Annotated in this window: 37 protein-coding genes and 1 pseudogene (1 of these 38 running past the window's edge); 15 read left to right on the forward strand and 23 right to left on the reverse strand. The window is 46.2% G+C overall.

Features of this window, described 5'->3' with window-relative positions; genetic code table 11:
* The 3 genes and pseudogenes from NDI33_RS05745 to NDI33_RS05755 all read left to right on the forward strand — a co-directional run.
* A pseudogene (locus tag NDI33_RS05745) lies at positions 1-106 on the forward strand (IS1 family transposase); the annotation flags it as partial.
* Between the two features lie 60 nt (positions 107-166).
* Positions 167-1,966 (forward strand): EAL domain-containing protein, encoded by a 1,800-nt coding sequence (locus NDI33_RS05750; RefSeq protein WP_190677636.1) that lies wholly within the window; start codon positions 167-169, stop codon positions 1,964-1,966.
* Between the two features lie 99 nt (positions 1,967-2,065).
* A complete protein-coding gene (locus NDI33_RS05755) occupies positions 2,066-2,740 on the forward strand; it encodes a hypothetical protein (protein ID WP_242033234.1) in 675 nt (224 codons plus the stop codon).
* Here the strand turns inward: NDI33_RS05755 and NDI33_RS05760 are convergent.
* Both NDI33_RS05760 and NDI33_RS05765 read right to left on the reverse strand, forming a co-directional pair.
* Complete coding sequence (locus NDI33_RS05760) at positions 2,688-3,842, reverse strand: extracellular solute-binding protein (RefSeq protein WP_190527836.1); 1,155 nt, start codon at positions 3,840-3,842, stop codon at positions 2,688-2,690. The genes NDI33_RS05755 and NDI33_RS05760 overlap by 53 nt on opposite strands.
* Before the next feature lie 49 nt (positions 3,843-3,891).
* The gene (locus tag NDI33_RS05765) at positions 3,892-4,527 is read right to left on the reverse strand and encodes a phycobiliprotein lyase (protein WP_190677638.1); all 636 of its coding nucleotides are present in this window, start codon (positions 4,525-4,527) and stop codon (positions 3,892-3,894) included.
* 490 nt (positions 4,528-5,017) lie between these two features.
* On the opposite strand from NDI33_RS05765, the gene NDI33_RS05770 reads away from it, so the two are divergent.
* Positions 5,018-5,395 carry a hypothetical protein gene (locus NDI33_RS05770; RefSeq protein ID WP_190412895.1) on the forward strand — a complete coding sequence of 126 codons (378 nt, stop codon included), beginning with the start codon at positions 5,018-5,020 and terminating at the stop codon, positions 5,393-5,395.
* Between the two features lie 92 nt (positions 5,396-5,487).
* Here the strand turns inward: NDI33_RS05770 and cobT are convergent, their stop codons facing one another.
* The 4 genes from cobT to NDI33_RS05790 all read right to left on the reverse strand — a co-directional run bounded on the left by cobT (position 5,488) and on the right by NDI33_RS05790 (position 8,858).
* Positions 5,488-6,603 (reverse strand): nicotinate mononucleotide-dependent phosphoribosyltransferase CobT, encoded by a 1,116-nt coding sequence (gene cobT, locus NDI33_RS05775; RefSeq protein ID WP_190677640.1) that lies wholly within the window; start codon positions 6,601-6,603, stop codon positions 5,488-5,490.
* 91 nt (positions 6,604-6,694) lie between these two features.
* The gene (locus tag NDI33_RS05780; protein ID WP_190412786.1) at positions 6,695-7,450 is read right to left on the reverse strand and encodes a DUF2232 domain-containing protein; all 756 of its coding nucleotides are present in this window, start codon (positions 7,448-7,450) and stop codon (positions 6,695-6,697) included.
* Positions 7,451-7,564: 114 nt separating this feature from the next.
* Positions 7,565-8,092 carry a universal stress protein gene (locus tag NDI33_RS05785; protein ID WP_190412785.1) on the reverse strand — a complete coding sequence of 176 codons (528 nt, stop codon included), beginning with the start codon at positions 8,090-8,092 and terminating at the stop codon, positions 7,565-7,567.
* 58 nt (positions 8,093-8,150) lie between these two features.
* Positions 8,151-8,858: a Crp/Fnr family transcriptional regulator gene (locus tag NDI33_RS05790; protein WP_190412784.1), complete on the reverse strand. Its 708-nt coding sequence runs from the start codon at positions 8,856-8,858 to the stop codon at positions 8,151-8,153.
* Between the two features lie 530 nt (positions 8,859-9,388).
* Here NDI33_RS05790 and NDI33_RS05795 point away from each other — a divergent pair.
* The 4 genes from NDI33_RS05795 to pgsA all read left to right on the forward strand — a co-directional run bounded on the left by NDI33_RS05795 (position 9,389) and on the right by pgsA (position 16,760).
* A complete protein-coding gene (locus NDI33_RS05795; RefSeq protein ID WP_190677642.1) occupies positions 9,389-13,018 on the forward strand; it encodes a hypothetical protein in 3,630 nt (1,209 codons plus the stop codon).
* Positions 13,019-13,092: 74 nt separating this feature from the next.
* Positions 13,093-15,009: a hypothetical protein gene (locus NDI33_RS05800; protein WP_190677644.1), complete on the forward strand. Its 1,917-nt coding sequence runs from the start codon at positions 13,093-13,095 to the stop codon at positions 15,007-15,009.
* 467 nt (positions 15,010-15,476) lie between these two features.
* The gene (locus NDI33_RS05805) at positions 15,477-16,118 is read left to right on the forward strand and encodes a sugar transferase (RefSeq protein ID WP_347275936.1); all 642 of its coding nucleotides are present in this window, start codon (positions 15,477-15,479) and stop codon (positions 16,116-16,118) included.
* A 111-nt stretch (positions 16,119-16,229) separates the two neighbouring features.
* A complete protein-coding gene (pgsA, locus tag NDI33_RS05810) occupies positions 16,230-16,760 on the forward strand; it encodes a CDP-diacylglycerol--glycerol-3-phosphate 3-phosphatidyltransferase (RefSeq protein ID WP_190677877.1) in 531 nt (176 codons plus the stop codon).
* 84 nt (positions 16,761-16,844) lie between these two features.
* On the opposite strand, the gene NDI33_RS05815 is transcribed toward pgsA, so the two are convergent.
* The 4 genes from NDI33_RS05815 to surE form a co-directional block, all read right to left on the reverse strand.
* Positions 16,845-17,780 (reverse strand): NAD-dependent epimerase/dehydratase family protein, encoded by a 936-nt coding sequence (locus tag NDI33_RS05815; protein WP_190677646.1) that lies wholly within the window; start codon positions 17,778-17,780, stop codon positions 16,845-16,847.
* A gap of 11 nt (positions 17,781-17,791) precedes the next feature.
* On the reverse strand, positions 17,792-18,049 hold the full coding sequence (locus NDI33_RS05820; RefSeq protein ID WP_190412779.1) for a hypothetical protein: 258 nt from the start codon (positions 18,047-18,049) through the stop codon (positions 17,792-17,794).
* Positions 18,046-18,234, reverse strand: a complete 189-nt coding sequence (locus tag NDI33_RS05825; RefSeq protein WP_242030430.1) for a hypothetical protein — start codon at positions 18,232-18,234, stop codon at positions 18,046-18,048. The genes NDI33_RS05820 and NDI33_RS05825 overlap by 4 nt, the downstream gene beginning before the upstream one ends.
* A 97-nt stretch (positions 18,235-18,331) precedes the next feature.
* Positions 18,332-19,009 carry a 5'/3'-nucleotidase SurE gene (gene surE, locus NDI33_RS05830; protein WP_190412778.1) on the reverse strand — a complete coding sequence of 226 codons (678 nt, stop codon included), beginning with the start codon at positions 19,007-19,009 and terminating at the stop codon, positions 18,332-18,334.
* A 78-nt stretch (positions 19,010-19,087) separates the two neighbouring features.
* Here surE and NDI33_RS05835 point away from each other — a divergent pair, with 78 nt between their 5' ends.
* Complete coding sequence (locus tag NDI33_RS05835) at positions 19,088-21,241, forward strand: HEAT repeat domain-containing protein (protein ID WP_190527848.1); 2,154 nt, start codon at positions 19,088-19,090, stop codon at positions 21,239-21,241.
* Between the two features lie 37 nt (positions 21,242-21,278).
* Here the strand turns inward: NDI33_RS05835 and NDI33_RS05840 are convergent, their stop codons facing one another.
* On the reverse strand, positions 21,279-21,683 hold the full coding sequence (locus tag NDI33_RS05840) for an NIL domain-containing protein (RefSeq protein WP_190412776.1): 405 nt from the start codon (positions 21,681-21,683) through the stop codon (positions 21,279-21,281).
* Between the two features lie 72 nt (positions 21,684-21,755).
* Here NDI33_RS05840 and NDI33_RS05845 point away from each other — a divergent pair, with 72 nt between their 5' ends.
* Positions 21,756-22,361: a thioredoxin family protein gene (locus tag NDI33_RS05845; protein WP_190439919.1), complete on the forward strand. Its 606-nt coding sequence runs from the start codon at positions 21,756-21,758 to the stop codon at positions 22,359-22,361.
* A 176-nt stretch (positions 22,362-22,537) separates the two neighbouring features.
* Here NDI33_RS05845 and NDI33_RS05850 read toward each other — a convergent pair whose 3' ends face one another.
* Both NDI33_RS05850 and NDI33_RS05855 read right to left on the reverse strand, forming a co-directional pair.
* Positions 22,538-23,416 carry a hypothetical protein gene (locus NDI33_RS05850; protein WP_190677648.1) on the reverse strand — a complete coding sequence of 293 codons (879 nt, stop codon included), beginning with the start codon at positions 23,414-23,416 and terminating at the stop codon, positions 22,538-22,540.
* 144 nt (positions 23,417-23,560) lie between these two features.
* Positions 23,561-24,442, reverse strand: a complete 882-nt coding sequence (locus NDI33_RS05855) for an aspartoacylase (RefSeq protein ID WP_190677651.1) — start codon at positions 24,440-24,442, stop codon at positions 23,561-23,563.
* A gap of 227 nt (positions 24,443-24,669) precedes the next feature.
* On the opposite strand from NDI33_RS05855, the gene NDI33_RS05860 reads away from it, so the two are divergent.
* On the forward strand, positions 24,670-25,578 hold the full coding sequence (locus tag NDI33_RS05860) for a LysR substrate-binding domain-containing protein (protein WP_190677653.1): 909 nt from the start codon (positions 24,670-24,672) through the stop codon (positions 25,576-25,578).
* Between the two features lie 135 nt (positions 25,579-25,713).
* Here the strand turns inward: NDI33_RS05860 and NDI33_RS05865 are convergent, their stop codons facing one another.
* The 5 genes from NDI33_RS05865 to topA form a co-directional block, all read right to left on the reverse strand.
* A complete protein-coding gene (locus NDI33_RS05865; protein WP_190412772.1) occupies positions 25,714-27,369 on the reverse strand; it encodes a PfaD family polyunsaturated fatty acid/polyketide biosynthesis protein in 1,656 nt (551 codons plus the stop codon).
* Between the two features lie 185 nt (positions 27,370-27,554).
* The gene (locus NDI33_RS05870; RefSeq protein WP_190677655.1) at positions 27,555-34,487 is read right to left on the reverse strand and encodes a PfaB family protein; all 6,933 of its coding nucleotides are present in this window, start codon (positions 34,485-34,487) and stop codon (positions 27,555-27,557) included.
* A 113-nt stretch (positions 34,488-34,600) separates the two neighbouring features.
* Positions 34,601-37,012: an SDR family NAD(P)-dependent oxidoreductase gene (locus NDI33_RS05875; protein ID WP_190677658.1), complete on the reverse strand. Its 2,412-nt coding sequence runs from the start codon at positions 37,010-37,012 to the stop codon at positions 34,601-34,603.
* A gap of 107 nt (positions 37,013-37,119) precedes the next feature.
* On the reverse strand, positions 37,120-41,355 hold the full coding sequence (locus tag NDI33_RS05880; RefSeq protein ID WP_190677659.1) for a type I polyketide synthase: 4,236 nt from the start codon (positions 41,353-41,355) through the stop codon (positions 37,120-37,122).
* Positions 41,356-42,373: 1,018 nt separating this feature from the next.
* Positions 42,374-44,584: a type I DNA topoisomerase gene (gene topA, locus NDI33_RS05885; RefSeq protein WP_190677662.1), complete on the reverse strand. Its 2,211-nt coding sequence runs from the start codon at positions 44,582-44,584 to the stop codon at positions 42,374-42,376.
* A gap of 96 nt (positions 44,585-44,680) precedes the next feature.
* On the opposite strand from topA, the gene NDI33_RS05890 reads away from it, so the two are divergent.
* Complete coding sequence (locus tag NDI33_RS05890) at positions 44,681-45,721, forward strand: S-layer homology domain-containing protein (RefSeq protein WP_190677664.1); 1,041 nt, start codon at positions 44,681-44,683, stop codon at positions 45,719-45,721.
* A 58-nt stretch (positions 45,722-45,779) separates the two neighbouring features.
* On the opposite strand, the gene NDI33_RS05895 is transcribed toward NDI33_RS05890, so the two are convergent.
* Complete coding sequence (locus NDI33_RS05895; RefSeq protein ID WP_190677666.1) at positions 45,780-46,229, reverse strand: hypothetical protein; 450 nt, start codon at positions 46,227-46,229, stop codon at positions 45,780-45,782.
* A gap of 172 nt (positions 46,230-46,401) precedes the next feature.
* A complete protein-coding gene (locus NDI33_RS05900; protein WP_190439772.1) occupies positions 46,402-47,475 on the reverse strand; it encodes a peptidoglycan-binding protein in 1,074 nt (357 codons plus the stop codon).
* Positions 47,476-48,042: 567 nt separating this feature from the next.
* On the opposite strand from NDI33_RS05900, the gene NDI33_RS05905 reads away from it, so the two are divergent.
* The 3 genes from NDI33_RS05905 to NDI33_RS05915 all read left to right on the forward strand — a co-directional run bounded on the left by NDI33_RS05905 (position 48,043) and on the right by NDI33_RS05915 (position 54,603).
* Positions 48,043-49,674 (forward strand): hypothetical protein, encoded by a 1,632-nt coding sequence (locus NDI33_RS05905; protein ID WP_190677668.1) that lies wholly within the window; start codon positions 48,043-48,045, stop codon positions 49,672-49,674.
* 89 nt (positions 49,675-49,763) lie between these two features.
* The gene (gene bchH, locus NDI33_RS05910; RefSeq protein ID WP_190677670.1) at positions 49,764-53,618 is read left to right on the forward strand and encodes a magnesium chelatase subunit H; all 3,855 of its coding nucleotides are present in this window, start codon (positions 49,764-49,766) and stop codon (positions 53,616-53,618) included.
* A gap of 112 nt (positions 53,619-53,730) precedes the next feature.
* Positions 53,731-54,603, forward strand: a complete 873-nt coding sequence (locus tag NDI33_RS05915) for a short-chain dehydrogenase (protein ID WP_190439769.1) — start codon at positions 53,731-53,733, stop codon at positions 54,601-54,603.
* Between the two features lie 161 nt (positions 54,604-54,764).
* Here the strand turns inward: NDI33_RS05915 and NDI33_RS05920 are convergent, their stop codons facing one another.
* The 3 genes from NDI33_RS05920 to NDI33_RS05930 form a co-directional block, all read right to left on the reverse strand.
* A complete protein-coding gene (locus NDI33_RS05920; RefSeq protein WP_190677672.1) occupies positions 54,765-55,709 on the reverse strand; it encodes a phosphodiester glycosidase family protein in 945 nt (314 codons plus the stop codon).
* Positions 55,710-55,903: 194 nt separating this feature from the next.
* A complete protein-coding gene (locus tag NDI33_RS05925; protein WP_190439763.1) occupies positions 55,904-56,518 on the reverse strand; it encodes a gamma-glutamylcyclotransferase in 615 nt (204 codons plus the stop codon).
* Between the two features lie 344 nt (positions 56,519-56,862).
* On the reverse strand, positions 56,863-57,671 hold the final stretch of the coding sequence (locus tag NDI33_RS05930; protein WP_190677674.1) for a D-Ala-D-Ala carboxypeptidase family metallohydrolase. It continues 853 nt past the right edge of the window; the window shows 809 of its 1,662 coding nt (coding positions 854-1,662); its start codon lies beyond the right edge, outside the window; its stop codon occupies positions 56,863-56,865.

Here is a 57,671-nt window from a genome sequence, read left to right on the forward strand (position 1 = left end):
GTCTCGGTTGGTGCGAAAAACCTTGTCTTTCTCCAAATCGTTGGAGAATCACATTGGGGCAATCTGGTACTTTATCCACTACTACAACGCATCATTACGTGTTTAGCACTACCATAAAAAGTTTGATTTTGTAAGAAAAACCATAAATTAAAGGAAATTTAGAGAAATGGCAAAAATTCTAGTTATTGAAGATGAAGAAGCAATCCGCGAAAACATATTAGAACTATTGGAGGCAGAAGAGTTCGAGGCGACAGGTGCAGAAAATGGTCTTGCTGGCGTACAGATAGCAAGAACGATTCGCCCAGATTTAATTATTTGCGATGTCATGATGCCCGATTTAGATGGTTTTGGTGTTTTGATGGCGCTGCGTCAAGATCCTGTCACCGCAACAATTCCCTTCATTTTTCTGACTGCCAAAGCTGAAAAAGCCGATTTGCGTCAAGCGATGGAATTAGGGGCAGACGACTATTTAACCAAGCCTTGTACGCCTGAGGAAATACTCAAAGCGATCGCTGCCCGACTCGAAAGACAAAGAGCCATTACTCAACCCTATACCTTAGCGCTCAGGCAAGCAGCAGAAAGACTCAATCACTTAGTTCATTACGATAGCGTGACAAACCTTCCCAATCGCTTGCTATTGCGAGAGCGGTTTAATCAAGTTATCAGTAAGCGGCAAGATGAACACAAAAGCGATTCCAAAACCCAGGAGAACGAATCGCCTCTTGCCTCTGCCCAGCAGCCACTTAACGTTCAACCTGTCCCGCTGCTGTTTCTAGGATTAGATCGGTTTCAACGGATTAGTGACACCTTGGGAAATCAACGGAGTGACCGATTAATTAAACTAATTGTCGAACGAATCACCACCTGTCTCAGCCGACAGGACACGATTGCGCGATTGAATGTAGATCAATTTGCAATTATTCTGGCAACCTTAAGTCAAAGACAAACGGTTGCCAGTGTCGCCCAAGCGATTTTGTCATCGCTGAATGAACCCTTCTCCTTGGAAGACGGTCAAATCTTCCTCACTGCCAGCATTGGCATTACCTTTTATCCCAACGACGGGCAAGATTTAGATACCCTGATGAAGATGACAGCAGCGGCGATGTCCTACACCCAAAAGCTGGGAGGAAATCACTATCAGTTTTATGCGACGGACATCAAGGCTGATTATGGCGAAGCGCTGGTGCTAGAAGCGAGTCTGCGCCGTGCCTTAGAACAAAGTGAATTTCAAGTGTACTATCAGCCCCAAGTAAATCTCCAAACCGGAGAAATTAGCGGTGCAGAAGCCTTAGTGCGTTGGCAGCACCCGACGCGGGGGCTGGTTTCACCGGCTGAATTTATTCCTATGGCAGAAGAAACGGGTTTAATTGTCCCGCTTGGCGAGTGGGTATTGCAAACTGCCAGTGCCCAAACGCAAAAATGGCGAGACGCTGGATTTATATCGTTCCGCGTGTCAGTGAACTTGTCGGGGCGTCAATTTAGCCAAGCTGATTTAAGCCAGCGAATTGTCCGAGTATTGGAAACTACAGGTTTGAACCCAGATGCTTTGGAATTAGAGCTGACTGAAAGTATCCTCGTGCAAAATGCTTCGATGGCGATCGCTACTTTAAATGAACTGAAACAGTTGGGGATTCACATCGCAATTGATGATTTCGGTACTGGCTATGCTTCCTTAAGCTATCTCAAACAATTTCCCTTTGACACTTTGAAAATTGACCGATGCTTTGTTCAGGATGTTACTAGCGATACCCAAAACCGAGCGATTATGACCGCCGTGATTCAACTCGCTCACAATCTGAATTTGAAAGTTACGGCTGAGGGGGTAGAAACTCGCGCTGAACTGGCTTTCTTAAGCCAGCAGCATTGCGATGCCATGCAAGGCTATCTATTTAGCCGTCCCGTACCCGCAGCAGAATTTGAAACCTTGTTAAGTGCCGGTAAACGGTTGCCGATGCAAGTTGTATGAATTAATCTACGTTTATTTACAAACCGTTCGCTGAATCAATCGCTGGAACCATTAGCAATTCTTACCAGACAATAACTGCATGAATTAGCGCGAGTAAACATGGAACCTCTACAGGAACCAACCAAATCTGGAGCGAAACTTAAACAATTTAGGCAGGCGTACACGGCAGATGACAATGCTGCGAGAAGTCAGATCCATCAAACAGGGAAAAAGATTGCTTCTTCCTTGCTGTTATCAGCTTTAGCAATTCTTACTTCGTGTGTTTTCCCTTTGTTAACGCAGGCACAAACACCACCCACACGGCTGCCTTCTCCCGAACCTTTAGACTTAAAACTACTCGATCCAGAGTCTCGCCCACCGAGAAGTCAAGTCATTAGAGCCGATAGTATGTCCCAAGCTAAACCAACGGTTCCCAGCCTTTGGTGGGCGGAGGAACAGTTTGGTGGCAAATTACTAGAGAACTGGCTAGCGTACCCGGATCGCCAGCGGGTGGATTTGGTTGTAAACCGACAACTCTGGAGCCTTCTGAACTATATAGGACGCTATAGCTTTGTCAACAGCTTTGGGACGGTTGCCAGAGATTATGGCTATAACACCAGGGTGTTTATTGCCAATCAACCACAAGAACCGCTAGCAACCTACACTTGTAATTTCAGTACCAATCCAGTCGTCTGCGATCTGGATATTGTCTCCTCTGGTCAAAATAGTCTGCGAGTTCGTTCTAAACCGTTGGGCGGATTTCCTGCCACAGGGAACGATACGCAAGCGCCGTAGACTGGGGAAGCGGAAACAGAAATTCACTCTTGTCCAGTATCTGAGTATCTGGCAGCAAGATCGAGTTCGTTTTTAAAAATTCAGGTAACTCTGCTGGGTTCATGCCAGCAACAATTGGTGAGGCGGCGCGGCTGAACAGAGAAATTTCCGTAGCAGGTTTGGATTCCCAACAAAAATTAATCCAATCTTGCAACAGAGGATTCGCCGCAGCACCAGCAGGTTGCACCCATAAGTCTGACCACAAGGCGGTTCCAGACACAGGAACCACCGCAGCAATGTTGCGATCGCGCTTCATCACCGACAATACATCTGTTGACCAACCCACCGCCAGCCAGGTGTCTCCTAGCAATAACGGTTGCAGATAGGTATCGGAACTGTAAAATTTCACCTGCTGGTGCAACTTTTGCAGGGTATTTTTCAACTCAGGAATTCTGTCTATCCGTTCCGTGTTGTAAGAATGACCCAACCGTTTTAAGGTTAGACCAATCACTTCTCGCGGTTGATCTAAAAGTGAAATGCGATCGCGCAGTTCTTCTCGCCACAAATCTTGCCAATCCGTCGGTGTCCATCCCAAAGATTTGAATTTGTCGCGGCGATAGATAATTACTGTGCTTCCCCAGCGATAGGGCGCACCCCAAATTTTTCCAGCGGGGTCAGATTGACCTTGACTATTGCGTTTCACAAGTTCTTGCCATCGGATTGGCAATTGATTCCACCCTCCCGCCTGTGTAAGTTCGAGGGGTTGAATGAGTTTCTGCTCAATTGCCTGTGCTAACCAGAAATCTCCCAAAGTCACTAGATCGGCAATGACGGGTTTTTTCGGGGTAATCAGCGGTAAGTTCCGACCCCAGCCCTGGTTCGCTTTACCGGGATTCTGCCAAGTTTCTAGACTCGCAAATAAATCTTTTAACTGTGTAGCTGGCGTAAAATCTAGAGTTGCCGATTGCTTGAGGCTCTGGCGAAATTTAGTTAACAGCTGAGCGGGAATGGAATTTTTCAGAAGTCTAACTCTTAGTGTGGGGTTTTGGGAATTTCCACACCCTGCAAGCATCTGACTCAAGGTCAGCGTTCCAGCACCCAGCAGAAAAGACCGTCTCTTCATAGTTGTAGCAACTAGCAATCCTTCTGATTAGCAATTCGCTATTCGCTGTTTATAGCGCTTGTCGGCGCTCGACGCCAAAGCCGACCAAATCGATTACCGTTGGTTGTTCTCCGGGTTCGGGTCGTTGGTAAGTAATAATCGTTCTGAGCCGCGTATCCGGCGCTACAATCCGCATTTGATCGACCGCAACAGAACGTCGATAATAGGTGATCATTTCCAGCGTTTGGCGAGTGGGCTGATAGGTAAACCGCCCCGCGATCGCTCCCGCTTCTGAGTATCCCTCATCCCGCAGATAAAAACCTTTAATCGCTTCCCCATCTACAACTTCCGCCACGACGGGTGGAGCGGGGATTTCGGCGGGCGATTCCCCAGGCACCACGTAGGCATCCGGCACAAATAAAGCCTTCAAACTCATGGATACTCGTTCGCCCGTTTCCGAGACGGTATCAAAGGCGATCGCAAACCCAGGACAGGCATTTTCTTCTTCGGTTGCTTGGGCAAGATTTACCTTTATGCCATTTGACGAAGAAAAGGACAAAATTTGCTGCTTTTGTTCCCATGTCAGGGCTTTTACCGAATATTCCGTATGAGAGCGTTCAATCTGACCGCTAAGGACAGAATGATACATTCTTTCTGTTGTCCATACCCCCGTGCAAGCGGTAAAAAACTCTCTGATGCTGAGCATTTTTTCCAAAAAAGCAATATTTAACGCAAGTAAAAGGTGATTAGCTTGCTTGATTAACTTAACATACGTCCGTGTTCTTCGGTGCTGATAAAGGTTCTAGCCGTTGCTACAGTTTTTTGCACTGCGATCGCCGTTGCCATCTTCTTTATCTATTCGATAAGTATATTGGATAAGTATATTTTCTGTTCCCCCTTTTGATAGAGGAACTTCTTAGGGCTGAAAATCAAAATAAACGGAATATAGGGCTAGAATCGCGAAAATTTCCAATAAATCTTCAGAATTGAGAATTTAATATTTCTACATCATAAATCCTGCTATAAAAACCGCTTTTCATGTTTATTCAGCCTTGACCTAAAAAGGCTCAATCGATCCCAACTCCAGCTTCATAAATTCATCTTGCTCAATAGTTAAATAATTTGTAAGTAAAACAGTTTTTTAACTATTTTTTTATAACATGAAAGAAATCAAGTTAACGCCTAGTGGGAATTGCATGGATTCACTTCAAAAGCAAGTCATCACTTTAAATCATAAAGTTGATGTCCTTTACGAAATGATTGACCAGTTGAGCGAAAAAGTCTCTGAAGCTTTGTCTAAAAGCAAAGCAGCGGCTATCCAAGGAGGTACACCCGCACCTTTAGGAGTCAGTAATAGCCGCTATGCCTATAAAAGCTACAGCAATCAGTCTCCAGTAATGGAGCACAAAGATGTCTTAGTTGATACAAACTCTGTAGATAGTAACTCTCATAGCAGCGAGAAAGATTTGTCACCGACCATTCAAATCCAACGGCTAACGGCACAGCTCACCGCTGCCTATAATCGCATTGCTGCTTTAGAAGAACAGTTACTCTCTCAGAGAATTCACTCTTAAACAATCGGCAGGCGGGATACAGGTAGAAGGCTTGCAGATAGAGAAGAAAGAATAAAGACTGGCTTTATGCTTCACACTTCATATTTCAGACTTCAACAACGCTCGATTAACATTTCAATGGCTTGGAGTAATTGCTCCTGGTGCCAACCCTGAGTTAAATGAGCCGCGATCGCACATCCGCCCGCACCCATGCCTTCTTTAACGTATCCCTGCTCATAAGCCCGCAGTTGAGGATAACGAGAGGGCGCAAAACTTAGCCCAGTCCCCAATAGGGGGACTGGGCTAATTGTTTCTGCTAAGCCGACCGTATCGCCAGTCGGATCTTCTGCCACCCAGCGAGTCGTTCCCACCACAACTTGTTCGGGTTCCCAAGATAGGGAATATTGACGCCCAAGCGCTTGCATCAAGGCATAGACAGCCAGCATTTGCGTTCCACCAGCCAGCATGACACCGCAAGTGCGACTCGCAGCGATCGCCATCCCCGCAACCGCAATTTGCATCGGATCGCCAATTGCCGCAACCAGATGTAAAGGGTCTTGTGTCAGATGAATGCTACCCTTATGTCCCTGAGCCTCTCTGCTCCTAAAGGCTTTCAGCCCAGCTTCCACCACCGCCCACTTTTGCGCGTGATTGCAGCTAGGATGGCTGCTGTTGACCTTACCGGCAGCGGGGACACCCAAGCCCGTTAAAATTGCCAAAGCCGTTGTCGTTCCCCCTACCACGCACTCTCCCAGAATTAAATATCCATCCGGGATACTTGCCGCTAGTTTTTGCCCCCAAATTAGTCCTTGTTCCCACAGATGTTTCACTGTCGCGAGAGGCAAAGCATTTCCGCCGCTGAGACACTGGGCAGGGGCACCTTCCAAATCAATGACTGGAACAGTTGGCGGCTGGGGCAATCCAGCATTGAATAAATAAACGGGAATACCAAGTGCTTCAACCACCGCGCGGGAGATTAGCACTGGAGAGGCACCCGCTTGCAGAGGAGGCAGAGGATATTGAGGCTGAGGCTGAGGGCCTTTATACAAAAATTCCGCATCTGCGATCGCTGTATATTGTCGATCCTCTGGCGTTGCTCCAGCTGCTGAAATACCGGGGATCAGCCCGGTGGCGGTAAAGCCCAAAAGACAAGCAAACACCGATGGACGTCCCCGATATCGCTGGAGCCATCGATGTCCCTGTTCTATCTGAGTGTAGACATGAATCATCGAGTTTTGGATTTTGGATTGAGGGTTGAGTCGTGGTAAGGCTCAAAGCAACAGGGAAAAGGCAAAAATTGTAACCTTTAACCTTTAACCCTCATTCTTCATAATCCAGCAGCACTTGCACCCAATGCGGGGGGCGAGGAATCGGGTTGCCCAAACGATCGAGTAGCAGCAAAGCCACCAAATGTACGACAAACAGATAGATAACATTATTGAGAATAATCATGCCGAATGCGATCGCTTGAATCAAAGATAGACTCGGCTCTTGCAGTAGCCCGATCTTGACAAATACCCACTCTGCCAGTTCCGTCACCTGGCTAGTCATGTAAACCCAGAGGTCTTCCCCCAATAAAATCGACAGCAGCCAAAACCGAAAAAAGAATCCAAACGTACCAATAATTGTCCCCGTACCAATCGAGAACAGCCAGCTGCTCCTGCGCCGCCACAAAGCCCCCAGTTGGACACCCATGAGACCGTAGGGGATCAGAAACAGAATGCTGCGAGTTGGTCCCATTAGGACGGACAACAGCAACCCAGAAACCAACGCTGCCATCCAAGCCGCCCGGTGTCCCCATCGCAGGTATACGAGGGCAATCGGGATTGGGAAAAACATCCGCAGCAGCGGTCCCATTGGAAAGTAATAATTAATCAGCCAAATCAGACTACAAGTACTAGCCAGAAAGGCAGTTTCCACCATGATCAGGGGAGCAACTGCTTTCACCTGGGGTTCGGAATAATTGTTCCCTTGGGCACTGGTTGCCGGGGGCGTTTCGCTTAGATTCGCCTCATCTTCGATTTTCTGAGAATTCCCCAGACCAGAAGCTTGACCGTCTTCAAAAGGATCGCTCATGCAGATTAAAAAACAAAGCCAGATCCTAAATTTAACCTCTATTCCCGTTTTGAGCCGAGCTTCAGCAGCTTCAGGAGAGAATTACAAGACCCATTACCAATTTCCAGTATCCCTTTATCCATCCGCTATTTCCCCAGTCGCCAGTGATTCAGGATGCTCCGTATCTATGCCCTGAATTACCAACACCGAACAGGGAGCGTGGTGCAGCACATAATTACTCACACTCCCCAGCAAAGCTTCTGTCAATCCCTTGTGCCCCCGACGTCCCATCACAATCAAATCGGCACCCCAATTCTCAGCTGCTTGACATAACATTTGCCCAGCCTCGCCTACTTTGTAATCAAACTCCGTCGGCACTTTCTGACGGGTAGATTTTTCGCAGTAACTTCGGAGCAAATCTTGCACCTGCTGGATTCGCCTTTCGAGCGTGAGGTGGTGATTCTCATAGGATGTCATCATCTGAGGATACAAACCCATCTCACCAGAGAGCCGTGGCGTTATTTCATCGAGTATCTCGCTATTGAGGCAATGTAGCAGCATCATTGCTCCACGATTCGCTTGCGCCAATTCCAGCGCTTGAGCGAAGACAGCCTGACATAAAGAAGAGTCGTCGATAGCAACCAATATTTTCTGAAAACCCATGACTAGGCACCCAGATAAATGGCAGTTGGGCACCCAGAGTGCCGCTGCCGTGTATTTATTAGACGATTAGCCGTTCCAAAGCCGCCAAATCGGGAATGCACAAGATATCGTGGTCGCGCATAATCAGCGCCTTTTTTTCCAGCTTTGTTAAAACCCGTGTCACCGTTTCTCGCGCCAGACCGCTGAGGCTGCTTAACTCACGATGGGGTAAATTGGGGATCATCGTTCCTTTTTGGGCAGTTTTTCCCTGTCCTTCTGCTAAGAATAATAACGTGTCGGCAACGCGGGACATACTATCTGATTCTCGCAATCGGAGGCGACGGTTGACTTGACGCAGGCGTTTTGCCATCAACTGAGCCAAGCGAACGCCTGCTAGTGGTTCGTTATGAATTAACTGAACAAAATCTTGAGCAGGCATACTGCCAATCGTCGTAGGAGTTAGCGTAATTACATCCGTTGAACGAGGAACCTCATCCAACGCTGCCATTTCGCCAAAAAGTTCTCCTTTGCCAAGAATATTCAGCGTTACCTCTTTACCATCAAGGTTGTAGGTGCGAATTTTCGCCCAACCCTCCAGAATAAAGTAGACAGAGCCGCCCCAGTCATTTTCCAGCAAAATCACCTGATTTGCAGGATGGGTACGAGTGACGACATGGGAAGTGGCTTTCTCCACAACGGTCTCTGGTAAGCCGGTAAACAAAGGTGTGGAGCGAATCAACGCATTCATGTTAGAGTTCGGTTCGCGGGGGGTGTATCGGTCTTCCATCGGGCCAACACAAATGAAAAAGCTAAGAACTGATAAAGAGTGGCCCACTGGAGTGGGGCTAGCTGGTAGCGTTTGAATCAAGAGCAACCGTTGAGCCGGAAACTTTCAGCAATCAGGTCGGCATCTCCCGAATATGGTGTTTACGCTCTCGAAGATAATTAGGCTGAACAGGAGGCTCTTGGCAGCGTACCAATCAGAGTTAGGAGGCACCCATTGAGCCAGTGACCCTATCTTTATTATCCTCATAGAGGAAACCCGCGACTCGCTGCTGACGCATCTAGCAAAACTCACATCTTAATCCAAAACGCTTTGATTTTGGGCGATCGCTTTCTTTGTACCCATTGGGTGACAAAACGCTACAACCCAAAATTCTATCTACATTTAGAATTACCAGTCTTGAAATAATTCACCCGGTAGATGCAACACCCTGTTTAATATAAGTTGTTCTTGTTGGGCAGTCTAACATTATAGGCAGTGGCAGTATAGTAACTTCTGATAACTGTGCAATCGTTCTAGCCAGGGATTCCATTGTGACTCACGAGACGGATGCGATTTCTACACTAATCGCTAATATTGACAGCATCCTCCACAAGGCCAGCTCCCGTCGGCCTTGGCTCAGGTCAGTTGATGTCCAAGAGCAGCGTCGGCTTCTGGAGCAGGTTCGTACCTATTTAGTCTCACGGCAACAATCAGGCGCTGGAGATGAAGCTCGGCATCAGGAAAACTATCAACCGCAGACAACAGCACGACAGATTGTGCAAGCGGTTGAGCAAGACATGGAAGCGGTGCGAACCAGCTTGATGCAGTCCTTGCAGGGGGATCTGGAGAGTCTTCGCCAACAGCGGGAATCTCTGGTTCTAGAGATTCGACAGATGGAGAGTTATCGGCTGCACCATCGAACGCTTGCTCAGCAACAAGCGGCACAGCAGCAACTGATTTCCGAATTTTTGCAGGTACTTTCTAGTCGCTTGCAGGAAACTCTCACGCAACAGATGGCTCAAACCCTGAGAAATTTGGAAACTCAGTTTTTGAGTGCTGAGGTACTCCCTCCAGAAGGTCAAAAACAACCCTATAATTTCTCACCTAGCTATTCAGACGCGATATCTAGCAATTCTTTACCTTTACATCCGCGAGAGCGCCTGGAACAACTGCAAACGTTACAGGCAAAATCCGATCAACTGCTAGCAACGCTGGATTCAACCATTCGCACAGTCTTCGAGGCACTGCAACGCAATCTTGTTAGCTATCAAGAGTCCTTGGCCCAAGGACTTGATAAAATGCACAACTTGGGGCAGCAAAGCGAGGTGATGTTTACAGAGTTGGTAAATCAGCTCACCGAGCAGTTCCAGCAAGAAGCCTCAGCAATTTTGCAATCATCTCGGCAGTCACAAGTAGATGCAAGTAGCGCGAGTACGGCTGCGACAACACCAGGGATCGGCGCTCTGCAACTGCCCTATCCCCAGAGGGAACCCCAAACGCTGGATCAACCCCCCTCGCCACCTTCTAATCGCAACGAATTCAATTTCTCGCCGAATGATGTTCCTGTCGCCAGACAGCCATTGCCGTATCCGGGGGTTGAATTGCCCCTCCGCTCGGTGGAACAGGAGCAGCCGCAAAGTCCCCAGTTCAATCTGCCAACGGACCGCTTAGGCGAGTCGGTACAAAGGCAAGCCTCCTCAAAGGATAATCTTTTTGGGACAGCAGCGTCTGCTAGCACTCCATCGAACCCTACCTCTGGTGCCCAGAGTAGCGGTCTGGAAGACTTGAATCTAGAGAACTTGGGCAATCTGGAGATGGCATCGCTGGATGACGATGATATGAAAACTATCTTCCAGACGGAGCCTATCCTTCCCACGATTCCCGACAGGAAGCGCGACGAAATCGACGATTTTTTTGAAAGCTTGTTTGGGACGCCGCCAATCCCACAGAGTCCCGAACAACAAGCTCAAAAAGTTGAGAAACAACCGGAGAATAATCCCGCCGGAGATACCCAAACTCAAGCAGAAAGTATAAATCCAATCATTCCTCAAGATTCAGCCGGAGAGAGGAACCCTCGCCCTTATAGCAGTCAGGACTCTTTAGAGGATGCCCTGTTTGCAGGTTTGGAAGACCCCGCTGAAGATGCCGCGATCGCGCAACCACCTGCGAGAGTCGAGCAAGTTGAGGACTCTTGGGAAAATGTCTTATTTCCCGAAGATTGGGAAAAGACGGTTATCCAAGTTGAGAAGTGGGCGATCGCTCCGACGATTGCCAGTGAAGATCAAAATGTCGAAACCAATGAAGCCTTCAATCCTGAAACAGTGGAAGAAGGGGATCTGGTCATTTCGGCACTAACCGATCTGTTGCAGGAGGATCTGTTTCAGGAGCAGGAAGTAGTGCCAGCGGAATCTCTCTTACCGAGGGTCACACCTCCGAGTCTGGAGGAAATCACTCAAATCCAGAATACTCAAATCCAGAATACTCAAATCCAGGATACAGAGCAACCTGCAACCGAGGAAGCTGCAAGTCTGGAAGAAGATATCTACATTCCCGCTTCGCCAGACGAAAATCTGCTGGCGATGGATACTTTCTCAGTTGACCAAGACGAGTTTTTCTGGCTGGATAGAGATACACTGCAACTGCTGAGTGAAGATCTGTCTAGCTTTGAGGCACCGCAGGAGGGCGTATTTCCGCAATCAGAGGAGCAGAGGAGCCATAGAGAGGCGGATTTTAGCGATAACGCTATAGAGATCCAGACTCAAGATGACTGGTTCGCAGAGGAGGAAGAGCTTTTTGGGACGGAAATACCAGAGGGGACAGTTGACGCTGTTGAAACACAAGCGGAACAAGGGTCAGAAGTAACCCAGGGGACGAGACACCAGGAAGCTCTGCCAGTGACGGAACTGGATGAGTTGTTGATGGAAGATTGGGACGATCTCGCCCTAGATAGCTTTGTGGAGGAGGATTCTGTTCCTGGAACAGATGAGGAGTCCCAAAGATTGCCGTCTGAGGAATTCAATTTAGCAGAAACAGAAAACGCGATCGCTCACCATCCACAAAATTCCCATCAGGAGCAACCGGAAACGGCGCACACGACAACAGCCGATGAAAGAGCGGATTGGAATTTGGCTTCCTTGTTCCCTGTAGAACCCTTAGACCCAGCGCCAGACAAAGCGATCGCTTTTCTTCCCCCCGCTAATCTTGATGAATCGTCGGAAGTATCGCCCTCGCTAAGTTCGACATTAGAAGCAGAACTAGGAATACAGGAGGATCGAGAATACATAGCCAATTCCCAGCAACAGACGTTAGGAATCACGTCAGCAGAAACGCCAGAAGAGATGCCAGAAACCATCGATTTCGATGAATCGTTGGTATTCCCCGAAGAAGTCGATCTGGAGCTACCTACAGAAACGGCGGGGCTGGAACACGAATATGTTGCTGATTGGGAGTGGGAAGAAATGCCACCGCCAGCCAATCCGTCAAGGGAGGCACCAGCCGCCATCGATTTCGACGAATCGTTGGTATTCCCCGAAGAAGAAGTCGATTTAGAGCTACCACCAATCGAAACGGCGGCGTTAGAGCAAGAATACGTTGCCGACTGGGAGTGGGAGGAGTCAGCCAATCCGTCAAGGGAAGCACCAGCCACCATTGATTTCGATGAATCGTTGTCATTCTTCCCCGAAGAAGTCAATCTACTACCCAGCGAAACGGCGGCGCTAGAGCAAGAATACGTCTCTGACTCGGAAGCACAACAGACGCCAGAAATTACTGATGGGGAGACAGCAGTATCGATTGAGTTCGATGAATCGTGGGAATTATTTGCCGATGAGGAACAGAGTCTAGAAACACCCAGAGAAAGGGCGATCGCGTCCGATGCCGATATTGATGCGCTAACTGGGTTGCAGGAAGAAGATTTAGGCGACTGGGAATTTGAGGAAATGCCAGAAATTTCTCAAGTGGAAATAACACACCTAGGGGAATCGGATTGGCAGGAAGAATTATTGCGATTGGAAGAACTGATCGCTCCACCAGACGATGCGATCGCTCAGTTCCCTAACAATCCACCGATGGCAACCGAGGAAGAAGCCGTTTCTGAGCCGACGCTGCCTCAACCTGACGATTTTGATCTGGAGCTGGATATATTTTCAGACTCATCGAACCCGGAAAAAAAAACTCCGTAGGGATACCCACTCAGGAAATTACCCTTGAATCCCCATTCGTTTTAGAAAGTACAAAATTGCTCCCGATCGGGATAATGAATCCAAATTCAATACATTCTTCCACTGTCCTTGAGTCTGCAAAACCATCGCCTGCGGAGAATGTCAGCAAGTATGCCTGGTACTTAGGTATTGACTTTGGCACAACTGGCGTGTCTGCGGTTTTGTTAAATGGTTCGACGGGTGAACGATATCCCATCTATTGGATAAGCCAAGGACAGACAGAATCTACCCAAACCAGCTTTCGTTTACCCGCAGTGACTTACACGGGGCCAGCCTGGAGCAATTCAGAGCAGTCATCGGGGGGTGCGAGTAGCGCTTACGCCGATACACCAGCCGCGAGCAGCACTTACGCGCATACGCCAGCGGCGATCGCAGTGGGTGTTCTGGCGTCTTCTCTTGCCAATCGTAAAGAAGGAGTCTTTATTCAAGGCTTTAAACCGTACTTGAAGGTGGGAATTCCTTACTATTCATCTGCCAAAAAATGGGAGCCGATATTGCAGTGGTCGCTCGACCAGCCAATTTCCCTTTACTGGCTGGGGCGCTCATTGCAAGCGTTATTTGCCACTCTAAGACCTCTAGGAAGGCAGGGAAACCCGCTATCCCCCACAGAACAATCGAGACCTAATTTGGTGGGTGCTGCTGGTTTAAAGCCCTCTACGCTGAATGCAGCGATGGGTTGCTTGAGTGGTGTGATTGTCGGTTGTCCTGCTAAATGGGGAGATACCTACCGCTTTAACATTCGCGAAGCCGTACTGGGTGCCCATCTGGTGGAAAATCCGGAGGAAATCTTCTTTCTTGAAGATGCGATCGCTACTTTGTTGGCAGGAATTGAAGGTGCAACCTTACCGGGAGTCCCCTGGCAAGGCGGGACTCTGGTGATCGACGCGGGTGCCACGACCATCGAACTCGCTGTGGTGAATTTGCCCGAAAATCTTAAAGACTTAACGTATTCTCAGTTTGCTTGTCGGAGTCTTGCCTATGCAGGTAACGCTATCGATCAAGACATCATCGGTCAATTACTCTTGAACGATGAAGAAGGCAAAATGAAAGATGAATTCGAGTCATCCTTCATCCTGCATTCTTCATCCTTGAGCCTTCCCAAAGCCGGGGAACCCGATTTAGCGACGCGCGATCGCTTGGCATCGTTATTGCAAAGTTCTCCCCTGGGACAAGCGCTTCTGGAAGCTGCCAATTCTGTCAAACGAATTCTGCAACAGCAAGACAGCTATACCGTGGAATTGGGCGGAAAGTCCTGTTTGGTGACACGCCGAGATTTAGAAAACCGCGTGTTCAAACCGTTTCTTGAAAAACTGAATCAAGAATTGAATGCGCTGCTAACTCAGGCAGGGATACCCGCATCGGGAATTCATCAAATTATCTGTACTGGCGGAACCGCAGCCGTCGGAGAAATCGCTCAATGGCTGCGACAAAAACTCCCAAAAGCAGTCCTGATTCGAGATACTGGGGCAAACGACTCAACCCTAAACTGTAGTCCAGTGGCTTACGGTTTGGCTACGTTACCGCTGTATCCTCAACTGTTGGAGCAACAAACGCAGCAGTACAGCGATTATTTTCTGCTTTTGGAACTTTTACGCGCTTTACCGGAAGAACCGCTGCCGCTGAATGAAATTATGCAGTTATTAGAGTATCGCGGCATTAATACGCGGGTTTGTTATTCTCGCGTCATGGCGCTTTTGGAAGGAAAGCTGCCTGCGGGTATCGTGCCGTCGGAAGCCGAGTTTGGACTGCTGAGTTCCACCTCCGAGCAAAATCCTGACTATCAAGCGATCGCAGAGGCTCCACTTTTTGAGAAAGAAGCGACCCAGATGTATCGACTGAATGCTCAGCAGGGCGATCGCTATCTTCGCTATTTAAACACTATCCTGACAAGCACTTATCAAAAACTAGAAGAACCATTAGTTTTTGACTTGTTAGTACCGGCAACAGTTTAGCGATGAGATCCGAGACTGCTTGTATTCAGTCACAAGAACATCCCTCCGCAATTCCCCCTACGTGCGGAGGAAAATCGGGAAAAATCTTTGTTTGCAAAAGACTGGGGAGGAGTACTTCAAGGTGAAAAATTATCCTTCTCAATCCTTGCCGGGTAAGTTCTGACCCGCAAGAGACGCGTAACGACGTACTTTCAGGTAAAAAGAATTATCCATTCTCAATCCTCCTACAGGCAGAGGATTAAATAATTGAAATCTGTAGCTTGTCAACCGTACTTCTAACAAAACTTAAAAAAATACCGATTCCCTTAAAGATTCGGTAAAGTAAGGGCTTTCAACGATTCATCTATAAGGGGTGTTGCCTATATTGACATAAGAGCAACCTGATTCTAGAAGCCAACTTAAAAACAGTGATTACTACTTCCCACCTCCCCGAATCCCTCGACGTTGCTTCGTCGGCGTTTGATGAAATCTACCTGGTTGATGTTACAAAACAGCCAAGCTGTCATCCATCTGTCACTAGCAAAGAGAAGCGCCTGATTGATATCTTGGGAGGCGTCGTGGGGTTAGCGATCGCAGCGACAATTACAATTCCAGTTGCGATCGCGATGCAACTGGATAACCCAGGTCCTGTCTTTTACAGTCAGATTCGCTGCGGTTTGAATGGACGCAAGTTCCGCATCTGGAAATTCCGTTCGATGGTTGTTGGTGCAGAGAAGCTCAAGCATCTGGTCGATAACCAAGCGAAAGGGCATATTTTTAAAAACGAAAATGACCCCCGGATTACCCGCATCGGTAAGTTCTTACGTCGCACTAGCTTAGATGAATTCCCGCAGTTTTGGAACGTTCTGATGGGAGACATGAGCTTAGTAGGAACCCGTCCGCCGACCGTTGATGAAGTCATGCGCTACGACGCTCATCACTGGGAAAGATTGAATGTTAAGCCGGGAATTACTGGCGAGTGGCAAGCGAATGGTCGTTCTAGCGTCCAAGACTTTGAAGACATCGTCCGCATGGATATTGATTACCAGCAAAAGTGGTCTGTTGCTTACGACCTCAGCTTGATTTTCAAGACGGTGATGGCAGTTGTGAAGAAAAAAGGTGCTTGTTAAAAAGCGAATCGCGAATCGCTAACTGTAAACTTAGAATTTCAGGCTGTAGACTCTGGACGCGAAACCGTCCGGAGTCTACAGTCTTTTTAACTTATCAGATCGATGCTTGTTATGACGCTACCCAACTGGATTACTTTATCTCGCTTACTGGCGTTGCCAGTTCTGCTTTATTGCCTGGACACCCCAACAACGGAAACTCGCACTGTGGGATTGGTAATTTTTCTGGTTGCGGCGGCTACCGATTGGTTGGATGGCTACTTGGCTCGTAAACTGAATCAAGTTACAGATTTGGGTAAATTTCTTGACCCGTTAGTTGATAAATTACTGGTGTTGGCTCCCCTATTGCCGCTCATTCAACTCGGTCAAGTACCGGCATGGGGCGTATTTCTAATTTTGGCAAGAGAGTTAGCGATCGCTGGTTGGCGCGTTAATAAAACGACAATTAGTGGAGCGAATATTTGGGGCAAGTTAAAAACAGTCAGTCAAATTATTGCGATCGCGCTTTTGATCGCACCTCTGCCTGTCTCTTGGGAAATTCCCGCCATAATTGCTTTCTGGATTTCCGTTGCCTTCACTTTGATTTCTGGAGTTATTTACCTTCTCCCCCAAAAAAGCGAGCAAGCCTCAGCGGTTAGCCAGTAGAGACATGATGAATCGGCTCTCTACAACGACTAATCGCTCTTTCGTGTCTTCGTGTCTTCATGTCTTCGTGTCTTGGTAGTTGATTTAGCCTGCTTCTAGAATTTCGTTATCAATTGAGAAATCTATCTCGGCTTTGTTCCGACCAGAGGCAAGGTAATCTTTCTGAAACGAGTTTTTCAGCCCAGAAATTAAGTCATATTCTGGTTGCCATCCTAGTTCAGCCTTGGCTTTATTTACTGAGGCGAAGAAGTGCTGAAGTCGGAAAGGAAAAGCTTTGCGTTTGCCAAAGTCAAACTTTTTGGGTTCGTAGTGGAGAATTTGTAAATTCTCAGGGGACTTCCCGGCTGCAATCGCACAAGCACGCGCTAGACCATCAAAAGTAACATAGCGATCGCCCGACACATTATAAATCTGTCCCACTGCCTGAGAATTGCCCAAAACTGCTGCCATTGCCACCGCTAAGTCTTTTACATGACCGAGTTGGGTGAGATGGAAGCCATGTCCGGGCATGAGAATTGGGCGATCGCGCACAATCCGGTCGAAAAACCAAGCTTCCAGATCGTTATAATTCTGTGGGCCGTAAATATAGGTAGGACGAATCGACGTAAAAGGCACTTTCTGTTGTGCTAGGTAAGCTTCCGTTTCATGCTTACCTTTGTGACGACTTTTTGGATCGACGGCATCCCCTTCTACATGAGGCATCTGATCTGACTTTTGATACACACCCGCAGAACTCATGTAGATAAAATGCTGCACCCGATCCTTAAAAATTTCTACTAAAGGTTGGGTGTCGCTCAATTCCCGACCATTATTATCAAAAATTGCGTCAAATTTTTCTTGAGATAACTTTTCTTTTAGTTGCGAAGCATCCGTGCGATCGCCCTGAATTTGTTTGATACCTTCAACGGGCGCTGGTTTATTTCCCCGATTGAACAGCACCACTTCATGTCCTTGTTCTGCCAAAATTTTTGTTAGATAAACCCCGATAAAACGGGTTCCGCCCATGATTAAAATTCGCATTTTGATTAATTCTAATTATTTATATCTTTTGCGGATATTTTCCAAGACCGCCCTTCACAGTGAACTTCGTCCCCGATGATTTTAACTCCACCGCGAGCGATCGCAAATAGTTCTTGCCTTTCTTCATCGGTCAAGTAATCATCACCTTTAAGACCACTTGGGCGCTTTCGAGGATCGCCTCCTGCATCCAAGTAGCGCTGTCGAGATAAAGCAAAAAGTTCTTTTATTCTTGCATACTGTTGCTTTTCAATCTCAGTAGGTTTTGTCATCGTTCCGATACCCATTTGATAGGAACAATATCGCTATTTTGCAGGAGTCGAGCATAGGGTAAGACATTGCTAGGGGTTTCAATTACCCAAATTCCTGTGTCTTCATCATACACCGCATTGCTAAGTAGCTCTAAGGTATCTAAGGCGTTGAGAATTAGGTATTGTGCTTCGGATGGTTCCACCACTATTGAGTTCAATTTAACCTTGGCTATCTTACACGAAGGGACTGCATTAAGGGATTTTCGCTAACTCTTATGGGAGCGGTATCTTACCTCACCTTTTTTAAAGTCGCAGCTGAGTTACGGCGATTTTGCCGGAAAAGCAGACATCAACATCGCTACCAGGAGTGCGATCGCGTTTGGCATATTCTCCGACGTAGTAAAAATTATCGCCTTCAACGCGATAGTTAACTGGCAAGGGTTGCCGAGAAGGTTCGCAAAACACCACTTCCGGATCGGGATCTCCGGGTAACAAATGCGGCAAATTCACATTCCAAAACGTTCCCGGTTCAATGGTACGGTTGAGTAGATCGGCTAAAATTCCAGCCGTCCACCTCGCCGCCACATCCCAATCGACATTCAGTTTGCCTTTGCGATAGTGGGAAACGGCAATCCCCGGAACCCCATGAAAGGCTGCTTCGCGCACAGCAGCGACAGTCCCTGAAATGTAAACATCGGCTCCTAAGTTGCCACCGGCGTTGATGCCAGAAAGGACAAACTTGACAGTAGGGCAAAGATGTGTAAGTGCAATGCGAACGCAATCAGCGGGAGTACCCGCGATCGCATATTCAAAATCCGAGCGACGCCGGACATGAATCGCTTGAGTCGTCGTCACCTGATGACCGCATCCAGACAAATGGTCTTTAGGAGCCACAATCACCCCCTTGCCATTCATCGCCTTGTGCAGCGCTCGGATTCCAGGAGCGTCTATTCCGTCGTCGTTCGTTAAAATCAAAGTCATATATTTTTTTGCTGAGTCGGACGTAGCCTAGACGGTTTGCTCAAGCACCCATTGATTCAAATGTGAGAAGGCAACTAGATGGAATTGCATCACCAACCGATTCAGGAATCTTACACCGCCGAAAACCTCCTCCAACAGGTACTCTCACTGAGTGATGACCAGCTCAAACAGGAGTATTTAAATTATCTAAAATGGACAGACCCCATAGTCCAGATGTTACAGCGCTTGGAGGAAAAAGCTCAGGTAGTGCGAGTCGTGAAGTTAGCCTTAGAAGTGGATTTGAGGTTAGGCGCACAGATGGCAGGAGCCGTTAAACCGGAGTTTCAAGCCGCAACCGTCGGTTTAGTTGCTTCTCTAGAAGTTCCTCAAGAGTTGAAATTTCAACTTTTAGGCATCACTGGCTCTGATAGTGCAATCCCCAGCCTACTCCCAGCGCTTCACCACCCTGACGATAAGGTGCGTGAAAGTGCAGCTTATGGCTTAGCTTCCATCGGCACCGATGCAGTCGTGACAGCGCTGCTGGAAGTATTGAACGATGACGACTCTGGTGTTCGCTTGAGTGCAGCTTATGGATTAGGTTCTATCGGCACCGATGCCGCAGTGATGGGGTTGCGGCAAGCGTTGAACGATGAAGATTTTCAGGTGCGCGAGAGTGCAGCTTATGCCTTAGGCGCGATTGGTACCCAGGCAGCCGTAGGGGTGCTGCGGCAAGCATTGAACGATGAGGACTTTGATGTGCGTGGGAGAGCTGCCTACGCTTTAGGTCAAACCCCCACCGAGGAAGCAGTGTCGGCGCTACTGGAAGCGTTGAACGATGCAGATTTTCGGGTGCGTTACAATGCTGCCTATGCTTTAGGTCAAATTCCCACTCAGCAGGCGGTATCAGCGCTACTGCAAGCGTTAAATGATGAAAACTATCGGGTGCGTCAAAAAGCAGCCGAAGCATTAGGTTCGATTGGCACGCAAGAAACGGTGATGGCGCTACGGCAAGCGTTGAACGATGACGACTTTGATGTTCGCCGAAGAGCTGCCTATGCTTTAGGAAAAATTGGCAGCGAGGAGGCGGTGGCGACACTACTGGAAGTGTTGCAGGATCGAGACTATCGGGTGCGCGAGAGGGCTGCATTCGGCTTAGGTCTTACCCGCAATCCGTTGGCAGTATCGGGGCTGCTGAAGGCTCTGAAAGATGAAGATTATGAGGTTCGCAGTTGTGCTGCCTATGGGTTAGGTTTAGTCGGCTCTCCGGCGGCAATGTCAGGGTTGCTAGAAGCTTTAAAGGATCGTGACTTTTATGTTCGCAGGGGTGCTGCCTATGCTTTAAGGAAAATCGGCAGAAAGGGCATCGATCCTGCACCTGCCCAAGCGGCGGTCGCTGGCCTTTTAGAAGCTTTGGACGATGATGATTCGTGGGTGGGTTGGATGGCTGCCTATGCCCTGGGTTCTATGGGCAAGGAGGAAGGCGTAGCGGCGCTACTGAAAGCTTTAAACCATCCAAACTTTGATGTTCGAGAAAAAGCTGCTGAGGCTTTAGGGAAAATCGGCAGTGAAGTCAGCGTTGTCGGACTGCGACAAGCGTTACATGATGAAGACTTTGGAGTTCGTCAAAGTGCTGCCGCTGCGTTAGAAAAAATAGGCTCCCCGGCGGCGGTAGCGGGACTTCTAGAAGCTTTGCACGATACAGACTATCGGGTGCGCGAAAATGCTGCCTCTGCTTTAGGTAGCACTGGCTGCCAGATTGCCGTAACCGGGCTGCTGGAGGCTTTGCACGATACCGACTATCGGGTGCGCGAGAAGGCTGCGGAGGCTTTAGGGGAAATCGGTTCTCCGGCTGCGGTGGTGGGGCTGTTGGGGGCGTTGAACGATGAAGACGCGACTGTGGGTGGAAGCGCTGCTTGGGCATTAGGTCAAATCGGCACTCCAGCGGCGGTAGCAGCACTGCGACAAGCTCTCAACCACCCAGACGCTAGCGTTCGAGGGAGTGCTGCTTGGGCATTAGGTCAAATCAATAGCCCGTCGGCTGTAGGGGCGCTCAGGCAAGCTGTTAACCACGAAGACGTTAGCGTTCGGGAGAAGGCTGCCTATAGTTTGGGGAAAATCGGCAGCGCTGGAGCATTACCTTATCTGCGCCAGATGCTCTTAAAATCGGAGAATAGCGTTGCTCTTAGCACGATCCTCGATGCGATCGCTGCCATTCAAGAGCGGTGCGGTTACTACAATTATGCGATCGCCTAGTCTTGGACTCAATTCGCCAAAAAGAGGCATTTTCAATTCAAAAATTAGTAGAAATTGCCTCTACGGGACAGGTGGGAATGCACTGTTCGCAGACAATACAGCGCGATCGCGTAAAATTAAGCCGAAATGTCTGCGGTTCCAGAGTCAAAGCTTCTGTGGGGCAAACGCCAGTGCATAACCCGCAGTGAACGCAAACGTCTTCATCGATCGCGATCTCGCGACTGGCAAAAGAAACGCTAATATCTTGCGATCGCATCCATTCGATTCCCGCATCTATTGCATCAATATCGCCCAAAAGTTCCACCACTAGCTTCCCAATTTGATTGGGTGCCACTTGGGCACGAATAATATTCGCCGCTACATTAAAATCCTTCGCCAGTCGATAAGTCACTGGCATCTGAATCGCTCGTTTGGGAAAAGTCAACGTTACTCGTTTTTTCACGGCAAAGGTAGCTCTGGAGGGAGTTGGTACACTAAAGGTAGCTCATCTATAACAATCGTGAAAAAATCTTCGATGGCTGTGAATTCACCTGAATCAACTGCAACCTCCCAGCCGCCGTCGCTAGGAACCGGCGCGAAACGTGTCACAAACTTCTTGATTGCTTTAGTAGCGATTGTCCTCAGCGTTTTCCTATTCTTGGGACTGCAAACTGAGACAAGTTCAGTTTCCCTGGACACCCAAGCTGAGCAATCTACACCGTTAGAAGTGGCTTTGAGCAATGGCAAGCCGACGTTGATGGAATTTTATGCGAACTGGTGTACCAGCTGTCAGGCGATGGCAAAGGATCTGGGCGAACTGAAAGAGCAGTATGCTGATTCGATGAATTTTGTCATGCTGAATGTGGATAACAATAAGTGGTTGCCAGAGATGACGCGCTACCGCGTTGATGGGATTCCCCATTTTGTATATTTCGGCAATAACGGAGACGCGATCGCGCAAACGATTGGAGAGGTGCCTCGTCCCGTCATGCAGGCAAACATTGACGCCCTTGTTGCTTCTGTACCTCTGCCTTACGCCCAAGCTGGGGGACAGGTTTCTGCCTTCCAATCACCCGTTACACCCGCCAAAGTTAGTCAGGATGATCCTCGCAGCCACGGTAGCCAAGTAAAAAGCAATTAAGAATTACCAGAACAGTCGCTGTTAGAAGATTTTTGGGGTTTTCACTGATCAATCAGAAATCCATCCTGGTGATATCTGATTGCTGAAGGTAACGCCAAAAATGACGCCCACTCAAGGGTTTTGGACAGGGTTTCTCTAGTTGTATGTCTCTTGTCCAGTCTTGAACAGATGCCCGATCACATACAGCCACAGCCGCAGCCGTTGTTCGTACTATCATTACTACCACTACTACCACCACCACTGTTATTGCCGCGACTTCCGAACAGGGAAAAAATGAGGAATATTGGTAGCCACCACCAAAACGATCCTGAAGATTTTTCCGAAGTAGGACGATCTTTGTTCTTAGGAGTAGGGGTTGGAGTCTTGCGAGGTAGCGGAGAATTTTCGCTTGTTTGAGCCAGTGCTAATTCAGAGCTTATAGAGTGAGTTGTCTGGGTAGAAATCCCTGCTATCAGTAGCGTAGAGCTGCTGATAGTTAGAACTAATATAAATGACAATAGAGCGATCGCTAGGAATTGCCCCAAAGGCAAGCGAGGGAGATAAATAGATGGCAACCAAGCCAAAGTAAAAGATGGTTTGGGTACGAGCCAATACCGATGAGTGTTGACTTGTTTGCACTGGATGTCTTTCCCAAATCGGGTATCGGGTGGCGACCAGATATCGCTAGGAGGTTGCTGTCCAAAGAGTTTTTCGTAGCTAATCAGCGTCTCGTTATAGCACCTATAAAAATTATCCTGTTCGCTGGAACCGCCCTTCGTTGGGTGATGGTGCAATGGTTTTTTTAAAACTTTGTCACAAAACTCATCCCAGTAGGAATGAGTGTAAGTTAAGTGCAAATGCCAAACTCGATCTACTTGATCGGAAGGCGTGACAGGATGCCCAACTACAACCGCAAGAAAAATAAATTTTTTGTATTCATTAATGGCACGCTGAGTATATTGAACTGTCCAACCGTTTTCTCTTGCTAACCTTTGACTAAAGGGAAAAGTAGCCCCAGGATCGTCAAGAGAAAATTCTTGAATACTTTGGTAAAATTCTGCCTGCTGCGCCTTCATTTATGACTCTTTTGTGTTTTTGAATTACCGATTTACTTTTTATTTTTGTTAATCAATAAAATCCACAATTCCAAGTTCGCGATATTTTTTAACTGACGAAGAGTTAGAAATGATTGAATCTGAATTCGACACTTGAGACTTTTGCTAAATGGTGACTTGCTGCTTTTCAGTCAAACACATAGCAACTCCTTTTTCATAGTAGGCTGCTTCATTGATAAAGACTGGATAAACTGTTGCTTCACCTTCATAAGCGATCGCTTGACCATCAAACGTTAAAAACATGAGATCGCCGGGATGAAGCGCTTCATAATCTCTAAATTGAAGCTGGGGATGAATCATTGCCTGAATCTCTCCAAACTCATTCCTGGGATAGTCTATTGTCTGGATGCTGTGATAAACGGTAAGGGTATCTCTTACAGGAGGTGGCGTTCCCTGGTTATAGGCTTCCGTGTAGTCTAAAATTGCGTGGACGAGTTCCTCCGTTTGCTGAAATAAAGTTGCATCCAATACCCCTTGAGCCACCGCACCGACTTCAACTGTGCAGCCGAATTCACAAATTGAGTCCAGATGAGGGGTGCCTTGATTTCTGGTTGTCGAGTAAAGTACCTTCACTTTTGAATGAAAAGATGTGAGATAAGCCGCTAATTGAAGGTTAAAAGGTTGCTTGCTAGCGAGAATAATTGTTAGCTCCATGTTTGCTGTACTGCTGTGTAAATCAACAACCAAATCTGCCTGATGGCTCCCCCCAGAGCCAAATTTCCCATAAATCTCCTTGGCTCGTTGCGCTTCGTAACTAGAAAGACTCGAATTCTCCAAATCCTGGCGAAGAAAACAGCGATTAAGGTCGGTATCAACATACCGTTTCCCAATTTCATAGGCTTTGGGATTCGCTAACAAGGTAAGACTTTCAAAGCTAGGTCGCTGAATCAAGTTTGGCGATCGCTCAAATTTCTTCACTAAGTAAATTCCGGTGAGTTCGTTTCCGTGCGTTCCCCCCCCAATGGCAACACGCTCGATCTTCTTCATAAAATAATGGCTCCCTATACCTATTTACAACACTATCTATTAACTTAGATGTGTTGAGGTTGATAACGTCTTTTCATCTAGATTAACGAAGGGTTTACTAGATGTCTAATACTTTCTTGACTAGGCAACTATATTGCAAAGATATAGTGTTTAAAAACTGATATTAATTTGACATTTGCATTCCTATCTTGCCAAGATTAGGGCAAAGACATAGTGGTGAAGAACGAATGGAGCTTCGGCATTTGCATTACTTCATCGCGGTTGCAGAGGAGTTAAACTTCTCTCGTGCTGCTGCTCGTCTGCATATCGCGCAACCTCCCTTGAGCAAACAAATTCACGATCTCGAAGACGATCTGGGAGTGCAACTGTTTGATCGCACCCAGCGACCGCTCCAGTTAACCCTAGCTGGAAGAGTCTTTTTAGACGAAGCTCGAAGCGCGATCGCTAGCGTAGATCGTGCGGTCAACATGGCGCAACGTGCTAGTCGTGGAGAAATCGGGCGATTGGTAATCGGCTTTACTAGCTCAATGGCAAACAGCTTTTTGCCAGACATTCTGCGAGTTTATCTTGAACGTTTTCCGCTTGTGGAACTCGTCTGGCGAGAGTTAGCAACTTCCTTCCAATTGCAAGCACTGCGCGATCGCCATCTGGATGTTGGCTTTTTCCATTTACCATCATGCATGGAAGAGGAAGTTGATTTATCTTGGATGACGATTTGGCATGAGTCTTTAATCGTCGCATTACCAGAGACTCATCCACTGGCGCACCAACCTCAAGTTTCATTGAAAGCACTAGCACAGGAAGTGTTCATCCTCCCTTCTCGCCAATTCTCCCCGGTCTTATCTGAACAGCTCGAACATCTGTGCCAACAATCTGGTATTTCACCCATTGTTATCCAAGGAGGAACGCTGATGCTGACGATACTCGGCTTAGTCGCTGGTGGGGTTGGAGTTGCTTTGCTACCGGCTAATGTCCAAAATCTTCAACGCAAGGGTGTCTTATACAAAAACATCGCTGAGTCAACACCAACTGTCCTAATGGGGGCTGTATGGCGACAGGACGATGCCTCAGCGACTTTGCGCGAGTTCTTGGAAGTGACAAAAGCGATCGCGCAGACTAACTCAAAAGCGTCTTAATCAAAACATAAAAACGCCTATACGCGATCGCTTGCCTCCACAGTTTAAGGCATACCGATAGAGACAGCCCAGAGGCTTTTTACGGCAAAGTTCTTTAAAATGCCAGCCCCTGGTACCAAAAATGTTTAGACTATCCTAAAAAAGAGGTTTTGGACAATAGTTCCAGTATTGTGCAGGCATCGATAACCCCTGTAGTTTCAAGTTTTGCAGCCGGTACAAAAAGCCAGCACCAATCATTATGTGATCGGCAACATCAACTACACGACGATTATTCGCTTGAGCCAGATAAGAACCCTTCACCCATTCATTGAACGATCCCATCGAGGGGCCACACCAGATTTGATAATCCATTTCACGACCTTTCTCACCCGCATTAGACCAACGGGAGGACAAGCCCAAATACGAGCGGAAAATCAGAGCCATTTTACGTTTAGGATTGTTATCTGCTCTGGTTATTTGATCCGGGTCGCGTTGAGAAAAATAAGCAACCGTATCTTCCCAAACTGACTCTAGACTCTTCCTGAAGATTTCTTTTTCTAATTTCTCTCTTTCCACAAGCGGAATTTCTTCAATTGAGTCATAGTTCTTGTAGAAATCAAAGAGTTTTTGCGCCCGCATTGGGAAGAGACTGCCACGTTTCAGGACTTGCAATTTCACCCCCATTTCAAACATATCCGCCGCTGGTGCCATACTCACATCAGCCATAGCCGCTTGAGCTAGCAAGTTTTTGGTATGAGTAGAAGCTCCAGCTTCAAGACAGGATTGGTTAATGGAGCCTGTCACCACATAAGCGGCTCCCATCATAAATGCCCCTAATGCTGACTGCGGTGTACCAATTCCTCCAGCCGCTCCAACTCTGACAGGTTGTTCGTAACCATATTTTTCCTGAATTTCATCCCTAAGAGCCAGAATCGAAGGTAGGAGACAAACTAGGGGACGATTATCTGTATGACCGCCAGAATCGGCTTCTACAGTGATATCGTCAGCCATTGGAATTTTTTCAGCCAAGGAAGCTTGCAACTCAGTAATTAGCCCTTGAGCAACCAATTGCTTGAGCATTTTAGTGGGTGCTGGTTGCAAAAATTTAGTTGCAACTTCTGTCCTAGAAACTTTGGCAATGATTTTGTTTTTGATCTCGATTTGATTCGCCGAATTGAGACTAAGTCCAGCCGCTCGATAATAGACAATGTTGGGTGTCAAATCGAGAAACGCTGAAGCCTCAACGGTAGTGACGCCGTATTTGAGATATAAATTGATTGCACCCCGCTCGATTGCAGCTTCGCTAGGACTGTGGATCAAATTAAATGCATAAGGCCCTTCTGGAAGTGCTTGCTGAATGCGGTGAATAGCAGTTTCAATGCGAGAAGGAACTAAGCCCGCGGCACCAAAGGCACTGAGAATCTTTTCTTTACCAAGGGCAATTACCATTTCTTCGGAGGCAATGCCATTCGCCATTGACCCCGTACTATAAGCATATTTTACCCCGTGGAAAGTCAGGAAACTGGGGTCTCCCAACTGTTGAGGAACTAGCGGTGGCACTGCTGTCAAAGTTTCCACGGATTCAGTTTTGCCGTTATTAGCATCCCCTAAATAACCTTCGTTCGTGACCCCAATTTGGCCTTGCTTGCTAACGATGTAACAGGGTTTATCTAAATTCAGCAGTTTAGTCTTGATACCTTCTTCATCAAAAGCTACAGAATTTAAAGAACCCTGCCAGACTGGATTTTGATTGTTCGGATTTCCTGAGAAACGAAGACCATTTTTGTTTTGCGTTAAAGGTATTGCCAACATAGTTTCTTTTTCCAATTCAAGCCAATAACAGATTGTAGATTGTCGGTTGGGTTGACTCCCCAAATCCCTCCCCTAGGAGAAGAGGGGCTTCCGGACTCCCCTTCCCTACTAGGGAAGGGGGCTGGGGGTTAGGTTCTTAATTCACCAACAGTACTAACTGAACCATAGTGTGAGTTTGATAGATTTTAATCAGACTCAACTAAACAAAGAGCGATGTCTTTAACTTCATAGATTCTCAGGTTGGGTTTCCACAAACTGGCATCACCGATTAAGGTGACTTTGTTTGGAGTAATATCCACTTTGGAAATATGAACCTCTAAATACATCTCGGTATGACCATGAGGAATTTGTCCGCGATATTTCCAAACGATTAGATGGTCGATGGCTTGGACAAAACGGGGAGATTTGAATTGTTTACCAAGATCGTTCTGTAAGGCATAGACTTGCATCGCTTGCAAAATCCCCTCAATTCCTAATGAACCAGGCATGACCGGGTCAAGGTAAAAATGACACTTGAAATACCAGTCATTCGGCTTTACCTCTTTTCGGGCATAGATGTAGCCTTGCTGATAGTTCCCTCCTCCTTGAATAATTCGTACTTCATTCAGGAGGTCTAACTGATACTGAGCAAGCCGATAATGGGGTCGAGCCTGATTAAGGCGATAAAACTTGGCTCTACTTTCTGGACTCCTTAAGTCGATTTTTGCTTTCGCGAGTCCGGTGGTATTTTCAGTTTCGTACCAGGGTGGAACATCCTTACCGCGATCCAGTCCTACCTGATTTGCTAAAGATTGGGGGCTAAAATGACCAAATGCGGCAGTTCCTTCATAAAACGGTTCGCCATCGCAAACCATTTGAAAATCAAAACTCTGAATAATCACTCCCTGGATATTGGATGAAGACAGTAACCGGGCTGTATTCGTAATCGTCTTTCCTCGAATATCTATATCCTTGAGAAGGCGACCCTGTCCATCAAGATTGCGGAAGTACAAGTCTTGATTTGGATACAACAAAGTAGTTCCTAAATAAGCAGAGAGAAAACCACAGGGTTGCAGAGCTATCTCCATTAAAATTGAGTACGGTATTGTCGGAGAGGAGTTTTGGCGATAATACCAAGGCTCTGTGGGAACGTCGTATTCAGTAACAATACTGGAATGTTTTGTTAGTTCATGGCGCTTACCATTCACTTCCAAAACGCGATGCACCAAATTGAGATGAGTATTGGGCATTCGCGAAGCTTTGACGCCACCGTTGTCATAAATCTCGAATTCTGGGCCAAAACACTTAGCAACCGAACCCAGACAAAATTCGTTGACTTGATCTTCATTTAATAAGGCTGGTTTCCGGGGTAATCCTGCCTTTTGTTGAGAGTTGTTTATCGCTTGTTCAACAGAAATTGAATGATTAGGGTTCTTTTCAGATAGCTGCAAGCCTAGGTCTTGGAAGTGAACAACAATTTTGCCGTTCAGGATGACTTCAACATTACATTTTGCATAAGGTTTTGGTGTAATGCCAATTTCAGTGATTTCCATCCGATAGATTAATTTGCCCGAAATGGGAGTCACCTGTCCGCGACAACGGACGACCTGTGGCAAACCGGGAATCGGTTGAAATCTAGCATCAACCGTGTAGGTTTGCAATCCTAAATAGAGAAGATAGAATTGCAAGAGTTGACCGCACCCTTCTGCCATCAGGGAACCAGCCATCACCTGATCGTCTTTGAAGTGGCAGGGGAAATACCAATGATCTGGGTCAAGAAATTTTTCGCCGATAATTAGACCTAAACCCCAAGCCCCTCCTGTCGGTTCTACTGATGTGATGCGGTCGATCATGAGCATTGCCTTCGGGGGCAAGCGCAGGGAGGGATTTAAGCCATCTTGCCAATAATGGTCTCCTAAGCAGGCAGCAATATTACCCTCGGTGAGGGATAACATATCTGACTCATCTAGGCTTGATTTTTGACAGATTAGCAGAGGCTCAAACTTTTGCTTTGGAATCTTGCTTCGCGCTTCAAGTTCTTTATCGGAAACAATAATTCCCTTACCATTTTCGAGTTGTTCGTCGGAAAAGAATCCGGCACAGCCTCCGTCCATTTTGAGGATCATTTTATCCCCAACAAAGCACTCGTAACTAAAGAAAAATAGTAGGTTATCTCCGCTTCGCACAAAAGAATTTATGCGGATGTCATAACGCAGGGTTTGTCCTTCTTTGGGTAAATCATCTAGGAACGTCAGGGTGCAATCAAGCAAGCGATAAACTAGGTCGCCTTTATTCTCAAAATCAATTCCTAGGTAGCTGATTAATAATAAATCGCATTGACCAGATTCTACACTTATTGCCCAAGGAGCTTGACCATCAACAGCGTACCAGGCATTCTGTGGAATATCGTATTCGGTTGTGATTGAAGAGGGTTTAAAGCTATTTATTTCCCCATCAAGTTTAGTAACCCTGCTCACCAAGAGATAGGGCGGAACTGGCAGCCGCACTCGCCGGGAATAGGAATCGATAATTTCATAGTCTTTACCGAAAACACGGGAAATTTTCCCTTCAGCAAATTCCAGTAAATCTGCTTCATCCCAAACAATATTAGAAGGCTTTGTGTAACTATTGCGCTGAGGATCTGAAGTTGTAGGGGCTATCTGACCATTGCTCTGAGCTGATATATTTTGATTCAATAATTGTTCGGCTACAGCTATTTGTAGCTGAAATATCTTCATCATTTGGTTTTGATGATTAGTTGTCTGTTGGGGTTCTTTTGCTATTGTCATGGCTTTTGCTTTATTACCTCTTGTTATCTCTTTTCGGAAACTCTCACAATTTTCAGCGGTCAAAATTTTAGAATAAATTCGGCTTCCACCCAAAGTAACTTTTTTAACAATTGATTGACGTTGGATAGATTTTTCTGGCACTTGAGAATAAAGTGGGGACAAATCCACAGAGACACCGTGACTCACAAGTTTTGCTAAAACCCTGACCACTCCAGTATGGTCATCAACGCCTTTGGTATTGATGGATATGGCAATATGCTCTTGTTGCTTAAGCGTTTCGCTAATCCATCGAGAACAGTTGTTTCCTGCGCCTACCTCAATAAAGATTCTGACACCATCTTCGTAGACACGATGAATAATTCTAGGGAAATCAACCGTTATACAGCAGATTTTGGCGGCGTTATGGGCCAGAGAATTAGTATTTAGCTTAATCGGAGCGTAATTTACTCCAGAATAAAACTGAATATCGGGTACATTTTGGATGGGAATTGTGTGTAATTCAACCAATCCCTCATACTCAGTATTTGTTGGTTCGCAGTGCAATACACTGTCAAAATTGATGGGGAAATATTTGCACTTGAGAGTTGCAATTACTCTTAAGCAAGCTTGCGGATCTCCACCAATTACTACTTCTTCTGGAGTATTGATAAAGGAAAGATAAACACGTTCTTCCTGCTTTAGGACTTCCTTAACTGTCGATACGGGCGCTTTGAGAACATAGGAAATCCAAAATTTTTCCGAACGATCGCTTTCTGACAAACCCCAAAACCTACGTCCTGCTAAACAGGGACCGCATAAATCAGTTCTAAATAGAGGAGAGGACACTAAAGCTTCGCTTAATTTCCCATCATCGCGCCAAATGTCAAGGGCAAACAGCATACTGCTAGCTTCACCCAAGCTATACCCAAATGCAACTTGGGGTTGGACTTGGAAATACTGTCTGAGAATCAGGCTATATAGCACTGCCAAACTGATTCCGGTTTGGCACATTGCTACTCCGTCACCCAAAAATTCTGCCTGTTTCTCTGCTTGTGCTTGACTGGAAAGTTTTTCTAAACTTTTGGGATAATGAAGTTTCTCGTGCATGACCTGACCTGGATAGGGAGTCAGAGCCGAGAAGCTATCGTAAACTTTAGGAAATAGCTGGAAAATGTCCCGTCCCAGCCCCAGACCAGAACTAGCCATACCAGGGTAAACAAAGGCAACTTTACCCTCATTTCCTAAAGGTTTCGGTGTGAAATAACTGCCAAGCGGTGTTTTCCATTCTCCGCCAGTTTCAAAGCTTTTTTTGATACCTGCGATCGCTAAGTGGATTTCCCGCAGGATTTCCTGTTTATGAGAACCGACAATCGCTAGGGTATAAGTCGCCTGGGGCGATTTCCCAAAAGCTGTAAAGGTCTGTGTTGCTGCAACGGATAGATCGTCACCCGTTTCAATCAGATTTTGGAGCGAATGCAAGCGTTCGAGCAACGCAGATTGATGATTAGCGGTGAGGGGAAATAGATAGAAGGGCGTTTGTTCCAGATACTTGCTAGGACGCTCTTTTTGGCTCAATTCTTCCGAGAGGATGATGTGAGAATAAGTACCATCTATGCCTAAGCCGTTAATTGCAGCCACTCTTTTCGACGCTTCGGGTTCCAAGAACCAAGTTCTCGATTCGGTGGTGACGTAGAAGGGACTTCCTTGCCACATCTGAGGCAGTTTCGGTCTAGACCACTGGGGAGTCGCAGGAATATACCGATGATACAGGCAGAGGACAGTTTTGATTAAACTCGCCATCCCGGAAGCGGTATAAGTATGACCAATGTTGGCTTTGACACTTCCCAGGCAACAACCCAAACTCGCTTGGGAAGTTTGATAGGCAGAGAGTAAACCTTTGATTTCGGCTTCATCTTCTGAGGCGACGCCACTGCCAAAAACTTCCAGATACCCGATGTCTGTAGGGTGAATACCTGCTAAATCGAACGCCTGCTGACAAGCTTGTGTGAGTATGCGATCGCTCGTCGATTGATGATTGGCATTATCCTGAATTAAGCTGATGGCATCAATAACGGCATAAATTCGGTCTTGCTCCTGTTTGGCTGTTTCGTGCCGCTTTAAAATGACGGCACCTGCACCTTCCCCGACCATCCAGCCATTCGCGTTTTCATCAAAGCTTAAGGTAGGAATCCCTTGATTAATCGGTGCTAACTGCTGGCGGAATAATACGTTTTCCAATCCACCAGAGAGATCGACCGCACCAACGACAACAGCATCGACTTCTTCATTAGAAAGAAGTAATTGAGCGACTTCTAAAGCTTTAAAAACTGAATTTTCTTCAGCAGAAATGGTGAAAGAGGGGCCAGTGAAATCCCACTGGGCGGAAATGCGACTAGCCATCACATTACCGATGAAGCTGGTGTATCGGTTGACTTGCGCCGGAGGATGCAAGCTATCTTTGGTAATGGCTTCCAGTTCGGCAAGTTTTTCGGGAGACAAAGAAATATTCGCTTGTTCCAAGCTTTCTTTGATTTGCCAAGATAAATCGCATCGACCGCGATACTGGTGCAAGGAGAGTTCTGTCCCCATCGCCACAATTACGGCGACATTTCCCCCTTGAGCGAGTTTTGCATCTTTGATGGCGTTGTCCGCCACCTTTAGCATCAATAGCTGTTGAGGAATGAGTTGATCTTCGTCGCGGGGCGGGATTTTGAAATTTAAAAAATCGAGTTCAAAATCTTGGATGTAGGCTCCCAGAGGCGCTTCGCCATTTGCCAAGCCATATTCTTTGAGTAATTGGGGTTGCTCTTCGATACCTTGCCAGCGCTGAGGCGGAAGGGGGATAAAATGCTGCGTTCCCTCATAAATCGTGCGCTCGAAGGCATCTAAACTTTTACAGGAGCCAAAGAAGGCATCCATGCCGACGATCGCTAATGAGTGTTGAGTGTTGAGTGTTGAGTGTTGAGTGTTGAGTTGAGGATTGGGAATTGGGGATTGGGAATCCTCACCTTCTCCAGCCGTTGCCTCTGAAGATTCTAAAATCAAATGAGCATTAGTACCACCAAAACCAAAAGCATTGATGGCGGCACGTTTTGTCGGTTGTTTTTGAGGCCAAGGTGTCGGGGAAGTGACCATCTGCTCAGCAGCGATCGCGCCTTTTTCTGAACGGAGGGGGTCAATTACGTCGATTGTCGCCGGGATGACCTCTTCACCCATACTCAAAATCACTTTGATAAGACCCGCGATTCCCGCAGCCGTCAACAAGTGACCAAAATTGGATTTGACAGACCCAATCAGAGGCACCGTTTGAGACTGACCGAAGAAGGTCTCCATTGAGTTGAGTTCGGTGATATCTCCGACTGGAGTCCCCGTGGCATGACACTCAATGTAATCGATACTGTTGGGATGAATTCCGGCTTCGGTATATGCCCGTTCAAAGGCTAAGATTTGCCCTTTGGGATTGGGACTGAGGACGAATTTCCCTTTCCCGTCATTCGATAAGCCAACGCCGCAGATTGTGGCGTAGATGCGATCGCCATCTCGCAGCGCATCGCTATATCGTTTCAGGACAACCATTCCGGCTCCTTCTCCAGCTACGAGTCCTCCGGATGACTTATCAAAAGGACGCGATATCCCATCTTCTGGATAAGCGTGGAAAATAGAAAATCCCATATTGATGAAGAACGGATCGGCGCAACTCACCGCACCCGCTAACATCAGGTCAGCTTTGCCGGATAACAGATAGTGACAAGCTAATTTAACTGCATACAGCGATGTCGCACAGGCTGCATCCAGAGATAAATTAATTCCAGATAAAGACAGCGCTTGAGCAATGACTGCTGCCGGATACCCAGCTAACATTCCATTTAAAAGGGATACGTCAGAAGGTGTTTTTTTTAGTTGGAAAGATTCTTCTTTTAAAAGTTGCTGAAGGGCTGAATCCAGAAATTTTTGATAGATTGGTGCAAAAAAACGATGGGAAAAGCGGGTGGGAAAAGAAAGATTCCCCAGAATTACGCCGCACTTTTCCAGAACCGATTGATTTCCTAAATAACCGCTATCTTTTAATGCTTGTTTTGAGACGTATAAAGACCATTGATAAATTTCATCTAAGTTTTTCAGGAACTCAGGAGCCATCTGAAACTCGCTGGTATCTAACTGAAAATTTCGGATATATCCTCCCTTCAAACAATAGTATTTATCTAGCTTTCCTTTTTCTGTCGAATAAAACTTTTGGGGATCTACTCCCATTTGTTCGGCTGTTGCCAAGCTTTTAAAATCTTTTTTAGCAATTAAATTCTGCCAGTATTGCTCAGGACTTTCTGCACCTGGAAACAAGCTAGATAAACCGATGATTGCAATTTTTTCCATTCAATATTCCTAAAAGATTTAATCAAAAACGACTTTATTTTAAATAAGCTCTAGCTAGCGTGCTGTAGCAGCGATCGCTACTACAGCACGCTGAATTAGTTTTTAACTTGCCATTACTTAACTCCTACTTTTTCAGAGTTAAAGAATAGACGGTTCAGTTGTTTACTAATCGTCACTTCTGCCCCAAATACTCGCGAGTAAACTTTTCCTTGGATATCGTGGGAAGTGATGTTCGCCACTAACTTAGTTTCATTGCTAGAAATGACATCCATCGACACGTAAAATGGTTTACCCAAGGGAATCATTTGGAAATGCTCTCCTTTCTGGCAGCGTAAAGGGAGACTAGCCGCCTGATAAAAATGCCTTACCCAAATCAACATGCACTGAAATTGCACATCTTTGGCGACAAAATCGAATGCCTGTGCCGGAAACTGTCCCCGCTGTTCTTCAGTGATTTGGGGTAAAACACATTCCATCGTCAGGGTTTCTGGCGTAATATTTAAAACTTGTTTGACCCCTTTAAAACTAGGGCCATGAAACAAGGTGCCATCCTGATAAGGCGATAGGAACGCAAACTCTTGACTTTGAGTTGCATCAAATTCATAAGTGGGAGCTTCCGGAATTTCTTTCAGGAGTTTCACCTGCCCGTTGTAATGATAGCGGCGTTTTCCGGGTTCCGCTTCACTCCATATTGTCGCTGCGAGTTCGAGCTGCTCGTTCTGGGATTTATTGACTTCCTTCACTTCCAAGATGTATTCGCTTGCCAATGTTTCATCGAAAACAATGCCTTTTAAGACTTTGAAGTTTTCGCAGCTAAAAAACTTGTAGCCAGAATATAGCTGTTCGCTAACATTGGCAAGCCATACTGAACCACAAACGGTTGGTAATACCGCTTGACCACCAATCGCATGATCTTGCAAAAAGGAATTTGCTTTCAGGTTTAATTTTCGATGAATTTGGTAAGTCCGGAGTTCTGAATCTAGCTCTCCAGACACGACTACCAGAGGACTCCCCACCAAAACTTGCACTGTTTCCCGTTCGCCAAAATCTAGTTCGTCAACTAGCATCTGAGTTCCCACTTCAACGGGAATTACCTCAACCTTGCGTTCGGCAAAAATCTGTTTTAACTCAGGCGTAACCATCCCGCCATCCCAAGGTCCCCAATTAAAGGAAGCTACGTGACATTCGGGATGGAGGCGCTTAAAGTGATGGGCAAATTTATTGAGAATCTCATTGGCGATCGCATAATCCGATTGACCAATATTCCCGTAAAACCCAGCCGCTGAAGCGAACAACACCAAATGCTTGATTTGATTCGGATTGACACAACTCAGCAGATTTTCCAACCCTTTGACTTTGGCAGTATAAACGGCTTCAAAATCCTGTTCGGATTTATTCTCAATCAATTTATCTGCCAAATTGCCAGCGCCATGAAGAATTCCGGAGATCGCTCCAAAACGCTGGACGGTATCTGCTAGTTTTTCCTTTAAAGCGATCGCATCGGTAATGTCGGCGCTGAGATATTCTGCTTTCCCACCCGCTTTCTCAATCGCTTGCAGCGTTTGGGCGATTTCTCGTTGGGATAAAATCGCCTTCAGTGTCTTTTGGACTTTGATTGGGGTGGGTTTCTCTCCTCGTGCAGTAATATCTGCCATAATCCGCTTTTTCAAATCAAATTCATCAACACAGCCTTTTGCCCATGCTGGCTCCGGATTGATGCTTGAGCGACCGAGGAGGATGAATTTGCATCGGTAGCGTTGCGCTAGCTTGATGACACACTGGGAAGTAATCCCGCGTCCACCGCCGCTGACGAGAAACACCGAGGATGGAGTAATTTGATGTGTTGTGCCGCGAGCGTTCTTCTTAACCCTACACATCTCGGCTACCAGGGTGGTTCTCCCCTGGGAACTGTACCCGACTTCGGTAATCAACCGATTGGGGTCGTGAAGTTCCGCGACAATCGATTGGGCGACAAATTCTTCATCGAAAGCGGGACTCAAATCGATGGCGCGACAAAACACCCGTTCCCATTCCAGGTTGAGGGTTTTCGTCAAGCCGAACAGCCCCCCACCGATGGCGCTAAACTCTGTTTTGCGACTTAAACCGAATTGCCCATCCAGGCGGCTCACGGTGAGGAAACAACTGCGTCCTTGACGTGCTGCTTCATTCAGTGATTTTTTGAGGTGCTTAGCAATCAGAAAAATATGCTTGAGGATGGCTTTTTCCGATTCCTGCCCAAGACTTTCTTGAATTGAGGGATGCAGATGAACGAACGCGCCAATCGAGCCGTAGTTTTGCGCGATCGCCATCAGCTGTTGTTTCAAATGCTCCTCGCTCAAATCTGCCAGCACCACACGGCTAATTCCTCCCGGTAACGGTAGCCGTTTGGCAATAACAGATTCGGGGAAACTTAATACAACCACTTTCCACCCTCGGTCTGAAAGAGACTTGACCAATCTGATACTGGCAGGGCTACCGTCATCAGTCAGCAAACAAATGTGATGGTCGGGCAAGGTGAAATCCAAATAATCTGCCTCACTCAGAGGTTGGAGCCTCGCCCGACCGCGTTGAATCTTGTGTTCAGCTTCAGTTGAAGCTTCAGATGAAGCTTCAACTTGCTGCGATTCTGGGGTTAAGTTTTTTTTTCAGCCACCCGCGATTCCTGGCTCATATATTCAACAATTTGAGCAAGGGTGCGGAGTTCGGCTAGCTGTTCTGGATTCACCGGCGGCAAATCAGGGAATAACTCCTGCATTGCCCCCAAGATTTCCACCCGCTTGATCGAGTCAATCCCCAAATCTGCTTCCATGTCCATCGAAAGCTCTAGCATTTCCGTGGGGTAGCCAGTCTTCTCACTGACTACTTCTAACAGGGATTGGATCAGAGCATTCGCCTTCTCCTGGGAGACAAATCCGTTTTCTGCCTTCGCTGAAACTGCTGCCGCTGGAGCAGAAACCTCGACCTCTGTTGATGGCGCTTTGTTGCCCATATATTCAACAATTTGAGCGAGGGTGCGGAGTTCAGCTAGCTGTTCTGGATTCACCGGCGGCAAATCAGGGAATAACTCCTGCATTGCTCCCAAGATTTCCACCCGCTTGATCGAGTCAATCCCCAAATCTGCTTCCATATCCATTGAAAGCTCTAGCATTTCCGTGGGGTAGCCAGTTTTCTCACTGACTACTTCTAACAGCGCTTGAATCAGGGGGGTCAAATCCACCGGCGCGATTACGGACGCACTAGGGGTATTTTCGATGAAAGAGGGCGCAACTTCTGTTGGCTCTAATTGAGCGATTTGAGTTGAAACGCTGTTTGTCTCTACTGAGCGAGCCTGGGCTGCCTGCGAACCATTGCTGGAAACGGGTTGGGAAATTACTGGCACCGCTGTAGGGACGGTTTCTGGGGCAGCTAGCCCAGAATGTATCAGCTTCTCGGGTGTCGGTACGACAGTCGTGGCAGTAGGGGAAACAACCGAATACTGTGGTTTGTCAGAGGTTCCTTGTCCGTTTTGTCCTTGCTCAAAGTTCCGAACCGGCGCGATTGACGCCTGACCATTCACAACTGACCCATTCGCACCATTACCAGCCCCCAAAAGAGAATAATGTTGCTGCATGAGCTGGAAAAATCTTTGGGAATATTCCAACTGATTTTTCAGGTATTGTTCGTGAACTTGCTGGCTGGCAGCTTGATGTTCGTGAAAGCGCATCATGTTGCGCTCTAAACTTTCTAGAAGACCCTGATTATTTACAGAAGATTGTTGCATGGGTTGCGCCTCTGATTTGGTTGCGGGTGGAACTGGTATCGGCTCTGGCATTTTGACTTGGGGAATTACGGGTACGGGAATTACGGGTTGAGGGGTAGGGATTGGGGCGATGTGTGGTGTTGGTTTCGGGGCTAAAGATTTCTTCGGCTCCTGTGTCAATTTCCCATTCCTGTTTTCCCTTTCTGGATTTCCCTTGATTTGGTGTCCGTTTTGCAAAGCGTGTTCAAAAGCAGCTTTGGTTTTCTCACTGACATAGTTAGCGCCGTTTAAAGGCACATTCAATCTCTTCTTTTGCTGAGAATTGGATGTTTTTGATTTAACTAGGTAAGGATCGAGGTTATCTAAAGACAAGCCAGCCACGCGCAACTGAACAAAGGCTTCGCACAACTGGCGCTGGCTATCTCCTTTGCTACTGGCATTCAAGGCGATCGCTAAATGGGGTCGATCTTCGAGGATATTCTTCACCAGATTGGTCAGGATATTCCTGGGACCAATTTCGACAAAGAAATATCCCCCGGCTGCGTAAATATTTTCAACTTCCTGCTTAAAATGCACAGGATTGACAATATGTGCAGCTAAGGTTTGTCCGATGGTATGGGAATTGTCTGGATAAAGATTTCCGGTTGTATTGGAGTATACCGGGATTTTCGGCTGATTAAAAGTAACGCGATCCAGCACCTCTGCAAACCGTTTTTGAGCGTGAGCGACAAACGGTGAATGGAAAGCTGCGGAAACGGGTAGTAAAACAACCGAATACCCAAGCTGCTCCAATTTCTGCTGGACTTTGGCGATTTCTTCCTTCGCCCCCGCTAATACCACCTGATTGTTAGAGTTCCAGTTGGCAATGGTGATTTTGGGGAAATTCTCGACAACTTCTTTGACTTTATAAATATCCCCTTTCACCGCCAGCATCATGCCGGTATCAACTTTTGGATCGTCGGGGAATGCCATCGCTTGACCTCTGGCTTTGACGAGGAAAAAGTAATCTTCGTCATTCAGAACGCCCGCCGCCCATAGTGCTGTCAGTTCCCCGAAGCTGTGCCCTGCCACATAATCAGGCTTGAACCCTGCCTCTTCTATAATCTTGTAGAGACCAAAACTCAAGGCACCAATTGCGGGTTGGGCATTTTCGGTCTGTTGTAATGCCGCAATTTGGGCATCCTTTTGGGCGTTGTCAAAAACAGGACACGGGAAAACGACTTGGGAAATGGGTGGCAACCCATTCTTACCCAGGTATTTGTCCATATCGCTGTAAGCTTGGCGAAGCTGAGGGAAGTTAAGGACAAGTTCCTTACCCATCTCCAAATACTGCGAACCTTGCCCCGAAAACAGCGCCACTACCTTCCCTTGGGGGTTCAGGCTAGTTTTGCGGTAATAGATTCCTTTGGGATGCTCCCACGATTTGGCTTGCTGTTTGTTTTTCAGTAAGTCAATCGTAATCTGCAATAATTCACGGGCTTCTGCGGCAGAGGTGGCGACAAATCCCACTCTGGCTGAGGCAACGGGAATTTTTAAACTCGCAGCGCTGACAAGTTCTGTGTAATGTTGTGTGCCGCGATCGCTTGCTAATTGCGACTCTAGGGTTTCACACTTCGCCAATAATTCTCCTACTGTTGGAGCATCCAGCAGAATGGTCGCTGGCGTACTGTGTAAACGATAAGCCTGTTGATGTTCCCTTTGATATTCTTCGAGGACGACATGATAATTCGTGCCTCCAAAGCCAAACGCACTGACCCCTGCTCTTCTTGGCGTTTCATCATCAATGCCAAGCCAGGGTCTGGTTTCGGTATTCAAATAGAAGGGTGAGTCTTCTATTTTAAGTTTAGGGTTGGGTTGGGTGACATTAATCGTCGGGGGTAATATCTTGTGGTGCAAAGCCAAAGCCGTTTTGATCAGGCTGGCTGCACCTGCTGTTGCTTTGGTATGTCCAATCTGAGACTTAACGCTCCCCAAGGCAATATGTTGTTTTTGGGAGTTGTTTTGGCTAAAAACTTCATTTAAGCCTGCAAACTCTGTCGGATCGCCAGCGACGGTTCCTGTACCATGAGCTTCAATCAGACCGACTGTTGAGGGTGCAAATCCAGCATCTTCATAAGCTCGACGCAACGCTACGGCTTGCCCTTCCGAACGAGGAGCATAAATGCTCTTAGATTTGCCATCGCTGGAGGTGCCCATTCCCTTGATGACGGCATAAATGCGATCGCCATCTCGTTCGGCATCTTCAAGCCGCTTGAGAACCATCATTCCCATGCCTTCACCCAACAGCATCCCGTCGGAATTTATATCGAAGGGACGGGAATTCCCTTCTTTAGAAAAGGCAGGCGTTTTACTAAAGCACATATACATGAAGATCGAATTGTCGGCATCCACACCGCCCGCGATCATCATGTCGCTACGATACTCGGTCAATTCACTCAAAGCCATCCGCAGGGCGCTTAATGACCCGGCACAGGCTGCATCTACAACACAGTTAATTCCTCCTAAATCTAGGCGGTTGGCAATTCGTCCGGCAATCACGTTCCCCAACATGCCCGGAAAAGAATTTTCCTCCCAGCCGATATAGGCAAGTTTTATCTTCTCAATAATCTTTTGGGTATCTTCGTCAGATACACCACTGTTTTTAAGAACCTTCTCCCAAACGGGATATTGCAAACGGGCAGTTAGCGGCGTAATTAGTTTCTGCCCGCCCCCTACGCCCAGAATGACGCCTGTGCCTTTCCGATTAAAATCTCTGGATTCACCGTAACCAGCGTCTTCCATTGCCTGTTTGGCAACTACCAACGAGAGCATTTGGGCGACATCTGTCACCTCTAGAATATTGGGAGGCAGCCCAAATTCCATCGGATCAAAATCAATATCCGGGATGAATCCGCCTCGTTTGCAATAAGTCTTATCCGGTGCCTTGGGATCTGGATCGTAGTAGTCCTCAATCCGCCAGCGTGAGGGAGGAACATCAGAGATACAATCGGTTTTTGTAATGATATTTTCCCAATACTCTTCTAGAGTCCTGGCTTGCGGAAAAATGCAACCCATTCCGATAATCGCCACTGGTGTTTGTTGCAGTTGCCGCTTAATTTTGTTGTTTATCAATGATTTATCAGACTTCATTCCTCAACCTGACGCTAGTGACGTTCCTGGTTCAAAGGGTTATGATACCAAGTTATTCCGCTTTAGTGTAGTTGTATATCCACTCAATTTAAACCTGTGGAAGTTTGCTGTTTATTTTCACACGAGTGGGTACACCCAGCTTCATATTCTCAGCTTGGGCGAAAGCTTTGTAGGCTGCACGGAGATAGGCAAAATCAGGAATTTAAATAATAGCAATTTCAGTCCCTTGAAGCAAGTTAACTATTTTAACAAATTTTCTTATGGTTGAAATTTTATGGTATAATAAACAGTTTTTTTGAGATTCCCTACCCAGCCTTGGGTAGAGGGTATAAAGCTAAGGGATCGTGTTTAAAAAAATTTTTAGGGGTTAAAACCCAGGCACAGCAAAACTTAGAGTATTTAAAATTGGTAATTTAGAATCGCAAGTAGGCTGGAACTACAGGTTTCAATTTTTTACAATTTAAATTGTATTCAATTTGAAAAGGTAGAAGAGTGTATTTATTTTAGTTTTGATTTTAGAACCTATAAAAAAATAGGTGAGTTCTCTTGGTTTAACTTTTTATTAAAACAACGGTAAAAACAACAAAAATACTTTTTAAATTTATTAAGCGTTGCAGCAAAAATAATGTCTGCTATCACTTTATATTTAGCTATAATTTATTTTTATGCATGAAGAAAATCTTTAAATAAATGTGGTGCCATTAACCGCTGATGCCAACTAAAATATGCTTACACATAGCTATTTTATTTCCAGCTATGTGTAAGGGCAACTACCAAATTGTTGAAATGCCGCTGTTCTTTGTGAATAGTTGTGCTGTAGTTTAAAATATATCTCCAATAGAATGCAATTCGAGTTGAGGGATGGGGGGACTGACTTGGCGTTTATTTTTTAGTTAAAACTTGATAATGATTGCGTACACTCCAGACCCTTCAACCATCAAGTAAACAACGTCCTTCAATTAGGCGCTTTGTAAATCAAGAAACCAAGCCACAGGTATACCTACGCATTCTTACTGAATTACTCCGCGCCAAGCTCGCCAAATTTTGGCGACCACCAGTTACCTTTTTTACTCTCAAAGAAGGCTACCTCTTTGCATTTATTTTGTTTGGTTTTCGGGTTAGAGCAACGCAACATCACCTTATCTTGACCATTTTTGGTGTATTTGTAACGCTCTAGGGAAGAGCCACAAATCGGACAAGAATGCTGAGAAGGCTTGTCAGAACGCGGCGGATTTTTCCGCTTAGCGTCAGGCAATTCATACTCTAGCGTGGATACGTTAAAAAACATTACAGCACCGCAGCCATTATTGCGCTCATCACAGCTCAAAAAATGGTCTGTTTGAAGTTTTTTAGACTTCGAGTAAACCCTCGTCATTGGATGTTTGCATCTCGGACACCGAATATTAGTAAGTTCAGACCGAGTCTCCGTGCTAGTATCGGTGCGAGTATCCGGGGGTTCACAAACAGGTGGAGTGACCTTAACTCGGCTTGGATTCGTTACAGTCGGCATAGAAACGGGAATTTTTGCCCCGGCTTTCTTGAGTGCTGGGGCAAAATAGTCGCGGTTCCAGCTAGTCAAATACTTTTGCCAGTCCAGCTTACCGTGAGCGATCGCATCCAATTCCCGCTCCATCTTTGCCGTAAAATCTGCTTGAATCAGCTCAGGTAACACCCGACCCAAAAACTCATCAACTTCCATCCCTAGCTGGGTCGGAACGAGCAACCCCTTCTTCAGAACCACATACTCCCGCTCTTTCAAAGTCTTTACAGTCGGAGCATAGGTGCTAGGACGCCCAATCCCCTGTTTCTCCATCACCTGAATCAACTTAGACTCAGAATACCGGGGTGGTGGCATCGTCTGCTTCTTATCGGCATCCGCATGGGTACAGGTCAGCGGTTGCCCTTCTTTGAGAGTCGGCAACACTTGATCTGAACCAATATCTCGCCAGTAGCGCAGATAGCCCTCAAACTGTAGCACCTGACCCAAAGCTTGCCAAGTAACGCTACCAGATTTGGTGACAATTTTCGTCTTCAGGAGTCGCGCTGGTTGACACAGAGAAGCGATCGCGCGTCGCCATATCAAATCATACAATCCAGCTTCTTCGGGTGTTAACTCTGCTTTAATGACGGATGGTAGCCGGGTAATCTCTGTCGGTCGAATTGCCTCGTGCGCCTCCTGGGACAGCGCTGCACTTTTACGAACAGTCGTCTTTTGGGGGACATTCTCTGGGTCATTTTGCTCCAGATACTTCCGCACCGAAGCGCAAAACTCCTCAGATAAAGTTGGGCTATCTGTACGCATATAGGTGATGTATCCTTGTTCGTACAGCTTTTGCGCCACTTGCATTGTTTTCTCTGGATTCAGCTTTAGACGCGTTCCTGCTGCCTGCTGAAGGGAACTGGTAGTAAATGCGGCGGGTGGTTTTTTGAAACTCACTTTACCTTGGGTGCTGACTACCTGATGCGGATGACTCTTCGCCATCGCTACCAGTTGATCCGCTTGAGTTTGTGTTGTCACTCTGGTTCCTTCAGCAGCTTTTTTGCTGTCAGGAGACTCAGAATCATCGGTTTCCTCTACTTCAGGCTCATCGGAACGATTCACTTGTCCGGCATAAAAGGCTCGAAACCCCTCGGCGTAGTCAACGTAAACAGACCAGTAATCTTCAGGGACAAAGGCTGTAATCGCTCTCTCGCGATCGCATAATAGGTGCAAGGTTGCGCTTTGAACCCGACCGACTGACTTGGCTCCGTTTTTGAGCGACCAAACGAGAGGGGAGCCTCTGAAGCCAACCAGCTTGTCGAGACACGTCCTCAAAAGAGCTGCATCTACTAAGTTCTGGTCGAGGGGACGGGGTTTGCTCACTGCTTTTTTAATCGCAGTTTCTGTAATTTCGCTCGTCACTACTCGCCGGGGATTTTTTACCTTGAGTTCTCGTGCCAGATGCCAAGAAATGACCTCCCCTTCGCGGTCTGGGTCTGTCGCAAATATGACTTCGGTTGCTGATTTGACGGCTTGTTTTAATTCTGTGAGAACCTTTTTGCCTCGGTCGCCACGGGGGACAAATCGACAAGTAACGCGATCGCCTGATAGGTCAAATCCCAGTGCATCTTCCCCGTCTTTAGCCAGCTCAACGACATGACCCATGCTTGCCATCACTCGGTAGCCAGAACCAAGACTTTTCTGCCATTTCTGCCGTTTTCCAGGGCTTTCTATCAAAACAAGTTTCATGTTCTGTCCTCCAAAAATTTTTAATTCTTGCTTTAAGAAGGATGACTTAGCTAGGCATTTTAGGGTATAAGCTACTTGCTGCATGAACTCAGGTAAATGACATCACCTCCCCCCGATCCACGTTCCTCTCGGCTTGGCTTTGATGAGTTGATTGGCATTGTTGTTGCCTTCGGCGTGATTGGCACGATTTTCTTCTGGTCAATTGGTAGAAGGGAGCCAGGGTTGAATTTGACCGGATTGCCGACTCCTGACGCCACGGCGAGTCCAAAGCCAGCAGCGCCGCTACCAACGGTGATACCCGGAGAATCGCCCACCCAGCAAACGGTTCCGGCACCTTCTGCTTCACCGAGCGACCCAAACCGAACACTACTCATACCCGACGATCCAAACACGGTATCGAGAAGCGTCCCGATTCCCGTACCCGTACCCGCGCCTTCCGCCCCAGCGCCGTCAGTCGCCCCCGCCACAGTACCCGCGCCTGCGCCTTCTGCGCCAGCGGCGGTTGTTCCCGTACCCGTACCCACGCCTTCCGCCCCAGCTAAACCGATCAACTTTTCCGATATCCCCGACAATTACTGGGCGCGTCCTTACATTCAAGCGCTGGTTGAGCGCAACATCCTCGCGGGTTTCACCGATGGCACTTTTCGCCCCGATCAACCGATCACGAGAGCGGAATTTACGGCTCCGTTGCGAAAAGCTTTTAGTCAAAAACCGGCTCAGAATGCTTCAAACTTTCAAGATGTCCCCGCTGGGTACTGGGCTGAAGCTGGAATCAAGCAGGCTGTGGCAACGGGTTTTTTGAAAGGATATCCGGGAAATCGGTTTCTCCCAAACCAAGAAATTCCGAGAGCGCAAGTTTTGGTTGCGCTTGCTAGCGGCTTAGGGCTGAAACCACCGTCCAATCCGGCTCAAGCTTTGCAGACTTATCAAGACGCCAAGGAGATTCCTAAGTACGCGACCCAAGGTGTCGCAGCGTCTACAGCCGCCGGTCTTGTGATTAACTATCCGAATCAAAACTTGCTCAAACCGAATCAAGCGGCGACTCGTGCTGAGGTAGCTGCTGCAATTTATCAAGCTCTAGTACAAGCCGGACAAGCACAACCCATTTCCTCTCCAGCCGCTGTGCAGCCACAATGAGGGAACCATCGGAGGGGCATGGCATTGTTCGTTTGAGCGAAGCGTTTGGCGACACGGATCAAATTCGGTTTTGGAAGTTGCGATCGCCTTTATACCCGGATAGCTCGGCGAGTTCTTCTAAAGAAAGCAGACCTGAGTAACGCCGCCCCTTAATTTCCCAAGTGGGAAAGCCTTTAATCTTTGCCTTTATGCAGAGGTCTGGACGCGGATTTTTACCGCCCGCATCGCACTCAATGTAGTTTATATAGCCAAGCGCCTCTTTTGGAAACAGTTCTTTCTGTTTTGTGCAGAAAGGGCACCAATATGCACCGTAAAATTTGGCTTTGGTGCGTTTCAAGTGACGTGCTAAACCCACTTCTGCTGTAGTAGCGGCGCGATTCGAGGATTTGGTTGGCTGGAGTGCTGATTCTGTATAGGGATCGGATGAACAGCCAGCAATTAATGCCAGTAGAGCGATCGCAGTAGTGCGGATGATAACCGCGCTAAGGTCAAATCTTTGAACTTGCATAGCTCTCAGTTGGGTAGATGTTCGGCAATCAGCAAAGTTTACCTTTTGTTTTCATACCATTTTGCTTTACTGTTGCCCAATCTAAATTTCTGAACTATCGATAAATAGAGACGCAATAAATCGCGTCTCTACAATCTAAACTCAAAATCTTAACTCAAAAAACTCCTCAGCCTTAGCGACCATCAACTGACCAGTGGGGCGGGTCATTTGCTAGCTTAAATACGCCATAAGATGCACCCACACTATAGAGAGCCGTATTGTTGGCACCATTCGTGGGAGCGCCAATATTCACCAGGGTGCCATCTCTCTTTTTTATTTTTAGAATTCCTTCCCAGGTAATGTTCCAATCGATGGCTAGCCTTTCAGTATGGCGAGATCTTAGAGCCACCGGATTCCCCCCAATGCCGAATTCATCTACCATCAGTTGTGCGGCTTGCACAGCTACAGCGTTCGTATAATGTACCCATTCAATGTCAACTCCCGCCATATTTGGTACATTTTCTGCTCTGATTTCTCCTCGACTAATCCGAGCCGAATAGTGCATCATATAAGCTCTTTGTGGAGGTCGATAGGTAGCGGCAATAATGGTTTGGGCACCCGCATCAATTAAAGCTTTTTGAAAAGCTGCTACCTTTTCTCGGAAAGGCGAAGCTAAATCAGAAATCGAGCGGCTAGTCGGAAAGTTGTCATACCAATGCGGACCACTCAAGCGAAATCGAATTCTTTTGGCATAGGCGTTGAGGATATCCATTGCTGGGATAAAGTCTGCGCCTAATTTCTGCTTAGTCGTTGCAGAAAGTAGATTTTCCAATTCATCACGCAAGCGCACATCTCTTTGGAGATAAGCTTGGGCTAACCCTTGGCTACTTCTAGCTCCAAAGTCTCCATCTACGGTTAAGTCGGGAACCAATATAGTATTCAAAGACTTTTGTAAATCTTTAACCTCTGCCTCGCCAAAGCGCAGATAAGCAAGCAACATTGCTGCCGTAAGATTGGGAACTTTATAAAGAAAACCGTCGCTCAAAGCTTTGGTGTAGGTGGTATTATCCACAACTCCATTAACCGGCAAGTTATTCCTTTGCTGATAACTACGGGTAGCTGTATCGCTAATCTTGCCAAAGTCTCCATCAACGGTTCCTATCGGATAACCAGCCTCTTTTAAAAAGCTTTGCCAAGCACTGACTGCTGCTCCATTAGAGCCGATTTTGAGTGTAGGTAATTTCAGCGCACTGATATTAAAAGCCATAGATTCCACCTGAATTCAGTATTGCTAACTTTTCTGTTAACTAGCCAAAAAAAGCCATCGATCAAGTCTAGCTTTTGTGCTATTTTAACGCTACAAAATAACGCAGCCAATGAGAGTTACACTGCTTGTGCGATATAGTTGCATTTTATAACTTAATGCTTAATAAGTTTCGATAATATAACTTTAGTTATTATTTCCATCTTCTGTCTATCTTCTTATTTAATTCTAATAATTACATTATTGGAAAATACATTATGCCTAAAATCAATCCTCTAACTTATGATAATTAATAGTTAATTAATTATCTGGCTTTTTTATAAAATTAAATTTTCTTGAACTTGAGGTAGCTTTTATAGTAAAACCTCTACCTAATCTTCTGTCCAGTTTTCAAATAAAAGATTTAAATATTGTTACAAATTGCTACAATATTTAATTGAATCTTATCGTCTTAGAGATTCTACCGGCTAATTTGAAACCGCTGCTGATTTAACACAAATTCCGGATTTTATCTCATCGGTTGTGGAGCATCTGGTAACGAATGTTCGCTTTTTTTAATAAGGAGACTTTATGGCAGACTCTGGAAATCGAATGCGCGATCGCACGCCAGACGATGTAATTATTCAGGCACAGGCGCGAAAACCCATTACAGATCCCAGTCTGGGCATTGCCGTTGAAGTGAGTAGACAAGGAACTCCTAAGCATCGGCTAGTCACGATTGGGGACTCTCTCTCTCACGGCTTTCAAAGTGGGGCAATCTTTAATACTAGCCTCTCCTATCCGATGATGATTGCCAAGGAAATGGGCTGGTCTAACCAGATGCGTTATCCCACCTACGACGGGCCAGGAGATGGGTTTCCGATCAACCTAGAGCATCTGGCTCGACAACTCGATCGGGAGTTTGGTGATATCAACTGGTTGGATTTCGCTCCAGCGCTGTTGTTTATACGCCACTACATGGACGATATAGAGGATTATTGGGAACGTGACGCAGGCTCCCGCTTCCCAATTCAACGAGGGATTAATCACAACCTGGCGGTCTATGGTTGGGATTTGCGGAATACCCTGTCGCGTACTGCGGACATTTGCCTAGACATCATTCGGAAAAATCCGCCCAAAGACGATTATCTCCGGCAGGTTGTTGAGTACCATAACGAACGCGCTGCTATCCGAGTTTTGAATTCGGCGCGGGATGCACAAGGCAACGCGCTGACACCACTGCAAGCGGCGGCAGCACTGGGCGCTGAGGGGACGCAAGAAAGCGATGGTAACGGCATTGAAACGCTGCTTGTTATCATCGGTGGCAACAATGCGCTGGGTAGTATTCTGACATTTAAGGCAGCTTGGACTGCTGAAGGTTATGACGATATGGCGGTCAACGATCGCTATACTGTCTGGCGTCCAATTCACTTTAAGGCTGAACTGGACAAGCTGGTTGAGGAAGTTAAGCAAATCCGCGCTCGCCATGTAATCTTGGCAACGGTTCCTCACATCACCATCCTTCCTTTTGCCCGTGGTATCAATAAAGACAATGAAGGGAAAAAAGCTAAGCCGGGATCTCGATACTTTCCTTACTACTCCTTGCCTTGGCTTACCGAAGAAGACTTCGATCCGAATAAGCACCCCTACCTGACAGAGGAAGAGGCACGAGCAATCGATAGTGCGATTGACCAGTACAACGACTCTATAACCGAAGCGGTGCATCAGGCTCGACAGGAAGGCAGAGATTGGTATCTGTTTGAAATGGCTGGACTACTAGATCGCTTGGCATCCAGGCGCTATATCCAAGACCCGGAAGCCAGACCGACTTGGTGGGATGAAGTGGGTGGTCAGTACGAGTTGCCACCTGAGCTTCAGGCACTTTCACCTGTACCAGATTCCCGCTTTTTTAAATCTGATGCAACAGGTCGCACTCAAGGCGGCTTATTCTCTTTGGATGGCATTCATCCCACCACGATTGGCTATGGCATCATGGCGCAGGAGTTAATCGAGATTATGCACAAGAAGGCGGGGGTCAAGTTTTACGAAAGCGATGGGAAAACCGAGCGGACTGGTGACATCAAAGTTGATTTTAATCGCTTGATTGCCTTAGATACGCTGATTTCTAACCCACCGCGATCGCTCTCTAATGCTCAGAGTTTAATCGGTTTGATTGATAAGAACTTTAATATCTTCAGCGGGATGCTCAGGGCGAGTTACTAAAAGCAATCTGAGGTCGGGGTGGGCTTAGGCGTCCCATCCCCAAGGTTCCTGCTTAAGATCGAAAGTAGGAACCTTTAATCTCTCTGGGCATGAAACGCATTGTTCTAATTGCTGGGTTTGAATCATTCAACGCTGACTTGTACCGGAAGGCAGCTCATTTGGCTCAGGCTAGGTGTCCGGAGTTGGATATTCGGGTGTTTAGCGATCGCGCCCTCACCACAGAACCAGAAGCCGTAGAAGCCGCACTCCAAGGGGCAGATGTCTTTTTCGGCAGTCTGCTATTTGATTACGACCAAGTCATGTGGTTGCGCCAAAGGGTGCAAAATATTCCGATTCGCCTCGTTTTCGAGTCAGCCTTGGAATTGATGAGCCTCACTCAGATAGGCGCGTTCAAAATTGGCGACAAACCCAAGGGGATGCCCAAGCCAGTTAAATTTATTCTCGACAAATTCAGCAACGGGCGAGAAGAAGACAAACTTGCCGGTTATATTAGCTTTTTAAAAGTTGGGCCAAAATTATTAAAATTTGTGCCAGTGCAAAAAGTGCAAGACTTACGCAACTGGCTAATTATTTACGGTTATTGGAACGCTGGTGGAACAGAAAATGTCGCGTCGATGTTCTGGACGCTGGCAGAGAAATATTTGCAGTTAAAGGTAGGAGAAATTCCACCGCCAGTTGAAACTCCAAATATGGGATTGCTGCATCCCGATTATCAAGGCTTTTTTGAATCTCCAAGGGCATATTTGGGATGGTATCGACAGCTTCGCAAAGGAGAAGATAAAAACAAAGAGAATTCACCAATTTCCAATTCCCAATTTCCAATTCCCAATTTCCAATCCCCAGTCGTCGGCATTCTGCTTTATCGCAAGCACGTTATCACCAAACAGCCTTACATTCCCCAACTCATTCGCCACTTTGAGAAAGCTGGGTTGATACCTTTGCCAATCTTTATCAACGGCGTCGAAGGTCATGTGGCGGTGCGGGATTGGATGACAACAAACTACGAAATGCAACAGCGACAACTCGGTAATCTTGAAACTCCATCTCTGTCTGAAGATGCGGTTCCAGTAGATGCAATTGTCTCTACGATTGGCTTTCCCCTCGTCGGTGGCCCTGCCGGGTCAATGGAAGCAGGGCGACAAGTGGAAGTAGCCAAACGCATTCTAACTGCCAAGAATGTACCCTATATCGTCGCTGCACCGTTACTAATTCAAGATATCCATTCTTGGACGCGGCAGGGTGTTGGCGGGTTACAAAGTGTTGTTTTATATGCTTTGCCAGAACTGGATGGGGCAATCGATCCAGTTCCTCTCGGCGGTTTGATGGGAGAAGATATTTACTTAATTCCAGAACGAGTTCAGCGTTTAACAGGAAGGTTAAAAAAATGGATTTCCCTGCGACAAAAGCCAACGGCTGAACGTAAAGTCGCCGTAATTTTATATGGATTTCCGCCTGGATATGGCGCGACGGGTACAGCGGCTTTATTGAATGTACCGCGAAGTCTAATTAAATTCCTTCACGCCCTCAAAGACCAAGGCTACAACGTAGGCGAATTACCGGAAAATGGGGAAGAATTAATTCGCTTGGTGAAAGAAGCGGATGAGAACCCCACCCCAACCCTCCCCGTTCACGGGGAGGGGGCAAGATTATCTGGAGGGGCTAGGGGAGGCACAAACGTTAATGCTAAAACCCTAGAAGAATGGTTGGGCTACCTACTCACCAGCCGCATCGAAAAACAGTGGAAATCCCTCACTGGAACTGGCATCAAAACTTATGGAGATGAATTTCAAATTGGAGGGATACAACTAGGAAATATTTGGATAGGCGTACAGCCACCCTTGGGAATTTCCGGCGACCCGATGCGGCTAATCTTTGAGCGCGATTTAACACCTCATCCTCAGTACGCCGCCTTCTATAAGTGGTTGCAAAACGACTTTCAAGCTGATGCTGTCGTTCACTTCGGAATGCACGGAACGGTTGAATGGTTGCCCGGATCTCCGCTCGGTAATACGGGCTATTCTTGGTCTGATATTCTGCTAGGAAATATCCCCAATCTATATATCTATGCGGCGAACAATCCTTCTGAATCAATGTTGGCAAAGCGTCGCGGCTACGGGGTGCTGATTTCCCATAATGTGCCGCCTTATGGTCGTGCTGGATTGTACAAAGAATTGGTGTCGCTGCGCGATTTAATCGCGGAGTATCGGGAAGACCCGCAAAAAAATTACGCCCTCAAGGAAGCGATTTGTAAAAAGATTGTAGATACGGGTTTGGATGCAGATTGCTCTTTTGAGGATTCTAAACGCTTAGGTATTAACTTCTCGCCTGAGAATGCCAGACTGTTCAGTGCAGATGTTTTTAATTCTTACTTAGTAAAACTGTACGAATATCTGCAAGTTCTAGAAAATCGTCTTTTCTCATCTGGTTTGCATACATTGGGGGAACCGCCAACTCCAGAAGGGCTAATTAGCTATTTTGATGCTTATTTTGAGTTACCAAAAGACATTATTGAGGCAGTTGCTAAAGGCGCAGACAAACAGGCAGCACTGTCAGCACACTGGGAATCCTTAAACAAAACATATCCTAATGTTAAATTTCGCATCAATCCTAATCTTCCAGAGTTAATAGATGAAGCGATAAAAATACGTGATTTATTGCAACAAAATAGTGAAGAAATCACTAATTTGCTGCGGGGACTTAATGGCGAATATATTCCGCCTGCGCCGGGTGGTGATTTGTTGCGGGATGGTGCTGGTGTGTTGCCAACAGGCAGGAATATTCATGCTTTAGATCCCTATCGGATGCCTTCCCCAGCCGCTTACGAAAGGGGTCGAGAAGTTGCTAGAAAGATTATCGCCCAACATCTTAAGGAACAGGGTTCTTATCCGGAAACTGTGGCGGTGATGTTATGGGGATTGGATGCGATTAAAACGAAGGGCGAATCTCTGGGAATTTTGCTGGAATTAGTGGGTGCTGAACCTGTTAAGGAAGGTACGGGAAGAATTGTCCGTTATGAATTGAAACCAATTGCAGAAGTCGGTCATCCGCGTATTGATGTGTTAGGGAATCTTTCGGGAATTTTCCGCGATACCTTTATCAACATTATTGAATTGTTGGATGATTTGTTTCAACGTGCCGCTGATGCTGAGGAACCGGAAGACCAAAACTTTATCCGCAAACACACTTTAGCGTTGAAATCTCAAGGCGTAGAAAATGCCTCAGCGCGATTATTCTCTAACCCCGCCGGTGATTTTGGTTCGTTAGTGAACGATCGCGTAACCGATGGTAACTGGGAATCTGGCGATGAATTGGGCGATACTTGGCGCGATCGCAATGTCTTCAGCTACGGTAGAAAAGACAAAGGACAAGCTAGACCAGAAGTGCTGACGCAGTTGTTGCAAACAAGCGATCGCATTGTCCAAGAAATCGACTCGGTTGAATATGGTCTTACCGATATTCAAGAATATTACGCCAACACTGGCGGCTTGAAAAAAGCCGCAGAAAAACAACGTGGTAAAAAAGTTAGCGCCAGCTTCGTCGAAAGCTTCTCTAAAGACACCACTCCCCGCAACTTAGACGATTTACTTCGTATGGAGTATCGTACCAAATTGCTGAACCCCAAATGGGCAGAAGCAATGGCGAATCAAGGTTCCGGTGGTGCTTATGAAATCTCCCAACGTATGACAGCGTTAATTGGTTGGGGAGGGACTGTTGATTTTACCGATGATTGGGTTTACGACCAAGCAGCAGATACCTATGCTTTAAATGCAGAAATGGCAAATAAATTGCGTGAGGCGAATCCCGAAGCTTTCCGCAATATTGTTGCGAGAATGATAGAAGCAAATGGGCGAGGTTTCTGGCAACCTTCTGAGGAGAAATTACAGAAGTTACGCGAATTGTATGAATTATCGGAGGCAGAAATTGAAGGTGTAAGCATAAGCTAATCGGATGATATGGTAGTTATTATGTAACTCATAAGCTTTCACCTAACCCTACTAGCTTATGGTTCTAGGGTATAGGTTTAGCTTTAAGTTTTATTACCAAGGAGTATCAAAGGTGGCAAATTTAAACAATGAATTTCCTTCTCCTATAGAGTTTTTTCTGGAAATTCCTCTTTATGGTTCTTTTGAAGTAGAGCCTAATTCCGAACTAATTAAGGAAATTGAAAATTTCAAAGGTTCGATTGATGCTTTCTGCCTGAATTGTAAAAAGCCAAGTACCTTCAAGAAAATGGTTGGTATTAACGAACCTATATTAGGACATTTGTCAAAATCGATTAAAGACAAGAAAATACTTGCTAATGCTAAAAATCAAAATCCTTTACTAATTCGTTGGCAAGAATCTAATCTAAATAATAGAATATTTAATGTCAATTTTTCCTGCGCCAGGGATAACAGTCATAGGATGCATTTTTGTTTTAAAGTATGCGAAGGTACAATTCAAAAAATTGGTCAATATCCTTCAATTGCTGATTTGAATATGACCGAGATAGGAAAGTATAGAAAAGTATTAGGTGAAACAAAATATAAGGAATTCAGTAGGGCTATTGGGCTTGTCAGTCATAAAATCGGTATTGGCTCTTTTGTTTATTTAAGAAGAATATTTGAAAATTTAGTCGAAGAAGCTCATCAAGAAGCTAAAAAAACAGATGCATGGGACGAAGAATTTTACAACAGTAGTCGAGTTAATGAAAAAATCGGTTTATTGAAAGATATTTTGCCTGAATCATTAGTTAAAAATACAATTATTTATTCAATTCTAAGTAAAGGAATTCATGAGTTAAGTGAAGAAGATTGCTTGAATCATTTTAGTAGTCTAAAAAAAGGGATAGAAATTATTTTGGATGAGAAATTAGAAAAATTAAAAAAAGAAGCAAAAATCAAAGAAACTGAAAAGTCTCTGTCTGAGATAAAAAGTAAACTTAAGTAAATTAATAGAGTATAGCAATATACTCGATGAGAGGTAAACTCGGTTGCATAAACCTAAACGCCGCTTGCAAAGTGTAACCTAAAAAATATCACTGTGAAGACTGTATAGAAAATGCAGATGAAACTTGAGACTTATAAATATAAAAGTAGCTTAATAAAGTTTTACTCGGTTTTATAAATTAAGAAAACTGAGCCAATTGGATTAGAGTTTTCTACATAGATTTTGTCGTTATAGTAAAAAGCTGTTGAAAACCCACCATCAAATAACATCGCTTCCTGAATATTTCCTAAACAGTGATTGTTAGAAATTCCTTTCAGGACATCATCAAACTTATCTGGATATAATGGCCCATCGGTTTCGACGTTGTTAACCAATAAAATTACATAGCCTTTAGAAGTAATTGCTGCCATTGAGCGACTGGTTTCGTGTTTACAGGCATATTCTCCCAAGTCATTACAAATATCTTTAAATATTCCATCTTTATAAAATCTTCCATTTCCTCCTACTAAGTTATAGTTTAAATTTTGCTCGTTTCTTTTCCCAATCTGAATTGTCGCTTTTCGCTCTTCTGCACCTCCTGAAATTCCAAAAGAAGACCGCTTATCTTTAAATAAACCAGAATATTCTACCCCCCTCGAAATGTTCAAGCCTTGGGGTTTATTCTCAGGATCTATATAATCCCCGTTAATGGCTGCAATCGGTTTTTTGCCATTTAGTTTTGCATTATCATCGGCTATAATTTCATGAAACTGTTTTGGAACATATTCTTTGCGGAATCTTCCTTTAGCATCTTTAGCATAAATTTCATGGGCTAAAGCAAGACTAACCTTAAAATCTAGTTTCGGAGATTTTGGATCAAAAATAAGAACATAATTTGCACCTTTAGCCTTTGTATTTCCTTGATGATCCGTTCTGATAAATTCTATGCTGAATTGGCATTCTTGGCTTTGGCAATCGCATAAATTATTAGCTGTATTTTCTCTGTTTATTATTTTTTGTACTTGAACTTGAAGAATCTTTGAAGCATTTTTGGAATAAATATGAATAGCGGATACAATAATGAATGTTACTAATAATATGCTTAGAAATTTTGCTTTTGTAAGCATACACCAAGAATTTACAAAAAATGTATGTTTACATTTTAAGCCTAGCAGTACCTAGGATGAGGGTAAAAATCGACTACCCTACAAGTATTTTAATAAATAATAAACACGAGGGAATTGTCAGTTGTCATGAGCTTTTAGGTGTTTGCTCAGAATTCCTGACCAAAAATGAATCCTTAATGACGAATGACGAACGATCAATTACCGCTAACTAAACGAACCGTAGAGACTGATGAGACCCAGTGGCGCTGTTGTAACTGATGCATATGGTTAAACAGTTGCCAGCAATACTGTTCTGGAAGCCCGCAGGTTAAGGCACCGCGCAGGACAACGTTGAAATACCAGTCGTTGGGGGCGAGTTCTTCTGCTAATTTGTTAACGACAACGTAGGTACGAACGCTGGTATATGTCCGACCTTGGCAGGAAACGTTGACCATTTCCTGGCGATAACCGCCTTGAGGGACTTCTTCGCGTTCATCTAAGCGATCGCTCAATCTCCACGGTAGTCGATACAGAACTCCTTCAACTGAGGCTGATGGATCTTTTACCATATCTAAAACACCACAGTTGCGAAGCGCTGAGCGACGATAAAATCCTAGCCGATATCCTTTCAGTGTGGCAGCACCAATCACGTAACTATGGGTGTTCTCGCCGAATGTACGCTTTAAATCGACCGGGCACATACAAGAACCGTAAGCAAAATAGTAGAACATCGGCTCTGTTTGTTGCTGTTGTTGCAATCTCAATGCTGGATGTGAAGGATTATGAGATTGTACCCAGGTGTGTTTTAAGTGTCCAATGCGATCGCTCATCTATCTATAGGTATAGAAATGTTTTTACTATGGACATGATTCTAGCAGAATGTTTTTATTGTATACCTTCATATCCCGATAGGCAAACCGTAGATTAAATTTTTGTTTTCTCCTCCGGAAACCGGATAAAGATTGGTAGGGTTGAAAAAGCCAAATGTTTTGGAGTTTCCTTGCGGAAGTACAAATACAAGGTTGGGTTTCATTCCCGCACGGAGCCAACGAAACACTGGCTGCGGTTGGGTTCAACAGCGTGAAACCCAACCTATACGGAAAGATTTGTCAGCTAACCCTAACCCCTCACCATTGATGGAAAAAAGAGCTTTTGTGTACGTCTGTGCCTCACTTTAGTTTCGCCAGCGTGCCCGATAGCTTCGCGCATCAAGATGACACAGGTTCGGAAAGCTGGTGTAACGACCCAAACCACCGGGCCACCAAGGGTCGAGAGACCAGTAAAGTTGATCGCCAGAAAGACCTTCGCAGAGAAAGTCTATTGCATCTCCAACAATATGACGGCTGTATCTTGCCCCACCAACTGCACGATTGATCGCTGGAGGTCGATACCAGCTAGTGATGATGAAGGGTCGCCCAATGCGATCGCGTGCCCTTTGTGCGAGTCTCGCAATCCGGATCATGGCATCCAGCGTCGCCTGGTTAGGAGGCATCCGGGTGCCGCCGTGGGTAGCTTCTGCCCAGGTAAAGTTGCCATCCGGAACGATGGGGGCAGACAGCTGAATATTCCTTAGCGTCCACCTGTCGGGACGCTTGGCGACAGCGATTGGGACAGGCTTGGGTGCGGCGTCCGGAGAATCTTTCCGTGCCTGATTCATGCGTTTGAGATCCTCAAATAAGGAGCGAATGGCTTGATCTCTGGTTGCCAAATCGCGCCAAAGTTGAACCAGGCGGATTAAAGCTTCTCGTTGGTGGTCGATTTCTTTATATTCAATCGGCAGACGCCGAACAAAATTCAGCAATTCTCGATCTAGCTGGGCGGCAAGACTCGATAACCTGGTGCGATCGCTTGTCGTGCCACTCAGCAGTAGAGGGTCGATTCCCAATGATGCCAGCGCGGAAGCGCGAGAGTCCAACTTTCGCCAGATCCGAACTAATTCAGTTAGCGCGTTGCGTTGGTTGCCTGAAGCTTGATAATACTGCG

It is taken from the genome of Trichocoleus sp. DQ-A1, from assembly GCF_039961955.1.
Lineage (GTDB): Bacteria > Cyanobacteriota > Cyanobacteriia > Cyanobacteriales > FACHB-T130 > FACHB-T130.

What these genes read in the sequence shown, in the direction of transcription:
- NDI33_RS05750 (WP_190677636.1), top strand. Translation starts at nt 167, where the DNA reads ATGGCAAAAATTCTAGTTATTGAAGATGAAGAAGCAATCCGCGAAAAC.
- NDI33_RS05755 (WP_242033234.1), top strand. Translation starts at nt 2,066, where the DNA reads ATGGAACCTCTACAGGAACCAACCAAATCTGGAGCGAAACTTAAACAA.
- NDI33_RS05760 (WP_190527836.1), bottom strand. Translation starts at nt 3,842, where the DNA reads ATGAAGAGACGGTCTTTTCTGCTGGGTGCTGGAACGCTGACCTTGAGT.
- NDI33_RS05765 (WP_190677638.1), bottom strand. Translation starts at nt 4,527, where the DNA reads ATGCTCAGCATCAGAGAGTTTTTTACCGCTTGCACGGGGGTATGGACA.
- NDI33_RS05770 (WP_190412895.1), top strand. Translation starts at nt 5,018, where the DNA reads ATGGATTCACTTCAAAAGCAAGTCATCACTTTAAATCATAAAGTTGAT.
- cobT (WP_190677640.1), bottom strand. Translation starts at nt 6,603, where the DNA reads ATGATTCATGTCTACACTCAGATAGAACAGGGACATCGATGGCTCCAG.
- NDI33_RS05780 (WP_190412786.1), bottom strand. Translation starts at nt 7,450, where the DNA reads ATGAGCGATCCTTTTGAAGACGGTCAAGCTTCTGGTCTGGGGAATTCT.
- NDI33_RS05785 (WP_190412785.1), bottom strand. Translation starts at nt 8,092, where the DNA reads ATGGGTTTTCAGAAAATATTGGTTGCTATCGACGACTCTTCTTTATGT.
- NDI33_RS05790 (WP_190412784.1), bottom strand. Translation starts at nt 8,858, where the DNA reads ATGGAAGACCGATACACCCCCCGCGAACCGAACTCTAACATGAATGCG.
- NDI33_RS05800 (WP_190677644.1), top strand. Translation starts at nt 13,093, where the DNA reads ATGAATCCAAATTCAATACATTCTTCCACTGTCCTTGAGTCTGCAAAA.
- pgsA (WP_190677877.1), top strand. Translation starts at nt 16,230, where the DNA reads ATGACGCTACCCAACTGGATTACTTTATCTCGCTTACTGGCGTTGCCA.
- NDI33_RS05815 (WP_190677646.1), bottom strand. Translation starts at nt 17,780, where the DNA reads ATGCGAATTTTAATCATGGGCGGAACCCGTTTTATCGGGGTTTATCTA.
- NDI33_RS05820 (WP_190412779.1), bottom strand. Translation starts at nt 18,049, where the DNA reads ATGACAAAACCTACTGAGATTGAAAAGCAACAGTATGCAAGAATAAAA.
- surE (WP_190412778.1), bottom strand. Translation starts at nt 19,009, where the DNA reads ATGACTTTGATTTTAACGAACGACGACGGAATAGACGCTCCTGGAATC.
- NDI33_RS05835 (WP_190527848.1), top strand. Translation starts at nt 19,088, where the DNA reads ATGGAATTGCATCACCAACCGATTCAGGAATCTTACACCGCCGAAAAC.
- NDI33_RS05845 (WP_190439919.1), top strand. Translation starts at nt 21,756, where the DNA reads ATGGCTGTGAATTCACCTGAATCAACTGCAACCTCCCAGCCGCCGTCG.
- NDI33_RS05850 (WP_190677648.1), bottom strand. Translation starts at nt 23,416, where the DNA reads ATGAAGGCGCAGCAGGCAGAATTTTACCAAAGTATTCAAGAATTTTCT.
- NDI33_RS05855 (WP_190677651.1), bottom strand. Translation starts at nt 24,442, where the DNA reads ATGAAGAAGATCGAGCGTGTTGCCATTGGGGGGGGAACGCACGGAAAC.
- NDI33_RS05860 (WP_190677653.1), top strand. Translation starts at nt 24,670, where the DNA reads ATGGAGCTTCGGCATTTGCATTACTTCATCGCGGTTGCAGAGGAGTTA.
- NDI33_RS05865 (WP_190412772.1), bottom strand. Translation starts at nt 27,369, where the DNA reads ATGTTGGCAATACCTTTAACGCAAAACAAAAATGGTCTTCGTTTCTCA.
- NDI33_RS05870 (WP_190677655.1), bottom strand. Translation starts at nt 34,487, where the DNA reads ATGGAAAAAATTGCAATCATCGGTTTATCTAGCTTGTTTCCAGGTGCA.
- NDI33_RS05880 (WP_190677659.1), bottom strand. Translation starts at nt 41,355, where the DNA reads ATGAAGTCTGATAAATCATTGATAAACAACAAAATTAAGCGGCAACTG.
- topA (WP_190677662.1), bottom strand. Translation starts at nt 44,584, where the DNA reads ATGAAACTTGTTTTGATAGAAAGCCCTGGAAAACGGCAGAAATGGCAG.
- NDI33_RS05890 (WP_190677664.1), top strand. Translation starts at nt 44,681, where the DNA reads ATGACATCACCTCCCCCCGATCCACGTTCCTCTCGGCTTGGCTTTGAT.
- NDI33_RS05895 (WP_190677666.1), bottom strand. Translation starts at nt 46,229, where the DNA reads ATGCAAGTTCAAAGATTTGACCTTAGCGCGGTTATCATCCGCACTACT.
- NDI33_RS05900 (WP_190439772.1), bottom strand. Translation starts at nt 47,475, where the DNA reads ATGGCTTTTAATATCAGTGCGCTGAAATTACCTACACTCAAAATCGGC.
- NDI33_RS05905 (WP_190677668.1), top strand. Translation starts at nt 48,043, where the DNA reads ATGGCAGACTCTGGAAATCGAATGCGCGATCGCACGCCAGACGATGTA.
- bchH (WP_190677670.1), top strand. Translation starts at nt 49,764, where the DNA reads ATGAAACGCATTGTTCTAATTGCTGGGTTTGAATCATTCAACGCTGAC.
- NDI33_RS05920 (WP_190677672.1), bottom strand. Translation starts at nt 55,709, where the DNA reads ATGCTTACAAAAGCAAAATTTCTAAGCATATTATTAGTAACATTCATT.
- NDI33_RS05925 (WP_190439763.1), bottom strand. Translation starts at nt 56,518, where the DNA reads ATGAGCGATCGCATTGGACACTTAAAACACACCTGGGTACAATCTCAT.